The sequence below is a fragment of the Janthinobacterium lyxosi genome (assembly GCF_051380665.1).
Lineage (GTDB): Bacteria > Pseudomonadota > Gammaproteobacteria > Burkholderiales > Burkholderiaceae_D > Janthinobacterium.
The window spans coordinates 1-56,180 of the sequence record NZ_JBNYXM010000009.1 but is presented as its reverse complement, the minus strand read 5'-3'; the positions used below and the strand labels follow the sequence as shown (position 1 = coordinate 56,180).

General features: G+C 62.2%; 51 protein-coding genes and 1 pseudogene (1 of these 52 running past the window's edge). 32 read left to right on the top strand and 20 right to left on the bottom strand.

The window, feature by feature from the left end:
- From recN to ACQ4WP_RS11350, 10 genes and pseudogenes are all read left to right on the top strand, one after another.
- A protein-coding gene (gene recN / locus ACQ4WP_RS11395) for a DNA repair protein RecN (RefSeq protein ID WP_436520620.1) crosses the window boundary here: on the top strand, positions 1-622 show its 3' end. 1,046 nt of this gene lie to the left of the window's left edge; the window shows 622 of its 1,668 coding nt (coding positions 1,047-1,668); the start codon falls outside the window, past its left edge; it ends in the stop codon at positions 620-622.
- A gap of 195 nt (positions 623-817) precedes the next feature.
- The gene (hemH, locus tag ACQ4WP_RS11390; RefSeq protein WP_436520618.1) at positions 818-1,927 is read left to right on the top strand and encodes a ferrochelatase; all 1,110 of its coding nucleotides are present in this window, start codon (positions 818-820) and stop codon (positions 1,925-1,927) included.
- 344 nt (positions 1,928-2,271) lie between these two features.
- Positions 2,272-2,808 carry a nucleotide exchange factor GrpE gene (gene grpE, locus ACQ4WP_RS11385; RefSeq protein WP_034788734.1) on the top strand — a complete coding sequence of 179 codons (537 nt, stop codon included), beginning with the start codon at positions 2,272-2,274 and terminating at the stop codon, positions 2,806-2,808.
- Between the two features lie 91 nt (positions 2,809-2,899).
- The gene (dnaK, locus tag ACQ4WP_RS11380; RefSeq protein ID WP_436520616.1) at positions 2,900-4,843 is read left to right on the top strand and encodes a molecular chaperone DnaK; all 1,944 of its coding nucleotides are present in this window, start codon (positions 2,900-2,902) and stop codon (positions 4,841-4,843) included.
- A 160-nt stretch (positions 4,844-5,003) separates the two neighbouring features.
- A complete protein-coding gene (gene dnaJ, locus ACQ4WP_RS11375) occupies positions 5,004-6,137 on the top strand; it encodes a molecular chaperone DnaJ (protein ID WP_010401694.1) in 1,134 nt (377 codons plus the stop codon).
- Between the two features lie 134 nt (positions 6,138-6,271).
- Positions 6,272-6,943, top strand: a complete 672-nt coding sequence (gene can / locus ACQ4WP_RS11370) for a carbonate dehydratase (protein ID WP_077408716.1) — start codon at positions 6,272-6,274, stop codon at positions 6,941-6,943.
- A gap of 151 nt (positions 6,944-7,094) precedes the next feature.
- Positions 7,095-7,979, top strand: a complete 885-nt coding sequence (locus ACQ4WP_RS11365) for a TauD/TfdA dioxygenase family protein (RefSeq protein ID WP_436520613.1) — start codon at positions 7,095-7,097, stop codon at positions 7,977-7,979.
- Positions 7,980-8,061: 82 nt separating this feature from the next.
- Positions 8,062-9,037: pseudogene (locus ACQ4WP_RS11360) on the top strand (ABC transporter substrate-binding protein).
- Position 9,038: 1 nt separating this feature from the next.
- Entirely contained in the window at positions 9,039-9,884 is an 846-nt protein-coding gene (locus ACQ4WP_RS11355) for an ABC transporter ATP-binding protein (RefSeq protein ID WP_436520611.1), read from the top strand.
- Positions 9,881-10,753 (top strand): ABC transporter permease, encoded by an 873-nt coding sequence (locus ACQ4WP_RS11350; protein ID WP_436520609.1) that lies wholly within the window; start codon positions 9,881-9,883, stop codon positions 10,751-10,753. The genes ACQ4WP_RS11355 and ACQ4WP_RS11350 overlap by 4 nt, the downstream gene beginning before the upstream one ends.
- On the opposite strand, the gene ACQ4WP_RS11345 is transcribed toward ACQ4WP_RS11350, so the two are convergent.
- A complete protein-coding gene (locus tag ACQ4WP_RS11345; protein WP_436520607.1) occupies positions 10,754-11,641 on the bottom strand; it encodes an HTH-type transcriptional regulator ArgP in 888 nt (295 codons plus the stop codon).
- Between the two features lie 144 nt (positions 11,642-11,785).
- Here ACQ4WP_RS11345 and ACQ4WP_RS11340 point away from each other — a divergent pair, with 144 nt between their 5' ends.
- The 5 genes from ACQ4WP_RS11340 (at position 11,786) to ACQ4WP_RS11320 (ending at position 18,089) form a co-directional block, all read left to right on the top strand.
- A complete protein-coding gene (locus tag ACQ4WP_RS11340; RefSeq protein WP_436520605.1) occupies positions 11,786-14,224 on the top strand; it encodes a penicillin-binding protein 1A in 2,439 nt (812 codons plus the stop codon).
- Positions 14,225-14,228: 4 nt separating this feature from the next.
- Positions 14,229-14,852 carry a trimeric intracellular cation channel family protein gene (locus ACQ4WP_RS11335; protein ID WP_070254674.1) on the top strand — a complete coding sequence of 208 codons (624 nt, stop codon included), beginning with the start codon at positions 14,229-14,231 and terminating at the stop codon, positions 14,850-14,852.
- 96 nt (positions 14,853-14,948) lie between these two features.
- Complete coding sequence (locus ACQ4WP_RS11330) at positions 14,949-16,835, top strand: beta-propeller domain-containing protein (RefSeq protein ID WP_436520603.1); 1,887 nt, start codon at positions 14,949-14,951, stop codon at positions 16,833-16,835.
- A gap of 49 nt (positions 16,836-16,884) precedes the next feature.
- Positions 16,885-17,442 (top strand): sigma-70 family RNA polymerase sigma factor, encoded by a 558-nt coding sequence (locus ACQ4WP_RS11325; RefSeq protein ID WP_436520601.1) that lies wholly within the window; start codon positions 16,885-16,887, stop codon positions 17,440-17,442.
- Positions 17,439-18,089, top strand: coding sequence for a hypothetical protein (locus ACQ4WP_RS11320; RefSeq protein WP_436520599.1), 651 nt, complete (start codon positions 17,439-17,441; stop codon positions 18,087-18,089). Before ACQ4WP_RS11325 ends, ACQ4WP_RS11320 begins: the two co-directional genes overlap by 4 nt.
- 18 nt (positions 18,090-18,107) lie before the next feature.
- On the opposite strand, the gene ACQ4WP_RS11315 is transcribed toward ACQ4WP_RS11320, so the two are convergent.
- Entirely contained in the window at positions 18,108-19,253 is a 1,146-nt protein-coding gene (locus tag ACQ4WP_RS11315; RefSeq protein WP_436520597.1) for an MFS transporter, read from the bottom strand.
- Positions 19,254-19,507: 254 nt separating this feature from the next.
- On the opposite strand from ACQ4WP_RS11315, the gene ACQ4WP_RS11310 reads away from it, so the two are divergent.
- The 7 genes from ACQ4WP_RS11310 to ACQ4WP_RS11280 all read left to right on the top strand — a co-directional run bounded on the left by ACQ4WP_RS11310 (position 19,508) and on the right by ACQ4WP_RS11280 (position 27,778).
- Positions 19,508-20,275 carry a gamma-glutamyl-gamma-aminobutyrate hydrolase family protein gene (locus ACQ4WP_RS11310; RefSeq protein ID WP_436520595.1) on the top strand — a complete coding sequence of 256 codons (768 nt, stop codon included), beginning with the start codon at positions 19,508-19,510 and terminating at the stop codon, positions 20,273-20,275.
- A gap of 74 nt (positions 20,276-20,349) precedes the next feature.
- A complete protein-coding gene (locus tag ACQ4WP_RS11305) occupies positions 20,350-21,720 on the top strand; it encodes a glutamine synthetase family protein (RefSeq protein WP_289946398.1) in 1,371 nt (456 codons plus the stop codon).
- 12 nt (positions 21,721-21,732) lie between these two features.
- Positions 21,733-23,193, top strand: a complete 1,461-nt coding sequence (locus ACQ4WP_RS11300) for an aspartate aminotransferase family protein (RefSeq protein ID WP_436520593.1) — start codon at positions 21,733-21,735, stop codon at positions 23,191-23,193.
- Between the two features lie 133 nt (positions 23,194-23,326).
- Positions 23,327-24,475, top strand: a complete 1,149-nt coding sequence (locus tag ACQ4WP_RS11295) for an ABC transporter ATP-binding protein (protein WP_436520591.1) — start codon at positions 23,327-23,329, stop codon at positions 24,473-24,475.
- Between the two features lie 7 nt (positions 24,476-24,482).
- Positions 24,483-25,412: an ABC transporter permease subunit gene (locus ACQ4WP_RS11290; RefSeq protein WP_436520589.1), complete on the top strand. Its 930-nt coding sequence runs from the start codon at positions 24,483-24,485 to the stop codon at positions 25,410-25,412.
- A complete protein-coding gene (locus ACQ4WP_RS11285) occupies positions 25,409-26,254 on the top strand; it encodes an ABC transporter permease (RefSeq protein ID WP_436520587.1) in 846 nt (281 codons plus the stop codon). Before ACQ4WP_RS11290 ends, ACQ4WP_RS11285 begins: the two co-directional genes overlap by 4 nt.
- Positions 26,255-26,290: 36 nt before the next feature.
- Positions 26,291-27,778 carry an aldehyde dehydrogenase gene (locus ACQ4WP_RS11280; RefSeq protein ID WP_436520585.1) on the top strand — a complete coding sequence of 496 codons (1,488 nt, stop codon included), beginning with the start codon at positions 26,291-26,293 and terminating at the stop codon, positions 27,776-27,778.
- A gap of 96 nt (positions 27,779-27,874) precedes the next feature.
- On the opposite strand, the gene panB is transcribed toward ACQ4WP_RS11280, so the two are convergent.
- The 6 genes from panB to ACQ4WP_RS11250 all read right to left on the bottom strand — a co-directional run bounded on the left by panB (position 27,875) and on the right by ACQ4WP_RS11250 (position 33,200).
- The gene (panB, locus tag ACQ4WP_RS11275; protein WP_436520583.1) at positions 27,875-28,750 is read right to left on the bottom strand and encodes a 3-methyl-2-oxobutanoate hydroxymethyltransferase; all 876 of its coding nucleotides are present in this window, start codon (positions 28,748-28,750) and stop codon (positions 27,875-27,877) included.
- A 109-nt stretch (positions 28,751-28,859) separates the two neighbouring features.
- Positions 28,860-29,336, bottom strand: coding sequence for a 2-amino-4-hydroxy-6-hydroxymethyldihydropteridine diphosphokinase (folK, locus tag ACQ4WP_RS11270; RefSeq protein WP_436520581.1), 477 nt, complete (start codon positions 29,334-29,336; stop codon positions 28,860-28,862).
- Positions 29,336-30,709 (bottom strand): polynucleotide adenylyltransferase PcnB, encoded by a 1,374-nt coding sequence (gene pcnB / locus ACQ4WP_RS11265; RefSeq protein ID WP_436520579.1) that lies wholly within the window; start codon positions 30,707-30,709, stop codon positions 29,336-29,338. Before pcnB ends, folK begins: the two co-directional genes overlap by 1 nt.
- The gene (locus ACQ4WP_RS11260; RefSeq protein WP_436520948.1) at positions 30,702-31,373 is read right to left on the bottom strand and encodes a histidinol-phosphatase; all 672 of its coding nucleotides are present in this window, start codon (positions 31,371-31,373) and stop codon (positions 30,702-30,704) included. Before ACQ4WP_RS11260 ends, pcnB begins: the two co-directional genes overlap by 8 nt.
- Complete coding sequence (hda, locus tag ACQ4WP_RS11255; RefSeq protein ID WP_034788687.1) at positions 31,373-32,041, bottom strand: DnaA regulatory inactivator Hda; 669 nt, start codon at positions 32,039-32,041, stop codon at positions 31,373-31,375. Before hda ends, ACQ4WP_RS11260 begins: the two co-directional genes overlap by 1 nt.
- Before the next feature lie 76 nt (positions 32,042-32,117).
- The gene (locus tag ACQ4WP_RS11250) at positions 32,118-33,200 is read right to left on the bottom strand and encodes an AI-2E family transporter (RefSeq protein ID WP_436520577.1); all 1,083 of its coding nucleotides are present in this window, start codon (positions 33,198-33,200) and stop codon (positions 32,118-32,120) included.
- A gap of 188 nt (positions 33,201-33,388) precedes the next feature.
- Here ACQ4WP_RS11250 and purM point away from each other — a divergent pair, with 188 nt between their 5' ends.
- Complete coding sequence (gene purM / locus ACQ4WP_RS11245) at positions 33,389-34,432, top strand: phosphoribosylformylglycinamidine cyclo-ligase (protein ID WP_034788683.1); 1,044 nt, start codon at positions 33,389-33,391, stop codon at positions 34,430-34,432.
- Positions 34,433-34,497: 65 nt separating this feature from the next.
- Here purM and ACQ4WP_RS11240 read toward each other — a convergent pair whose 3' ends face one another.
- Both ACQ4WP_RS11240 and ACQ4WP_RS11235 read right to left on the bottom strand, forming a co-directional pair.
- Positions 34,498-35,829, bottom strand: a complete 1,332-nt coding sequence (locus ACQ4WP_RS11240) for an MFS transporter (protein ID WP_436520575.1) — start codon at positions 35,827-35,829, stop codon at positions 34,498-34,500.
- Between the two features lie 130 nt (positions 35,830-35,959).
- Positions 35,960-37,576, bottom strand: a complete 1,617-nt coding sequence (locus ACQ4WP_RS11235; RefSeq protein ID WP_436520573.1) for a GMC family oxidoreductase — start codon at positions 37,574-37,576, stop codon at positions 35,960-35,962.
- Between the two features lie 163 nt (positions 37,577-37,739).
- Between ACQ4WP_RS11235 and ACQ4WP_RS11230 the strand changes: the two genes are divergently transcribed.
- Complete coding sequence (locus ACQ4WP_RS11230) at positions 37,740-38,588, top strand: IclR family transcriptional regulator (RefSeq protein WP_436520571.1); 849 nt, start codon at positions 37,740-37,742, stop codon at positions 38,586-38,588.
- Here ACQ4WP_RS11230 and ACQ4WP_RS11225 read toward each other — a convergent pair.
- The 5 genes from ACQ4WP_RS11225 to ACQ4WP_RS11205 all read right to left on the bottom strand — a co-directional run bounded on the left by ACQ4WP_RS11225 (position 38,585) and on the right by ACQ4WP_RS11205 (position 44,550).
- On the bottom strand, positions 38,585-39,811 hold the full coding sequence (locus ACQ4WP_RS11225; RefSeq protein ID WP_436520569.1) for a 6-phosphofructokinase: 1,227 nt from the start codon (positions 39,809-39,811) through the stop codon (positions 38,585-38,587). The genes ACQ4WP_RS11230 and ACQ4WP_RS11225 overlap by 4 nt on opposite strands.
- Positions 39,812-39,928: 117 nt before the next feature.
- Entirely contained in the window at positions 39,929-41,977 is a 2,049-nt protein-coding gene (locus ACQ4WP_RS11220; protein ID WP_436520567.1) for a sodium:solute symporter family protein, read from the bottom strand.
- Complete coding sequence (locus ACQ4WP_RS11215) at positions 41,974-42,288, bottom strand: DUF4212 domain-containing protein (protein ID WP_436520565.1); 315 nt, start codon at positions 42,286-42,288, stop codon at positions 41,974-41,976. Before ACQ4WP_RS11215 ends, ACQ4WP_RS11220 begins: the two co-directional genes overlap by 4 nt.
- On the bottom strand, positions 42,281-43,819 hold the full coding sequence (locus ACQ4WP_RS11210) for a sensor histidine kinase (RefSeq protein WP_436520563.1): 1,539 nt from the start codon (positions 43,817-43,819) through the stop codon (positions 42,281-42,283). Before ACQ4WP_RS11210 ends, ACQ4WP_RS11215 begins: the two co-directional genes overlap by 8 nt.
- On the bottom strand, positions 43,816-44,550 hold the full coding sequence (locus tag ACQ4WP_RS11205; protein ID WP_436520561.1) for a response regulator: 735 nt from the start codon (positions 44,548-44,550) through the stop codon (positions 43,816-43,818). Before ACQ4WP_RS11205 ends, ACQ4WP_RS11210 begins: the two co-directional genes overlap by 4 nt.
- A gap of 249 nt (positions 44,551-44,799) precedes the next feature.
- On the opposite strand from ACQ4WP_RS11205, the gene recA reads away from it, so the two are divergent.
- The 6 genes from recA to ACQ4WP_RS11175 all read left to right on the top strand — a co-directional run bounded on the left by recA (position 44,800) and on the right by ACQ4WP_RS11175 (position 50,492).
- Positions 44,800-45,906 carry a recombinase RecA gene (gene recA / locus ACQ4WP_RS11200; RefSeq protein WP_436520559.1) on the top strand — a complete coding sequence of 369 codons (1,107 nt, stop codon included), beginning with the start codon at positions 44,800-44,802 and terminating at the stop codon, positions 45,904-45,906.
- Between the two features lie 227 nt (positions 45,907-46,133).
- Positions 46,134-46,589, top strand: a complete 456-nt coding sequence (recX, locus tag ACQ4WP_RS11195) for a recombination regulator RecX (RefSeq protein WP_436520946.1) — start codon at positions 46,134-46,136, stop codon at positions 46,587-46,589.
- A 522-nt stretch (positions 46,590-47,111) separates the two neighbouring features.
- Positions 47,112-47,672, top strand: a complete 561-nt coding sequence (locus ACQ4WP_RS11190; RefSeq protein ID WP_436520557.1) for a DUF2889 domain-containing protein — start codon at positions 47,112-47,114, stop codon at positions 47,670-47,672.
- A gap of 78 nt (positions 47,673-47,750) precedes the next feature.
- A complete protein-coding gene (gene sucC, locus ACQ4WP_RS11185) occupies positions 47,751-48,920 on the top strand; it encodes an ADP-forming succinate--CoA ligase subunit beta (RefSeq protein WP_436520555.1) in 1,170 nt (389 codons plus the stop codon).
- 13 nt (positions 48,921-48,933) lie between these two features.
- On the top strand, positions 48,934-49,815 hold the full coding sequence (gene sucD, locus ACQ4WP_RS11180) for a succinate--CoA ligase subunit alpha (RefSeq protein ID WP_436520553.1): 882 nt from the start codon (positions 48,934-48,936) through the stop codon (positions 49,813-49,815).
- 212 nt (positions 49,816-50,027) lie between these two features.
- Entirely contained in the window at positions 50,028-50,492 is a 465-nt protein-coding gene (locus ACQ4WP_RS11175) for a pilin (RefSeq protein ID WP_436520551.1), read from the top strand.
- Positions 50,493-50,513: 21 nt separating this feature from the next.
- Here the strand turns inward: ACQ4WP_RS11175 and ACQ4WP_RS11170 are convergent, their stop codons facing one another.
- Complete coding sequence (locus ACQ4WP_RS11170) at positions 50,514-51,236, bottom strand: flagellar brake protein (RefSeq protein ID WP_436520549.1); 723 nt, start codon at positions 51,234-51,236, stop codon at positions 50,514-50,516.
- 163 nt (positions 51,237-51,399) lie between these two features.
- Between ACQ4WP_RS11170 and ACQ4WP_RS11165 the strand changes: the two genes are divergently transcribed.
- Complete coding sequence (locus ACQ4WP_RS11165) at positions 51,400-51,780, top strand: DUF6713 family protein (protein ID WP_436520547.1); 381 nt, start codon at positions 51,400-51,402, stop codon at positions 51,778-51,780.
- Here the strand turns inward: ACQ4WP_RS11165 and moaC are convergent, their stop codons facing one another.
- Positions 51,781-52,287, bottom strand: coding sequence for a cyclic pyranopterin monophosphate synthase MoaC (gene moaC, locus ACQ4WP_RS11160; protein WP_436520944.1), 507 nt, complete (start codon positions 52,285-52,287; stop codon positions 51,781-51,783).
- A 196-nt stretch (positions 52,288-52,483) separates the two neighbouring features.
- On the opposite strand from moaC, the gene ACQ4WP_RS11155 reads away from it, so the two are divergent.
- Positions 52,484-54,010, top strand: a complete 1,527-nt coding sequence (locus tag ACQ4WP_RS11155; protein ID WP_436520545.1) for a beta-barrel assembly-enhancing protease — start codon at positions 52,484-52,486, stop codon at positions 54,008-54,010.
- A 3-nt stretch (positions 54,011-54,013) separates the two neighbouring features.
- Here the strand turns inward: ACQ4WP_RS11155 and ACQ4WP_RS11150 are convergent, their stop codons facing one another.
- The 3 genes from ACQ4WP_RS11150 to ACQ4WP_RS11140 are packed head-to-tail and all read right to left on the bottom strand — an operon-like array spanning position 54,014 to position 56,059.
- Entirely contained in the window at positions 54,014-54,604 is a 591-nt protein-coding gene (locus ACQ4WP_RS11150) for a DUF2946 family protein (protein ID WP_436520543.1), read from the bottom strand.
- Positions 54,597-55,634 (bottom strand): YheT family hydrolase, encoded by a 1,038-nt coding sequence (locus tag ACQ4WP_RS11145; RefSeq protein WP_436520541.1) that lies wholly within the window; start codon positions 55,632-55,634, stop codon positions 54,597-54,599. Before ACQ4WP_RS11145 ends, ACQ4WP_RS11150 begins: the two co-directional genes overlap by 8 nt.
- Entirely contained in the window at positions 55,634-56,059 is a 426-nt protein-coding gene (locus ACQ4WP_RS11140) for a YybH family protein (protein ID WP_436520539.1), read from the bottom strand. The genes ACQ4WP_RS11145 and ACQ4WP_RS11140 overlap by 1 nt, the downstream gene beginning before the upstream one ends.
- Between the last annotated feature and the right edge of the window lie 121 nt (positions 56,060-56,180).

Sequence of the window (56,180 nt, the reverse complement as noted above, 5' to 3'; positions counted from 1 at the left end):
GCTGCGCCAGGAAGCGAAGATCGAAGCGGAATACCGCGTCGTGGCGGGCCGCCTGTCGGCCACGCGCCAGGCGGCGGCAGTGGAGCTGGGGCACGCCGTCACGCGCGCCATGCAGGAACTGAGCATGACGGGCGGCAGTTTTGAAATCGCCCTGCATCCGTGCGTACCGTCTGCCCATGGTCTGGAGCAAGTGGAATTCCTCGTTGCCGGCCATGCGGGCACGGCGCCCCGCTCGCTGGCCAAAGTGGCGTCCGGCGGCGAACTGGCGCGCATTGCGCTGGCCATCTCCGTCATCACCTCGCACGCTACCACCACGCCGACCCTGATCTTCGATGAGGTCGACAGCGGCATCGGCGGCGCCGTGGCCGAAGTGGTGGGGCGCCTGCTGAAACGCCTGGGGCAAGGACGGCAAGTACTGTGCGTGACCCATTTGCCGCAAGTGGCCAGCCAGGCGAACCAGCATTTTCAGGTGGCAAAAAGCACCCTGGAGAATGGCAAGACGGCATCGCGCATCGACATGCTCGATGCCAAGGCCCGCGTGGAAGAAGTGGCGCGCATGCTGGGCGGCCTGGAAATCACGGCCACCACGCGCAAGCACGCGCGCGAGTTGCTGGCGATTTGATTCGTGGCTGGGGGTAGACCGGGGTCAGACCCGCCGGGTCTGACCCCAGCCTTTGCTTGTGGGCTAATTGTCGAGAGCCATCATTCCCCCCAGCCTTTGCTGTGGGTGAATTGCATCAACATCCATCTTTCCCGATGTTGACGCAATGTAACTATAATAGTTGGGCTATCCATCCAACGCCTTCGAAGAGCCTTCATGTCATTTCAAACAGAACCGCCGTACACGCATGGCAGCATCGACCGCAGCGCCGTGGTGCTGGTCAACCTGGGCACGCCCGACGCGCCGACCTCGTCGGCCGTGCGGCGTTACCTGAAGCAATTTTTGTCCGATCCCCGCGTGGTGGAGATTCCCCGCGTCGTCTGGTGGTTCATCCTGAACCTGATTATTTTGCCATTTCGCTCTGGCCAGTCGGCCAAGAAATATGCGTCGATCTGGACGCGCGAGGGTTCGCCCCTGAAAGTGCATACGCAGAAACAGGCGAAATTGCTGGCCGGCGCGCTGGCCGAGCGGGGCCACGACGGCGTCACGGTGGCCATGGCCATGCGCTACGGTTCGCCTTCCCTGCCCGAAGTGCTGGCCAGGCTGAAAAGCGAAGGCTGCGAGCGCATCGCCATCCTGCCAGCCTATCCGCAATATTCGGGCACGACGACGGGCTCCATCTACGACGCCGTGTTCGCCCATTGCGCCACCGTGCGCAATGTGCCGGAATTGCGTTTTATTAAGCAGTATCACGAGCACGACACGTATATCGACGCCTTGCGCGATTCCGTGTTGAATCACTGGGAAGCGCATGGCCGTCCGGAAAAACTGGTGATGAGTTTTCATGGCGTACCCAAGCGTACCTTGCTGCTGGGCGATCCCTACCACTGCCAATGCCTGAAAACGGCGCGATTGCTGGCGGAAAAGTTAAAGTTGAGTAAAGAGCAATATATGGTGACCTTCCAGTCGCGCTTTGGCAAGGCCGAATGGCTGCAGCCGTACACGGCACCCACCCTGGTGGCGCTGGCGCAACAGGGCGTCAAGCGCGTTGACCTGCTGTGTCCGGGCTTTACCAGCGATTGCCTGGAAACGCTGGAAGAGATCGCCATGGAAGCCAAGCATGATTTCGAAACGGCCGGCGGCCAGCACTTTCATTACATTGCTTGCCTGAACGAAACGCCAGCCTGGATCGCCGGCATGGCGGAAATTGCCGAACAGCACATGATTGGCTGGCCGACGATGAAGACGGCGCCGCAGCGCGAGGCGGACAAGAAAGCGGGCGAGCAGGCGCGCGCGACGGCCCTGGCGCTGGGCGCGGCGAATTAAGGGGTATTGATTTTTACGCAATAAAAAGCCGCGCTTGCGCGGCTTTGTCATGTCTGGCGTGGCCAAAGCAATCTCCAGATAGTAGCGCTGCCAGTGGCGATGGCTGTAGCGGGGCTGGTAGAATGCCCGCTTTGCCGTGGGAAGCCTGCAAAATCAAGGGAGCGCGCACGCCTCGCTGCCCGAAATGGGAAGTGCTTTGTAATAAGCTGTAACATGGAACGATGTAATCCCTGGTTTTGCCACGCATACCCCTTGAAACAATAGGATATAGCCCCATCTGCCCGTTAGTGTTGTAAAGATTTTAGACTAACTCATTTAAGTCATTGATTGTAGGAGCTTTTCAGATGCAAGATCAGGAAAATCAAGCTGTACCTAATCCGCAAGCGGACGCCGCGGCGACTGCCCCATCGACTCCCGCAGAGCCTACTTTGGAAGAGCAGCTGGCGAGTACCGAAGCGCGTCTTGCAGAGATGCACGATGCCTTCATGCGCGCCAAGGCCGATGGCGAAAATATTCGTCGCCGTGCGCAGGAAGATGTTGCTAAAGCGCATAAATTCGCAGTGGAAAGCTTTGCCGAAGCCATGGTGCCGGTGAAAGACAGCCTGGAAACGGCGCTGACGGTGGAAGCACCGACCATCGAATCGCTGAAAGAAGGCGTCGAGATGACCCTGAAGCAACTGAACGCTGCGTTCGAGCGCAACCGCCTGGTGGAAGTGTTGCCAGTGCAGGGTGAAAAGCTCGATCCGATGAAACACCAGGCCGTTGCCGTGGTGCCAGCGGAGCAGGAAGCCAATACCATCGTGTCTGTCCTGCAAAAGGGCTATATGATTGCGGACCGCCTGCTGCGTCCAGCCATTGTAACGACCGCGCAAGCAAAATAATCAGAGGGCGGCATCAAGCAAGCCTTGAAACCATGCCGCTTTGCCACATATAAGAACCATCTGAAATCTAGCAAATAAAAGGAAATAAATCATGGGTAGAATTATCGGTATCGATCTGGGAACCACGAATTCCTGCGTTTCCATCATGGAAAACGGTCAACCAAAGGTAATCGAAAACGCTGAAGGCGCACGCACGACGCCGTCGATTATTGCTTATCAAGAAGATGGCGAAATTCTCGTCGGCGCGCCAGCGAAACGCCAGGCCGTGACCAATCCGAAAAACACGCTGTACGCAGTCAAGCGTTTGATCGGTCGCAAGTTCGACGAAAAAGAAGTACAAAAAGACATCGCGCTGATGCCGTACCAAATCATGAAAGCCGACAACGGCGATGCATGGATCGGCGTACGCGACAAAAAACTGGCGCCGCCACAAATTTCCGCTGAAGTGCTGCGCAAGATGAAAAAAACGGCAGAAGACTACCTCGGTGAAGAAGTCACCGAAGCCGTCATTACCGTGCCAGCGTACTTCAACGACTCGCAGCGTCAAGCCACCAAGGATGCCGGCCGTATCGCTGGCCTGGACGTCAAGCGCATCATCAACGAGCCAACGGCGGCAGCGCTGGCGTTCGGCCTGGACAAGACCGAAAAAGGCGACCGTAAAATCGCCGTGTATGACTTGGGTGGCGGTACGTTCGACGTGTCGATCATCGAAATCGCAGATGTTGATGGCGAGAAACAATTTGAAGTGCTGTCCACCAACGGCGACACCTTCCTGGGCGGCGAAGACTTCGACCAGCGCATCATCGATTACATCATCGACGAGTTCAAGAAGATCAACGGCATCGATCTGAAAAAAGATCCGATCGCTCTGCAGCGCATCAAGGCTTCGGCCGAGCGCGCGAAGATCGAACTGTCGTCGTCGCAACAAACCGAGATCAACGAGCCGTACATCGCCATGGCCAATGGCGCGCCGGTCCACCTGAACCTGAAGATGACCCGCGCCAAGCTGGAGTCCCTGGTGGAAGAACTGATCATCGCGACGATGGAACCTTGCCGCATCGCCATCAAGGATGCTGGTGTAAAAGTGTCCGACATCGACGACATCATCCTGGTCGGCGGCATGACCCGCATGCCGAAGGTACAGGAAAAAGTGAAGGAATTCTTCGGCAAAGATCCACGCAAAGACGTGAATCCGGACGAAGCCGTGGCAGTGGGCGCAGCGATTCAAGGTTCGGTCCTGTCGGGCGAACGTAAAGACTTGCTGTTGCTGGACGTAACGCCTTTGTCCCTGGGTATCGAAACCCTGGGCGGCGTGATGACCAAGATGATCCACAAAAACACGACGATTCCGACCAAGTTCAGCCAGGTGTTCTCGACGGCCGACGACAATCAGCCTGCGGTGACCATCAAGGTCTTCCAGGGTGAGCGCGAAATCGCCGCCGGTAACAAAGGCTTGGGTGAATTCAATCTGGAAGGCATTCCACCATCGTCGCGCGGCACGCCGCAGATCGAAGTGACCTTCGACATCGACGCCAACGGCATCTTGCATGTCGGCGCGAAAGACAAGGCCACCGGCAAGGAAAACAAGATCACGATCAAGGCCAATTCCGGCTTGACCGAGGCTGAAATCCAGAAGATGGTAAAAGACGCCGAGTTGAACGCGGAAGAAGACAAGAAGGTTAAAGAATTGGCCGAGTCGCGCAATCAGGCCGATGCTCTGGTACACTCGACCCGGAAATCCTTGACCGAATACGGCGACAAGCTCGATGCGGGCGAGAAAGAGAAGATCGAAGCGGCGATCACCGACCTGGAAGCAAGCATCAAGGCGGGCGACAAGGCTGAGATCGACACCAAGGTGGAAGCACTGTCGAGCGCATCGCAGAAACTGGGCGAAAAAATGTATGCCGACATGCAAGCGCAGCAAGCTGCCGGCGGCGCGGAAGGTGCACAGCAAGCTGCTGGCGCATCGGATGCAGGCGCCAAGCAAGACGACGTTGTTGACGCTGACTTCAAAGAAGTCAAAGACAGCAAGTAATGTCTCGCGCTCCCATGAACTGGGGGCAGCCGGGCTGAACGCTACATCGCGGGATTAGCCGCGAAGACCGGCCGAGCCGAGTCGTTGCCCAGTGCAGCACTCGACTCGGCTTTTTCGTGTAATTTTTACATCAGTAGATAGACTGCAAGGTGCCGACAACATGGCAAAGCGTGATTTTTACGAGACACTCGGTGTCGCAAAAAATGCTTCGGAAGAAGAGATCAAAAAGTCTTACCGTAAACTGGCGATGAAATACCATCCGGACCGCAATCCGGATAGCAAGGAATCGGAAGAAAAGTTTAAGGAAGTCAAAGAAGCCTACGAAATGCTGACCAATCCGGAAAAGCGCGAAGCGTATGACCGCTATGGTCACGCCGGCGTGGACCCGAACATGGGCGGCGGTGGCGGCTTCGGCGGCGGTGCCGGCGGCTTTGCCGACAGCTTCGGCGATATCTTCGGCGACATCTTTGGCGGTGGCGGTGGACGCAGCCGCAATGCGGGGCCACAGGTGTACCGTGGCGCCGACTTGCGCTACAACCTGGAAATTACACTGGAGCAAGCTGCGCACGGCTTCGACACGACCATCCGCGTGCCGAGCTGGGACAAGTGCGACACCTGCCACGGCAGCGGCGCCAAGCCGGGCACGTCGCCAACCACCTGCGGTACTTGCGGTGGCCACGGCCAGGTGCGCATGCAGCAAGGTTTCTTCAGCATCCAGCAAACCTGCCCGAAATGCCATGGCAGCGGCAAGGTCATCACCGACCCCTGCACGCCATGCGGCGGCGCCGGTCGCATCAAGCGCAACAAGACCCTGGAAGTCAAGATACCAGTCGGTATCGACAACGGCATGCGTATCCGTTCGTCCGGCAACGGCGAACCGGGCACGAATGGCGGCCCAGCGGGCGACCTGTACGTGGAAATCCACATCAAGCCGCACGCCGTGTTCCAGCGCGAAGGCGACGACCTGCATTGCGAAATGCCGATCTCGTTCACCAAGGCGGCCCTGGGCGGCGAAATCGAAGTGCCGACCCTGAACGGCAAAGTGTCGTTCACGATCCCGGAAGGCACCCAGTCGGGCAAGACCTTCCGCCTGAAAGGCAAGGGCATCAAGGGCGTGCGCTCCGGTTACGCGGGCGACCTGTTCTGCCACGTGGCGATCGAAACACCGGTGAAGCTGACGGAAAAACAGAAAGACCTGCTGCGCGACTTTGAAAAGTCGACCACTGAGGGTGGTGCCAAGCACAGTCCGCAAAGCAAGACCTGGAAAGACAAGGTCAAGGATTTTTTTGAGTAAGCACACGTAATACCAGGCGCCGGGATGCTTAAACATCCCGGCGTTTTTTTCACTACGACTGAGAAATGTGCGTACATCGCCGGCCTATGGGCGCGATCTGCCGCCCTCAGTCGTACTCACACAATGGGAGCGATATGACCGAACCGAAAAATGGCCTGGCCCTGGCGGAACTGCTGCAGCGAAACCGCCGCTGGGCCGACTCGATGGTGGCGAAAGACCCGAACTTCTTCAAGAACCTGGAAGCGCAAACGTCGCCCGAATACCTGTGGATCGGCTGTTCCGACAGCCGCGTGCCCGCCAACGAATTGCTGGGCATGGCGCCTGGTGACGTGTTTGTCCACCGTAACATTGCCAATGTGGTCGTGCACTCCGACCTCAATTGCCTGTCCGTCCTGCAATTTGCCGTGGACGTGCTGAAAGTCAAACATGTCATCATCGTCGGCCATTACGGCTGCAAGGGCGTACATGCGGCCATGACGGGCACGCGCATCGGCCTGGTCGACAACTGGCTGCGCCACGTGCAGGACGTGGGCCAGAAGCACGAACGCTACCTGGGCGACGTGCTGACCAGCCGCCAGCGCGGCGACCGCCTGTGCGAACTGAACGTGGTCGAGCAGGTCTTGAACGTGTGCCAGACCACCATCGTGCAAGATGCGTGGGAACGGGGCCAGGAACTCAGCGTCCATGGTTGGGTCTATGGCTTGAAAGATGGCTTGCTGAACGACCTGGAAGTGACCGTCACGGCCGGCCACGAGCTGGCGCCGCGCATGGCGACCCGCCTGGCTCGCTACGAAGCAACGGCGTAAGCAGCGCCGGCGCCGCGCCAGATCCCTGGCCACGCCGATGCCTGTCGCAGCGTGGCGCAACGCGCCGCGCATATCCATATGGTAAATGCTTCGTTTGCAAGCAAGGCCGGCCGGCATACAGTGGACTTCCCCAGACTCTTGGCGAATTCCCATGTCGGCCGTCCTGAAACCCGTGCTTTCCACCAGCCATTTCCGTATCGAGACTTTCGATGCGCCGCTCGGCGCGCAAGTGCTGGGGCTGGACCTGGCGCAGCCGCTGTCGCTGGGCGACTTCCAGCGCCTGCACCACGCCCACCTCGACCATCACGTGCTGGTGTTTCGCGAACAGCACATCACGCCGCAGCAGCAAGTCGATTTCAGCCGCCGTTACGGTCCCCTGCAAATCCACGTGCTGCGCCAGTTCCAGTTGCCGACGCAGCCGGAAGTGCTGATCATCTCGAACATCGTCGAGGATGGCCAGCCCATCGGCCTGGGCGATGCGGGCCATTTCTGGCACTCGGACCTCTCGTACAAGGAAGTGCCCAGCCTCGGCTCCATGCTGTACGCGCAAGAGTTGCCGGACGAGGGCGGCGATACCGTGTTTGCGAATATGCACCTGGCCTGGGAAAGCTTGCCGGCCGCGCTGCGCCACGCCGTGCGCGGCGCCCGTGCCGAGCACAGCTACCTGAGCCAGTATGAGGAATTGCGCCGCCGCAATCCCTGGCGGCCCGCCTTGACGCAGGCGCAGATCGATGAAGTCAAACCTGTCACCCATCCCGTCGTGCGCGTGCATCCGGAAACGGGACGCCGTGCCCTGTTTGTCAGCGAACATTTCACCACGCGCATCATCGGCTTGCCCGCCGATGAAAGCCGCACCCTGCTCGACGAACTGTTTGCCCACAGCGTGCGCCCCGAGCACTTGTATGTGCACCGCTGGCAGCCGCACGACCTGGTGTTCTGGGATAACCGCTCCTTGATGCACCTGGCGACGGGGTGCCCGCCCGAGCAGCGCCGCAAGCTGTATCGCACCACCATCGAAGGCGATGCGCCGTACTGATTTTTTGACCGTAGTTGACCAAGGAGTGTCCATGTTGCCGATCTTTAGCTTTGTCCGCCGCCGCCTTTTCGCCACCATCGCCATGCTGTGTTTGACATGCATGGCGGCAAGCATGGCCCGGGCCGAAGGCCAGATCCGCATCGCCGGCCAGCATGGCATCACCTTCTTGCTGCTCAATATTGCGCAGGAACAAAAGCTGATCGAAAAGCATGGCAAGCAGCAGGGCGTCGACGTGAAGGTCGCGTGGATCACCTTGTCCGGCGGACCCGCCATCAATGACGCTTTGTTGTCGGGCAATATCGATATCGCGGGGGGCCGGCCTGGGGCCGCTGTTGACCATATGGGACCGCACGAAAGGCCGGCAGAATGTGCGCGGCGTGGCCTCGCTCGGCAATTTCCCTTACTACTTGGTCAGCAACAATCCCAAGGTGAAAACTCTGGCGGACTTGACGGACAAGGACCGCATCGCCTTGCCGGCCGTGTCCGTCTCCGTGCAGGCGCGCATCTTGCAGATGGCGGTGGCGAAACAGTGGGGCGACAAGGAATTTGCGCGGCTCGATAAAATCACGCAAACCCTGCCGCACCCGGACGCGGCCGCCGCCATTATCGCCGGCGGCACGGAGCTCAGTGGACACTTTGGCAACTCGCCGTTCCAGGAGCAGGAACTGGCGCAGAACCCGAACGCCCACATCATCCTGAACTCGTATGACGTGCAGGGCGGACCCAGCTCATCGACCCTGCTGTATGCGACAGAAAAGTACCGCAAGGACAATCCCAAGACTTACCGCGCCTTCATCGCCGCGCTGGCGGAAGCGGCGCAGTATGCGAGCAGCAATCCGCATGGCGCGGCCGACATCTATATCAAGGTGAATAAAAGCAAGGTGGACCGCAATCTGCTGCTGAAAATCTTTGCCAACCCGCAAGTGCAGTTCAAGATCGCGCCGCAAAACACTTATGGCCTGGCGCAATTCCTGCACCGCGTGAATGCCATCCGCAACCTGCCCGACAGCTGGCGCGATTATTTTTTTGACGACCCTGCCATCACGCAAGGAGGCTGACATGAACGCACCCGCTTTTCACCTGGTACGTCCTCAGGTCACGCTACAGCCATTGCTCAGCGTGAAACATGTCAGCCTGGAATACCGGACGGAACAGCGCACCGTGCGCGCCACGCATGATGTCAGTTTCGACGTGTTTCGGGGCGACCGTTTCGTCTTGCTGGGACCATCCGGTTGCGGCAAGTCGTCATTGCTGAAAGCCGTGGCCGGTTTCATCGCGCCGCGTGCGGGCAGCATCGCCATGCAGGATAAAATCATCACGAAGCCGGGGCCGGATCGTGTCGTCGTGTTCCAGGAATTCGATCAATTGCCACCATGGAAGACGGTGTTGGAAAACGTCATGTTCCCTTTGTTGGCCAGCAAGCGGCTCGACAAGGTGGCGGCCCGCGAGCGCGCCCATCACTGGATTGCCAAGGTGGGCCTGGCCGGCTTTGAAGATGCCCATCCGCACACCTTGTCGGGTGGCATGAAGCAACGGGTAGCCATCGCGCGCGCCCTGGCCATGCAGCCGGAAGTGCTGCTGATGGACGAGCCGTTTGCCGCGCTCGATGCATTGACGCGGCGCAAGATGCAGGAAGAGCTGAGCCGCCTGTGGGAAGAGCTGCGCTTTACCCTCGTCTTCGTCACGCATTCGATCGAGGAAGCGCTGGTGGTGGGCAACCGCATCCTGCTGCTGTCGCCCCATCCGGGCCGCGTGCGTGCCGAGCTCAACAGCCATCAATTCGGCTTGCACAGCGCGGGCAGTGCGGAATTCCAGGCCGCCAGCAGCCGCATCCACGGCCTGCTGTTTGATGAGGAAGTTACTCCATTCCCGCAAGCAGCCAGCGCGCAGCGGGAGGCCGTATGAACGTGCTGCTGGAGCCGCCCATCCGCCAGGAGTTCGTATATGCGGCGCCACCGCTGGCCGGCGTCACCGTCGAGCAGCCGCTGTCGCACTGGCAGCGCATGAGCCAGCACGCGCTGTGGCGCAAGGCATTCATTCTGCTCAGCCTGGCCCTGTTGTGGGAAGGCGCGGCGCGCTGGACGCAGAACGATTTGCTACTGCCCAGTTTTCTCCAGACGGCGCAGGCGTTTATCGGCGGCGTCGCCAGCGGTGAATTGCTCACGCGTACGGCTGCGTCCCTGGTCGTCTTGCTGCAGGGCTATGCGGTGGGCGTGCTGGCCGCCTTCGTGCTGACCTTGCTGGCCGTGTCCAGCCGCATTGGCCGCGACGTGCTGGAAACCCTGACAGCCATGCTCAATCCCTTGCCGGCGATTGCCCTGCTGCCGCTGGCCCTGCTGTGGTTCGGCCTGGGGCGCGCCAGTTTGATCTTTGTCATCATCCATTCCGTGATGTGGCCGCTGGCCCTGAATACCTATGCGGGCTTCCAGGGCGTGCCGGAAACCCTGCGCATGGCGGGCCGCAACTACGGGCTGAGTGGATTGCAGCTGGTGCTGCACATCCTCGTGCCGGGCGCCTTGCCATCGATCGTTTCGGGCTTGAAAATAGGCTGGGCGTTTGCCTGGCGCACCCTGATCGCGGCCGAACTGGTATTCGGCACCACCTCGGGGCAGGGCGGCCTGGGCTGGTACATCTTCCAGAACCGCAACGAGCTGTACACGGACAAAGTGTTCGCGGGCCTGGCGGCCGTCATCGTCATCGGCTTGCTGGTGGAAAACATCGGCTTTCGCAGCCTGGAGCGCGTCACCTTGAAGCGCTGGGGCATGCAGAGATAACTATTTCAACATGGTGCGCGCCGCCGCGATGATGTGCCGCGACAGCTGCTCCATGCGCGGCGACTGCACTTTCCACGTGTGCCAGTACAGGGCCACGTCGGCCGGGGTCTTGGGCGTGAGCATTTCCACCAGCTCGCCATCCGTGTTCGTCTTCAGCAGCAATTCCGGCACCATGCCGTAGCCGAGGCCGTAGCGGATGGCGTTGAAGTGCGAGGTGGCGCCCGGCACGTAATGGCAGGGGTAGGCCCCTTCGGGCAGCCCCAGCGCCTCTTGCAGGAAAGACGACTGCAAGGTGTCCTTGCGCGTGTAGGCGACGACGGGCGCTGTGCGCGCCGCCTTGCGCGTCAGGCCGTGCGCGAACCACTGCTGGCGGAACGCGGGCGTGGCTACCAGCCAGTAGCGCATCACGCCCAGCGGCTCGGCCGTGCAGCCGCGCATGGGTTTCGCCTCCGTGCTGATGCAGCCGATGGCCATGCCCGTTTCCAGCAAGGTATACGTGTGGTCCTGGTCTTCCACGGTCAGGTCCAGCAGCACCCTTTCGCGTATCAGCACCTCCGACAGGGCCGGGAAGAACCAGGTACCCATCGAATCCGCGTTCAGCGCCAGCACCAGGGTCAGCGGGGCATCCTGCTGCACCGCCAGCTCCGCCTGCAAGTCCGCTTCCAGCAGCTTGGCCCGTTTCAAATACTGCATCAGGCGCTGGCCCATGCGCGTGGCGCGCGCGGGACGGCTGCGCACGATCAGCGCATTGCCCAGCTGACTTTCCAGCGCCCGCACGCGCTGCGAAATGGCGGGCGAGGTCAGGTGCAGCTGCAGCGCCGCCTGCTCGAAGCTGCCCGTTTCGACGACGGCGCGGAACGCTTCCGTGTGCTTGGGATTCAGGTTCATGGTGCGTGCCTAACATAAGAAAAATTTATCAATACTAAATAATACTTACTTTTGATAAGGATAGGTGTGTTGCAGTGCACAATGCCTCTTTGATGGAGTACCGCGTACCCGTATGCGGCCTCCTGGCAGCAAGGGAATACCACCATGGAAGCACAAGCGAACGACAGCACCACCCGCAAGCCCCAGTCGAAGCTGGCGCGCAACCTGAAATTTGGCCTGGGATTGACTCTGGGTCTGGGCATGGCCGCCGCGCTGGCGGGTGGCTGGTGGCTGCGCCAGGCATGGCAGGATTTGCCTGCCGTCGAGCACCTGGCGCAGTACAAGCCCGCGCTGCCGCTGCGCATTTTCTCCAGCGAAGGCGAGCTGCTGGCTGAATATGGCGAAGAACGCCGCGAATTTCTGCCCCTGAAAGATATCCCGCTGCGCATGCGCCAAGCCTTGCTGGCCATCGAGGATGCGCGTTTCTACGAACACGGCGCCGTCGATTTCTATGGCTTGACGCGCGCCACCCTGGCCAACATCGTCACGGGCCACCATGCGCAGGGCGCCAGCACCATCACCATGCAGGTGGCGCGCGATTTCTTCCTGTCGCGCGAAAAGACCGTGCAGCGCAAGCTGACGGAGATGCTGCTCGCCTACAAGCTGGAACAGCACTATGGCAAGGACAAACTGCTGGAACTGTATATGAACCAGATTTACCTGGGCGAGCGTTCCTACGGCTTTTCCGCCGCTTCAAACATCTATTTCGACAAGCCGCTGGCCGACGTCAGCATCGCTGAAGCGGCCATGCTGGCCGGCTTGCCCAAGGCGCCATCTGCCTACAACCCTGTCGCCAATCCGCAGCGCGCCACCGTGCGCCAGCACTACATCCTGCAGCGCATGCGTGAACTCGGCTACATCACGCCGGCCGAATACAACGCCGCCGTGGCGGAAAAACTGGCGCTGAACAAGGACCGCAACAGTTCCGTGCACGCGGCCGCGTATGCAGTCGAGGAAGCGCGTCAATTGATCTTGCAAAGCTATCCCGAAGGCGCCTACAGCATGGGCCTGGACGTGACGACCACCATCCGCATGGCGCCGCAAATTGCGGCCGACAAGTCGCTGCGCGATGGGCTATTGAATGCACAGGCGCGGCGTGGCTATCGTGGCCCGGAAGCGCGCCTGGCCCCCTCCGCAGACAGCGTGGCGCACCAGTTGGCCCCCTATCCGGATAGCGGAGAAGTGCGCGCCGCCCTGGTGCGCAAGGTGGAGACCGCCGGCAAGCGCCAGCTGACGGCGCAGTTGCGCAATGGCGACGAGATCGTACTGACGGCATCGGACGCACGCCTGGGCGGCAAGCTGCAATGGGATGGCAAGCGCGCCATCATCGAGGGCAGCGTCATCCGCGTGGTGCACGACGCGGCAAAGAAGCGCTGGCTGGTGAGCCAGTTGCCCGAGATGGAAGGCGCGCTCATTTCCGTCGAGGCGCACAGTGGCGAAATCGTCGCCATGGCGGGCGGCTTCGATTTCTACCGCAACCACTACAACCACGCCACGCAGGCCTACCGCCAGCCCGGTTCCAGCTTCAAGCCCTTCGTGTATTCGGCGGCGCTGGAAAAGGGATATTTTCCCGGCACGGCAGTGGACGATACGCAGCGCTTGCTGCTGCCGCAGGAAACGGGCGCGCAACCGTGGCGCCCGCGCAATTACGGCAACAATTATGAAGGCTTCATCAGCGTGCGGCGTGGTCTCGTACGCTCGAAAAACCTCGTGGCCGTCAGCTTGATGCAGGCGGCCGGTCCCGGCTACGTGCAGCACTACGCAACGCGTTTCGGCTTCGAAGGCGCGCGCAACCCCGTCTCCCTGCCGCTGGCGCTGGGCGCGGGCGCCGTCACGCCGCTGCAACTGGCGCAGTCGTATGCGGTGTTCGCCAACGGCGGCATGCAGATGCCGCCGAAATTGATCAAGGAAGTGCGCAGCCGCAGCGGCGAGGTGCTGTTCAGCGATGCGGCGCCACGCGCCAAAGGCGAGCCGGCACGGGGCACGCAAGTCATCTCCACGCGCAATGCCTACGTCATGGACAGCATGCTGCGCGACGTCGTCAAGAGCGGCACGGGACGCGGCGCGCTGGCGCTGGGAAGGGGGGACGCGGCCGGCAAGACGGGCACCTCGAATAACGCGTATGACGCCTGGTTCGCCGGCTATTCCTCGGGCCTGGTCTCGGTCGTCTGGCTTGGCTACGACCAGCCGAAAAGCCTGGGCAACGCCACGGGCGGCACCTTGGCGCTGCCCGTCTGGCGCGACTACATGCAAGTGGCCGTGCAGGGCCGCCGCGAGCGGGTATTGGCGGAACCGCCAGGCCTGGCCCTGCTCGATGGCGACTATGTGTATGTCGAATACCTGGCCGGCGACTGCCTGAAGGATAACTTTGCCTTTATCCACAGCAGCGTCAGTTGCGGCAGTGGCGGTGCGGATACGCGCATGGCGCACGGTGACGCTGGCAATGGCGGCAATGGCGGTTCCAGCACGGGCACGAGCGAGGCGCGTACCCTGAGCGAAGCGCGCGAACGCGAACAAATTCTCAAATCATTTTCGGAAGAGTAAGAGCATGCTGTTATATACGATTTACCTGGTGGCGATTGTCGCCGAAGCGATGTCCGGCGCCATCATGGGCATGCGGCGCGGCATGGATTTGTTCGGCATCTGCATGATCGGCACCGTCACGGCGCTCGGTGGCGGCACCGTGCGTGACGTGCTGCTGGGACACTATCCGCTGGGCTGGATCGCGCATCCCGAATACCTGCTGTTTACCATCGGCGCGGCTGTCGTCACGGCCTTTGTCGCGCGCTACCTGCATCATTTGCGCGCCATCTTCTTGCTGGTCGACGGACTGGGCCTGGTGGCGTTTTGCGTGATCGGCTGCGACATCGCCATGTCGGCCAAGATGCATCCGGCCATCGTCGTGCTGGCGGGGATGATCACGGGCGTCTTTGGCGGCTTGCTGCGCGATATCCTGTGCAATCAGATTCCCCTCGTGCTGCAGCGCGAAGTGTATGCCACCGTGGCCCTGTTTACTGGCAGCCTGTATGTGGGCTTGCTGTATTTCAAGGTCGACAGCTCCGTGGCACAGCTGGCGTCCATCGGCGCCGGTTTCTTGTTCCGTTTCCTGGCCCTGCACTTCGAGTGGCGCCTGCCGAATTTCAATGGCGACCGCATACGGGGATTTGAGTAAGGCAGTAGCCGCGTGAATATTTTCACGCGCCTTTAACCCCTTTTTCTGCGCCGCTGCGTTTCATGCTTGACACCCCAGCCAACCGGAGAAGAAGCGATGTCCAGCGCCCTCAAGATCATCCTGATACTGTCCCTGCTGCTGTCGGCAGGCAGCCACGCCGCCGGCACGGCGCCGCGCAAGACCCTGACGCCGTTCGCCAGCGAGCAGGCATTGAGCAGCTATCTGCAGCAGTTGCAGGCGCGCCAGGCGACGCTGCAAAGGGAGCAGCAGAAACTGCAGCGCGCCACGGCGCAATCCTTGGCGGTGCCAGCGCCGGCCCCTGTCGCGCCGATGGTGGCGAAAGCTGCGCCGGCAACTTCGGCAGAAGCGGCGGAATCCGTGACCAATGTGCAGACGGCGGGCGTGGACGAAGGCGGCATCGTCAAGCTGCATGGCAAGCACCTGGTGATGCTCAGGCGCGGCAAGCTGTTTACCGTGCAGGTGGATGGCAAGGCCCTGCAACCCGTCGCGGCGCTTGACGCGTTCGCGCCGGGCAGCGATCCGTCGGGCAGCTGGTATGACGAGATGCTGATCGACGGCGACACGGTGGTGGTCATCGGCTACAGCTACAGCCGTGGCGGCACGGAAATCGGCCTGTTCGACATCGCGGCCGACGGCAAGCTGGCCTACCGCGCCACGTATCACTTGCGCTCCAACGATTATTATTCGTCGCGCAATTACGCCAGCCGGCTGATAGGCAGCAAACTGGTGTTCTATTCGCCCCTGTCGCTGAACTTGCACCGGAGTGACCCCTTTGGCGGCTTCCCGGCGCTGCGCCGCTGGCGTCACGATACGGTGCCGTCCGACTTCAGGCGCATCGCCCCTGCCACGCGCATTTACCGCACCGATGAAGAGCCCGAACCGGGCGCCGGCCTGACCCTGCATACGGTCACCGTGTGCGACCTGGCGCAGCGCGACATGCGCTGCGAAGCGACCGCCGTGATGGGGCCGCAGGGCCGCGTATTTTATGTGTCGGGCGAATCCGTTTTCGTGTGGACCACGCGCCGGGGCCGTGACTCGGGCGTGTTCCGCATTCCCCTCGATGGTTCGGCGCCCAGCGCCCTGAAGGTGGCGGGCGCGCCCGTCGACCAGTTCTCGTTCCTGGAAAGCGTGGATGGTCACCTGAACGTCTTGCTGCGCGCAGAAGGCCAGGGCGACGCCATGTGGGATGGCGCGCGGGGCCGCGGCGACATGGCCTTGTTGCGCGTGCCATTGACGTCGTTTTCCGATGGCCGCGACAGTGCGCCCGCCAGCAGCTACAAGCCGCTGCCCGGTGGCGGCGGCTACGGTCTGCAGAACCGCTATGTAGGGTCCTATCTGTTGTACGGCAATCCGGGCAATGGCGGCCGGCGGCAGGCGGACCAGGCCTGGCCGCGCCAGCCCCTGTATGCCGTGCGCTGGGCCGATGCGGGCAGCGTGCAAGCCTTGTCCCTGCCGCACGGCGTGGAGCGCATCGAGGCGCTGGGCAATGATGCCGTGGTGATCGGCGCGCAGGGCAAGGATCTGCACTTCAGCAGCATCCGCCTGGGGGCGCAGGCGGCGATTGCCACTCGCTACATCTGCGCCGATGCGGCGCAGGGCGAGTCGCGCAGCCACGGCTTTTTCTACAAGCCACAAACGGCCAGCGAGGGCATGATCGGCCTGCCCATCCTGGGCGCGGACGAGCGGCCTGGCTTCAACAAGTCAGCCGCATCCGTGCTCTATCTGCGTAACAGCGGCTTGCAGTTGACGGAGTTGGGCGCGCTGGCGGCGCGGCCGGGTCAATTATCAGTGGCGGACGACGGCTGCCGCGCTTCCTGCGTGGATTGGTATGGCAATGCGCGGCCCCTGTTCCTGCAGGGCCGGGTCTTCGCCCTGCTCGGCTATGAAGTGGTGGAAGGGGCGCTCAAGGAGGGGCAGATCCGCGAAGTGCGCCGCGTCAGTTATGCGCCTGCCGCACGCTGAAGGAGCAGGGAAATTGTCGCTGCCGCGTAGTTCGGCTACACTGGTTCGCATGCCCGACACTTTACTGACCGCGACGGATGAAGACCTGATGCTGCGCTACAGCGCCGGCGACCTGCCGTCGTTTCGCGAATTGTACCGGCGCCATAGCCAGGGCCTGTACCGCTTCGTGGCCTGGCGTGCGCCGCGCCACGCGTGGGTCGACGAGATCGTGCAGGATGCGTGGGCCAGCCTGCATGCGGCGCGCACGGGCTACCAGCCGCAGGCGGCGTTCCGCACCTATCTGTACCAGATCGCGCGCAACCGCCTGATCGACCTCCTGCGCCAGCGGGAAGGACAGGAACAAGGGGAGGCAGGCGAGCTGGCCGATGAGGGCGCATCGCCGCCGCAATCGCTGGAGCAGAAACAGCAGCACGCGCTGCTGCATGCGGCCATCGCCGCGCTGCCGATGGAACAAAAGGAAGCGCTGGTGCTGCAGCAGTTCAGCGGCATGAGCATCCTCGAGATCGCCGTGGTGACGGGGGCGCAAGCGGAAACCGTCAAGAGCCGGCTGCGCTACGCCATGCAGAAATTGCGCGCGGGCTTGGACAGCGCGGGAGGACAGGCATGAATACGCACGATACAGATCATCAAGATGATCACGACGAAGAATTGAACGCGCTGCTGGCCAGTCTGCCGCAGCCCGCGCCTTCCAGCGCGCTCGATGCGGCCATTTTGGCGGACGCGGACAAGGCCCTGCACAAGCCGGCGGCCGCGAACGACGGCGCCGATGGCGTGCCGCGCACCTTGCCCGTCAAGAAGGCGCCCGACTACCTGCAGCGCTGGCGCATTCCGCTGGGACTGGCCGCCGCCGTGCTGCTGACGGTAAACCTGATCGGCGTGGACTGGTTCGGCTCGAAGCCGGCACAATTTCCCGTGGTCGGGGAACCGGTCACGCAGGACGTGATGCCTGCGCCGCCGCCAGCCACGGACATGCAGCGGGCAATGGAGCAGCAAGCCGCCGTGCAAGCCGAATCCAGCCTGCAGCGCCAGACGCCCGTGCAGCGCGTGCTGGCCATGCCCGCTCCCGTCGCAGCAAAGTCGGCGCCGCTACCGCCGCCGGCCCGGCTCGACGCTTCCGTATGGCTGGTGAAGATCGACGCCTTGTTAAAGGCGGGCGAAGCGGCGCTGGCGCAGGAGGAATGGGCCGCGTTCCGGCAGGCGTATCCCGACTATCCGGTGGCCGACGAGCTGCGGCAGCGGCTGGAAAAGAAGTAAGAAACGAAGTAATAAGCGCTACACGATCCCCTTCCGGCGCTCCCACACGGCGCTGCCCACGAAAATGGCGCAGCACACCCACATCACGGCCGGCAGGGCGTTGACGCCTACCGATTGCATCAGCACGCCCGTCAGCAGGGGACCGCCACCGCTGGTCACGCCCCAGGTGGCGTTGACGATGGCGCTGGCGCTGGTCAGCGACAGTCCTGTAAAACGCTCGCCGCAGGCCACCAGCGCCAGCATGTAGATGCCGCCTGCCGCCGCGCCCAGCAACAGCAGCAAGGTCCACCACAGCCACGGCGTGCCGACGGCAAACGGCAGCAGCGGCAGTAGCAGGCAGACAGCCACGCCGCAGGCCGCGTGCACTTTGGCGCGGCCGAAGCGGTCTGCCATCCATCCCAGCGCGAATTGCAGGCCCGTGTCGCCCACCAGCACCACGGTGGCCGACAGCAGGGCCAGGTCCGTGCTGATGCCGTGCTCCATCGCATACAGCGGCAGGAGGCTCAATGCCAGCGTATCGAACAGGGCAAAGAAGGCGGCGCCCAGCACGATCATCGGCATGCGCGGCAGGATCAAGGTCCATTTCACGCCATGTTCTTCCGGCTCCCTTTCCGGGCCGCTGTTCGAGATCAGCATCAATCCCGGCACGGCCAGCAGGAACAGCAGGCCGCAGGCGGCAAAGCTCCAGCTGATCTTGTCGTTGAAGAGGGCGACGAGGGCGGGGCCGATCAGCTGGAAAAACGTAAAACTGGTGGTGTACATGGCCACGACGCGTCCCCGCGAATTGTCGGGCGCCAGGCGATTGACCCATGCTTCGCCGATGGTAAACAGCACGCCCATGGCGCCGCCGAACAGGAAACGCAGCACGCTCCACGCCAGCAGGTGGTCGGTGAACTGCATGGCGATCGTCGCCAGCGACGCTACCCACACGGCGCCCAGCATGGTGGCGCGCGCGCCAAACCGCCTCACCCAGCGCGAGACGAACGGCGAGGCGGCCAGGATGCCGAGCGCGCTGACGGCCGTGATCATGCCGATGATGTCCGTGCCCACGCCGCGCTGGTGCAGGGTCAACGCGGTGAGCGGCATGGTGGCGCCCAGGCCCAGGCCGACTACGCCGATGCTGACCACGAGGGCGAAGAAGTCACGCCATGGCATATGCTTCATGGCTGCCCCCGCAGGGTGAAAAAGGAGTTTTGGAAGACTTGAAAACGGTGTGGATGCATGTGAAAGTAGGGGACTTTGCCGGTGGCGCTGGTGTTTGGCGCCGGACGGGCATATGATGATTTTAATAAAGACAAGATTGCAAAGCCGTAGTGTAGGCGATGTGTGCCGTTTCTACTGGCTCTGCTGTACAGTGAAGCGAGCGGCAGCGCTGTCATGGCGCTGTCATTGGATCGTCACGCCAGCGAGGTAGCTCCATGCGCCGTCCCATCGTTCTCGTCCCCGCCTGCCAGCGCCAGCTGGGAAACCATGCCTGGCACATGGCGCAGGACAAGTACCTGCACGCCGTGCTGCACGGCGCCGGCTGCCTGCCGCTGCTGCTGCCTGCCCTGGGAGCTGACGCGGACCTGGACGCGGCGCTGCAGATCGCCGATGGCATCATGCTGACCGGTTCCGCCTCGAACGTCGACGCGCGCCTGTATGGCGAAGACATCCTGCATCCCGACCTGCCGCAAGACCCCGCGCGCGACGCCACCACCTTGCCCATGATCCGCGCCGCGCTGGCGCGCCAGCTGCCCTTGCTGGCCATCTGCCGCGGCTTCCAGGAGGTCAATGTGGCCCTGGGCGGCAGCCTGCACCAGGCCGTGCATGCGGTGCCGAACATGCAGGATCACCGCGAAAATGTGCTCGATCCGCTGGAGCGCCAGTACGCGCCCGCGCACCGCATTCGCCTGATACCCGACGGCCTTTTGTCGCGCCTGCTGGGCGGCGAGAGCGAGATGATGGTCAATTCCCTGCATGGCCAGGGCCTGGCCCGGCTGGCCGACGGCTTGCTGGTCGAGGCGCTGGCCGACGATGGCCTGGTCGAGGCCTATACGGTGGCCAGCGCCCCCGGTTTTACCCTGGCCGTGCAATGGCATCCTGAATGGCAGGTCGAGGACCATCCCCAATCCCTGCGCCTGTTTGGCGCCTTTGGACAGGCGTGCCGCGATTACCAGGAACAGCAACACCGAAAGAAAGAATGACAGGACAGGACAGGATGACAGGCGCGCCGCACCAGCACCGCGCGGCGCTTGATTAATACCAGCGAGAGGGAAACATGGCAATACGCGAAAATTTCACTTATACGGATATGGATTTGTGGCTCAATGAAAAGCGCGTCACGGAAATCGAATGCCTGGTACCCGACTTGACGGGTGTGGCGCGCGGGAAGATCCTGCCGCGCGGTAAGTTCACCCAGGAGCGCGGCATGCGCATCCCGGAAGCGGTGCTGGGCATGACCGTGACGGGCAATTACCCGGTCGACGACGGCGGCTACGACCGCGCCATTTCCAGCACCGACCGCGACATGATTTTAAAGGCCGATCCCACCACCATCACCATGGTGCCGTGGGCTACCGATCCCACCGCGCAAGTCATCCACGACTGTTATTTTTCCGATGGCATGCTGGTCGATTTTGCTCCAAGATCTGTGCTGCGGCGCGTCTTGAAACTGTATGCGGACAAGGGCTGGAAACCCGTGGTGGCGCCGGAGCTGGAGTTCTACCTGACGGCGAAAAACACGGACCCGGACTTGCCCTTGAAGCCGCCCATCGGCCGCAGCGGCCGGGCCGAGACCAGCCGCCAGGTGTACAGCATCGACGCCGTCAACGAGTTCGACCCCCTGTTCGAGGATATCTACGATTACTGCGAACTGATGAACCTGGACGTCGATACCTTGATCCATGAGATCGGTGCGGGACAGATGGAAATCAACTTCCTGCACGGTGATCCGCTGGGCCTGGCCGACAAAGTCTTCTTCTTCAAGCGCACCTTGCGTGAAGCGGCCTTGAAACACGATATGTACGCCACCTTCATGGCCAAGCCGATGGCCGGCGAGCCGGGGTCCGCCATGCATGTGCACCAGAGTGTCGTCGATGCGAAGACGGGGCTGAACATCTTCAGCAACGACGACGGTTCGGCCGCGCCCATCTTCAAGCATTACATTGCGGGATTGCAGCGCTACATGCCGTCGGCCATGGCCATCGTCGCGCCCTACGTGAACTCTTACCGCCGCATCGTGCGCCACACGGCCGCACCGATCAACATCCAGTGGGGCCTGGACAACCGCACCGTGGGTTTTCGCGTGCCCGAGTCGGGCGTGCAGGACCGCCGCGTGGAAAACCGCATCATCGGCGCCGACGCGAATCCCTACCTGGCGCTGGCCGTGACGCTGGCCTGTGGATATCTGGGCATGACGGAGCAGCTGGAAGCGACGCCGATGATGGTAGGCAGCGCCTACGACATGAAATTCGAGCTGCCGCAAGGCTTGCCCGAAGCCCTGCAGCTGCTGCGCGCGGAAGACAAGCTGCGCACGGTGCTGGGCGAGCGCTTCATCGACGTGTATGCGGCCATCAAGGACCTGGAACACCAGGAATTCATGACCGTCATCAGCCCCTGGGAGCGCGAACATTTACTGTTGCATGTCTAAGAAAGGAACAGCATGAGTACAACAAACAATCCGCTGGCGCCAAGCGCCGCCCTGGTCGCCTCCGTGGCGCAGAGAAACGCAGCGCCGCAGGTGTACGACACGGCCGCCATCCAGAAAATGGACTCGGCCCACTACCTGCATCCATTCACCGATTTCCAGGACCTGGCATCGAAAGGCGCCAGGGTGATGGTGCGCGGCGACGGCGTCTACCTGTGGGATAGCCAGGGCAAGAAAATCGTCGACGGCATGTCGGGCCTGTGGTGCGTGAACGTGGGTTATGGCCGCACGTCGATCTCGCAAGCCGTGTACCGGCAAATGGAGACGCTGCCCTTCTATAACAGCTTCTTTGGCACGACCAACGTGCCGGCCGCGCAGTTGGCCGCCAAGCTGGCGCAAATCTCGCCGCCGCAGTTCCAGCACGTGTTCTTCACCAGTTCCGGTTCGGAAGGCAACGACACGAACCTGCGCATGGTGCGTCGCTACTGGGACATCCTTGGCTACCAGGGGCGCCACACCATCATCAGCCGCCACAATGCGTATCACGGCAGCACGGTGGCGGGGGCGTCGCTGGGGGGCATGGATGGCATGCATGCGCAGGGCGGTTTGCCGATACCGGGCATCGTGCATATCGGCCAGCCGAATTACCTGGAAGCGGGCCACGGCATGACGCCCGAGGAATTCGGCGTGAAGGCGGCCGGCTGGCTGGAAGAGAAAATCCTGGAAATCGGTGCCGACAAGGTGGCCGCCTTCATCGGCGAGCCGGTGCAGGGCGCGGGCGGCGTGATCATCCCGCCATCGACCTACTGGCCCGAGATTCAGCGCATCTGCGACAAGTACGGCATCTTGCTCATCGCCGATGAAGTCATCTGCGGCTTTGGCCGGCTGGGCCGCTGGTTCGGCTCCGAACTGTTCGGCATCAAGCCCGACCTGATCACCTTTGCCAAGGGCGTCACCTCGGGCTATGTGCCCCTGGGCGGCGTGCTGGTGGGCGACAGGGTGGCCAAGGTGCTGATCGAGCAGGGCGGCGAATTCACGCACGGTTTCACGTATTCCGGCCATCCCGTGGCCTGCGCGGCGGCGCTGGAAAATATCCGCATCATCGAGGAAGAGCAGCTGGTGGCGAAGGTGGCCGAGGATACGGGACCGTACCTGAAACAGTGCTTCGCCAGCCTGGGCCAGCATCCGCTGGTCGGCTACGCGGACAGCTGCGGCCTGGTCGCGGGCCTGAACCTGGTGCGCAAGAAGGGCGCCACCGTGCATGAGAACGAGCTATTCGACGAGGGCCAGGGCGTAGGCATGATCTGCCGCGGCCACATGTTCGACAATGGCGTCATCATGCGCGCCGTGGGCGAGCGCATGATCGTCGCCCCGCCCCTGGTCATGACGCGCGCGCAGATCGATGAAATGGTGGCGTTGATACGGCTGTGTTTGGACAAGACGCATGCGGATGTGAAGGCGAAGGGCTGGGTGTAGGTTTTTGCCCCATTTTGCCGCCATCTGCGCGATTTTTGGACCGCAATGGCGGCAGTTCCGCTAAACTTCCATCTTGGCCGCTCCTGTAGCGGCCAGTTTTTCATTTTGACACCCTCTACCAAAGCATCCACACATGACGATAGCAACACCCGCCGCGTCGGCCAGCGACGCCCCAGCGCCTTTCTTGCTGATTGATCAGCTGGTCAAGGAATTCGATGGCGTGCGCGCCGTCGATGCGATTTCCGTGACGATCAACCAGGGCGAGATTTTCGCCCTGCTCGGTAGTTCAGGTTGCGGCAAGTCGACCCTGCTGCGCATGCTGGCCGGTTTCGAGACGCCGACGTCGGGGCGCATCGCCCTGGCGGGCAACAGCATCGTCGATGTGCCGCCGCACCAGCGGCCCATCAACATGATGTTCCAGTCGTACGCGCTGTTCCCGCACCTGTCCGTGTGGGACAACATCGCCTTCGGCCTGCGCCGCGACGGCTTGCCGAAAGCGGAAGTGGCGGCCCGGGTCGAGCAGATGCTGGCGCTGGTGCAGCTGGGCCAATACGCGAAGCGCAAGCCGCACCAGCTGTCGGGCGGCCAGCAGCAGCGCGTGGCGCTGGCGCGTAGCCTGGCCAAGCGGCCGCAATTGCTGCTGCTCGACGAACCGCTGGGCGCGCTCGACAAGAAACTGCGCGAACGCACGCAGATGGAACTGGTCAACATCATCGAGCAGGTGGGCGTGACCTGCGTGATGGTCACGCACGACCAGGATGAAGCCATGAGCATGGCCACGCGCATCGCCGTCATGAGCGAAGGGCGTATCCTGCAGGTGGGCGCGCCCGGCGAAATCTACGAAACGCCGAATTGCCGTTTTGTGGCCGACTTCATCGGCAGCGTCAACCTGTTCGACGGGCACATCACGCAGGACGAATCCGATCACGTGGTGATCGCCACCGCCGATGGCGAGCACTATGTCTCGCACGGCATCACGGGCAACCTGGGCATGGATGTTTCGGTGGCCGTGCGCCCCGAAAAAATCGGCATCCAGATCGAGCCACCCGCTTTGGAAGAGCGCGCGTCGCCGGCGGAACATGGCTACAACTGCGCCCAGGGCGTGATCGTCGCCATGGCGTATTTTGGCAATGAAACCAGCTACCATGTGCGCCTCGACAGCGGCACGGTGGTGAAAGTGTCGCGCACCAACGCGGCCCGCCACGACGCCGCGCGCCTCGAGCGCGAGCAGCGCGTGTGGGTCTGGTGGGATGGCGCCGACATCGTCGTGCTGACCAGCTGAGGCCATCATGACGTCCATTTTGCAATCGCTGCGTAACCTTGTCACCCTGCGCTGGGTCACTGGGCGCAACGCCGTCATCGCCGTGCCTTCGCTGTTCCTCGCAGCTGCTTTTCTAGTTCCCTTCCTGATCGTGCTGCGCATCAGCCTGTCCGACATGGACACGGCGGGCAGTCCGTTCGGCGGCTTGCTGTCCTACGTCGACGGCATCGTCGTGCTGAAGGTAAAAATTGCCAACTACCTGTTCATCGCCGCCGACGAACTGTATCTGCTCACCTACCTCAGTTCCATCAAGTACGCGGCCATCACCACCGCCATCTGTCTGTTCATCGGCTACCCATTCGCCTACTTCATGGCGCGCGCCAAACCGTCCATTCGTCCCGTGTTGATGATGCTGGTGATGCTGCCATTCTGGACCTCGTTCCTGCTGCGCGTGTATGCGTGGAAGGGCATCCTGGCCAACCACGGCCTGCTCAACGATTTGCTGATCGCGCTGGGCATCGTTCAGGAACCGCTGCACATGATGAATACCTCATTCTCGCTGGTGGTCGGCATGGTGTACGCCTATCTGCCCTTCATGATTTTGCCCCTGTATGCGAACCTGGTGAAAATGGATATGCGTTTCCTGGAAGCGGCGGCCGACCTGGGCGCCACGCCCCTGCAGGCGTTCTGGCGCATCACGGTGCCGCTGTCGAAATCGGGCATCATCGCCGGCGCCATGCTGGTGTTCATCCCGTCCGTGGGCGAATACGTGATTCCCGAGCTGCTGGGTGGCCCGGAAACCCTGATGATCGGTCGCGTGCTGTGGGATGAATACTTCACCAATAACGACTGGGCCATGGCTTCGTCGGTGACGGTACTGGTGGTCTTGCTGATCCTCGTGCCGATGGCCATTTTTAACAAATACAAGACCGACCAGGACGCGGAGGAGCGCACATGAACGGACCTACCTTCCTACAGCGCTGGTTCGGGTGCGGCTGGCTCTCGCTGGGCTATCTGTTCCTCTACCTGCCCATCATCGTGCTGATCGTCTTCTCGTTCAACAGCTCGCGCCAGGACATGGTGTGGAGCGGCTTTTCGCTGCGCTGGTATAGCGAGTTGATGAGCGATACAGAAATCATTTCCGGCTTCGGTCTGTCCCTGAAGATCGCCTTCATGTCGGCCACCTCGTCCGTCATCCTCGGCACCTTCGCCGCCTTCGCGCTGACCAATTACCAGCGCTTCCGCGGCCGCACCCTATTTTCATCCATGGTCAGCGCGCCTTTGGTGATGCCGGAAGTGATCATCGGCCTGTCGCTGCTGCTGATGCTGGTGTCCATGCAAAAAGTCTTTGGCTTTCCCGAGCGGGGCGTGCTGACCATCTGGCTGGGGCATACCCTGCTGGGCATGGCGTATGCGGCCGTGGTGGTGCAGTCGCGCCTGCAGGAAATGAGCAAATCCTTGGCCGAAGCGGCGATGGACCTGGGCTGCCGCGCGCACCAGGTCTTCTTCCTCGTGACGCTACCCAACATCACGCAAGCCCTGGCCTCGGCCTGGCTGCTGACATTCACCCTGTCGCTGGACGACGTGGTGCTGTCGGCCTTTTTGTCCGGCCCCGGTTCGACGACCATGCCGCTGGTGATCTTCTCGCGCGCGCGCCTGGGGCTCGATCCGCGCGTGAATGCGATTGCGGCGTTGACGATCCTCGTCGTGACGCTCGCCGTGATCGCGTATGCCGTGATGCTGGCGCGTGCCGACCGGAAACGCCGCAAGCAGATGTCTGCGGCCTATTCGCCAGACTAGGAGTAAGCTGGCGTTTTCACCTTGCAGGAGACGACCATGACGGAAAACACCAGCTGGCATGCGCGGGCCGCAGCGCTCACGATTGATGGACGCGCCTTCATCAACGGCGAGCGTGCCTGGGCCAGGTCCGGCCAGACTTTCGATAATCTGTCGCCCATCGATGGGCGCCTGCTGGGGCAAGTGGCCCGCTGCGACAACGCCGACGTGGATTCGGCCGTGCTGGCCGCGCGCGCCGCCTTCGAGGACCGCCGCTGGGCCGGTAAATCGCCCGCGCAGCGCAAGCGGATATTGATCAAGTTCGCCGACCTGGTGCAGCAATACGGTCCCGAGCTGGCCTTGCTGGAAACCCTGGACATGGGCAAACCAATCAAGTACAGCCAGAGCGTGGACGTGGGCGCCACGGCCAACTGCCTGCGCTGGTATGGCGAGGCGATCGACAAGGTTTACGATGAAATCGCCCCCACTCCCGCTAACAGCCTGGCCCTGATCACGCGCGAACCGGTCGGCGTCGTCGCCGCCATCGTGCCGTGGAATTACCCGATGATCATGGCCGCCTGGAAGATCGCGCCGGCCCTCGCGGCCGGCAATAGCGTGATATTGAAACCCTCCGAGAAATCGCCGTTGACGGCGCTGCGCCTGGCCGACATCGCGCTGGAAGCGGGCGTGCCGGCGGGTGTGTTCAACGTGTTGCCAGGTTACGGCAACGAGGCTGGCGCCGCGCTGGCGCTGCACATGGATGTCGATTGCATCGGCTTTACGGGTTCCACGCGCACAGGGAAATTGATCGTGCAGATGGCGGGCCAGTCGAATTTGAAACGGGCGTGGACGGAATTGGGCGGCAAGTCCGCCAACATCGTCTGCGCCGATTGCCCGGACCTGGACAAGGCCGTGGCGGCCGCCGTCGGTTCCATCTTCTTCAACCAGGGCGAAAGCTGCAATGCACCGTCGCGGCTGTTCGTGGAGGAGTCGATCAAGCAGGAATTCCTGGCCAAGGCGCTGGCCATGCTGCCCCGTTTCCAGCCCGGCGATCCGCTCGACGAAGCCACCGTCATGGGCGCCATCGTCGATGCAACGCAGATGAACACGGTGATGGCTTATATCGCGGCGGGCAAGAACGAAGGCGCACAGCTGCTCGGCGGTGGCGAAGCCGTGCGCGCGGAGACGGGCGGATATTACGTGCAGCCAACCATCTTTGGCGTGGACGCCGGCATGACGATAGCGCGCGAAGAGATTTTCGGGCCCGTCCTGTCCGTGCTGGGCTTCACGGACCTTGCCGAGGCCGTGAAACAGGCCAATGCCACGCCATACGGCTTGCAGGCGGCCGTGTGGACGTCGGACATTAGCAAGGCGATCCAGACGGCGCGCGCCCTGCGCGCGGGCACCGTGCACGTCAACCAGTACGACGGCGATGACATCACCGTGCCGTTCGGCGGTTATAAACAGTCGGGCAACGGGCGCGACAAGTCCTTGCACGCGCTGGACAAGTACACGGAGTTGAAGACGACGTGGATACAGGTGGGGTAGATAACCCAAAGCGGAGGGCCGGGGTCGGACCCTGAGGGTCCGACCCCGGTAGCTGCAGTGGGGTTCCGCGAACAAACGCGAACTCCAATCAAACCATCAGAAGCAGTGTTCCAGCGCCGGGAAGCTGCCATCCTTGACGGCTTTTACATAGCCGGTGACGGCGTCGTCGATGCTGGCCGCACCTTCCATGAAGTTGTGCACGAAGCGCGCCTTGCGGCCTGGGAACACGCCCAGCATGTCGTGCATGACGAGTACCTGGCCCGAGCAGTCGGGACCGGCGCCGATGCCGATGGTGGGGATCGTCAGCATGTCGGTCACTTCCTTGCCCAGCTGCGACGGCATGGCTTCCATCAGCACGATGGCGGCGCCCGCGTTTTGCAGCACCAGCGCGTCGTTTTTCAATTCGGCAGCGCTTTCCGTGCTCTTGCCTTGCACCTTATAGCCGCCCAGCTGGTGCACCGATTGCGGCGTCAGGCCGATGTGGGCGCAGATGGGGATGCCGCGCTCCGTGAGGACACGGACGGTCTCGGCCAGCCAGGCGCCGCCTTCGATCTTGATCATGTGCGCGCCAGCCTGCATCAGGATGACGGCATTCGCGTACGCTGTTTCAGGCGTGCCGTACGCGCCAAACGGCAGGTCGGACATGATCATGGCCGATTTGGCGCCGCGCGCCACGGAAGCCGTGTGATAGGCCAGTTCGGCCACGGTGACGGGCAGGGTGGAGTTGTGGCCGTTGCAGACCATGCCGAGCGAATCGCCGATCAGCAGGATCTCCACGCCGCAGCGGTCCATCAGGGACGCGAAGCTGGCGTCGTAGCAGGTCAGCATGGTGATCTTTTCGCGGGCGGCGCGCAGCGTGGCCAGCGTGTGGATGGTCACGGCCTTGTTGGCGACAGGCTTGGATGGCGCCGGCGCCGGCGTGGCGGCCTTGTCTTTTGCGGCCAGATCTGTTCCTTGCAAATAAGCGGACATAGGTATTCTCTAGAGTGAAAGGGGGGTGATGCGATTGCGACGCCGCTAGTGTAGTACTTTATGCGGCGTGCTGCAGGAGCGGCATTGTAGAAGATGGCAGCGAAACGGGTCAGAGCTGGCTGATGGCCTGGTCAGCGACGCTTGCCAGGTAGTCTTGCGCCGGCCCGCGTCCGGGCACGACGATGGCGGGCGCCAGGGCCAGCAGCGGTACCAGCACGAAGGCGCGTTCGGTCAGGCGCGGATGGGGTACCGTCAGGCTGGCGCTGGCGATCTGTTCATCGCCGTACAGCAGCAGGTCCAGGTCCAGGGTGCGCGGGGCGTTGCGGTAGGGTCGTTCGCGCCCGTGCGCCGCCTCGATGGCGTGCAGGGCCTGCAGCAGCTTTTCGGCCGGCAGGGTGGTGCTGATGCGCGCCACCGCGTTGATGTAGTCGTCACCGCTGGAATCGATGGGCGCCGTGCGGTAGCTGGCCGAGGCCTCGATCAGCGTGGCGCCGGCCAGGCGCGCCAGGCGCGCAAGTGCATCCTGCACATTCGCGCGCGCGTCACCCAGGTTGGCGCCGATGCCGATGTAGGCAATTACTACCATTATTCGTCGCTGCTGCTGCCGGTGGTCGAGCCGCCTGTACCCGTCTTGCTACGCGTGCTGCGGCGTGGCGGGCGCTTCTTCTTGATGGCGCCCGGCGCGGCATTGGCGCTGACGAGCAGCGCTTCGCGCGTTTCTTCGTCGCCCTCGTAGAAGGCTGTCCACCACTCGCCGATCTCGGTATCGATCTCGCCCGAGGCGCAGCGCAGCAGCAGGAAGTCGTAGCCGGCGCGGAAGCGCAGGTGTTCCAGCAGTTTATGCGGCGCCTTGCCGACTCGGCGCTCGAAGCGCGGCTGCATCGACCAGATGTCGCGCATGTCGGAACCGATCTTGCGCTGCAGGGCCAGCTTTTCCGTTTGCGAATCGAGCACGTCATCGGCCGCCAAGTGCAGCGCGGGAATGGTCGACTCGCCGGCGGCGCGGTAGGCCGTCCATTTTTCCAGTACCTGGTGCCACAGCAGCGAGGCAAACAGAAAGCCCGGCGAGACGGTCTTGCCAGCGGCGATGCGTTGATCCGTGGCGTCCAGCGCCAGGGTGACGAATTTCGCACCCAACGGCTGTTCCAGCACCACGTCGAGCAGCGGCAGCAAGCCGTGATGCAAGCCTTCCTTGCGCAGCTGCTGCAGGCAAGCCAGCGCGTGGCCGCTCATCAGCAGCTTCAGCATCTCGTCGAACACGCGCGGCGCGGGCACATTGTTGATCAGCGGCGCCATGATGGGAATCGGCGCGGCCGTGTGCGGCTCGATGGTGAATTTCAGCTTGGCGGCAAAGCGCACCACGCGCAGCATGCGCACGGGGTCTTCGCGGTAGCGCTCTTCAGGCTTGCCGATCATGCGCAGGGTCTTGGCGCGGATGTCTTCCACGCCGCCATGGTAGTCCAGCACTTCCTGCGTGGCCGGGTTGTAGTACATGGCGTTGATGGTGAAGTCACGGCGCAGCGCATCTTCGTGCTGCAAGCCAAAGGTATTGTCGCGCAGGACGCGGCCATGTTCATCCTTGGGCGCGGAGTCGGCGCCGGCGCCGCGGAAGGTCGTCACTTCCAGCAAATCCTGGCCGAACATCACGTGCACGATCTGGAAGCGCTTGCCGATGATGAAGGCGCGGCGGAACAATCGCTTGACCTGTTCCGGCGTGGCGTTGGTGGCGATATCGAAGTCTTTGGGTTTGACGCCCAGCAGCAGGTCGCGCACGGCGCCGCCGACGACAAAGGCTTCGAAACCCGCTTCCTGCAGGCTGCTGGTGACGCGGATGGCATTCGACGACACCAGTTTCGGGTCGATTCCGTGTTGCGCAGGACCGAGCACGATGGCTGCCGTGGTGTCGCGCGCTGCCTCTTTTTTAACGCCGAGGATCTTGCGGATGAATTTTTTAATCATTGAATAAGTGGAGTGATGGCCAGCCGTGGAGGGATGCGTGTGCGCTCAAAGCGGTGTTGGGATTGGTTGCGACAGGGTGGGTAACGACCGACAGCAAGGGAATGTCGTTGTGCGAATCGCTGTAAAAATAGCTGCGCTCGAACTGCCCCAGTTCCTTGCCCATCTTTTCCAGCCAGGCGTGGGTGTGGGTCAGCTTGCCCGCGCCCAGGGTCGGCGTGCCCAGCAGCTTGCCCGTGACATTGCCTTCGGCGTCGTATTCGGGCATGGCGGCCAGCAGGTGCTCGACACCCAGCGCATCGGCGATGGGCTTGGTGATGAAATGGTTTGTGGCCGTGACGATGGCCAGCAGGTCGCCCGCGTCCTGGTGCTGCTTCAGCAAGGCTACGACTTCCGGGCGGATCGCCGGCATGACCACTTCGGCCATGAATTGCCGGTGCAGCGCTTCCAGGCGTTCGCGCGGGAATTGCGCCAGGGTGCCGAGGGAAAATTCCAGGTATTCCACCGGGTCGAGCGTGCCGGCCTGGTATTGCGCGAAAAATTCGTCGTTGCGGCGGGTGAATTCGGCGGCGTCCACGGCACCGATGCGTACCAGGAATTCGCCCCACTCGTGATCCGAGTCGATGGGCAGCAGGGTGTGGTCGAGGTCAAACAGGGCCAGATTCATCATTCTTTCGCTTCCGCCTGCAGCAACTCGCGCAACAATGGCAAGGTGATCGGGCGTTGGGTTTCAAGGGAGTAGAGATCGAGAGAGTCCAGCATCGTCGACAGCGAACGCATGTCGCGCCGGAAATGGGACAGCAGATAGGGTAACACGCCCGGCGACAAGGTCAAGCCGCGGGTGGTGGCCGCCTGGGTCAGGGCGGCGATTTTTTCATCGTCGGTCAAGCCGTGGATCTGGTAGATCAGGCCCCAGCCCATGCGCGTGCGCAAGTCTTCGCGCACGGGCAGCACGGCCGGCGGCACGGCGCCGCTGCACACCATATAGGCTTTGTTGGCGCGGATTTCATTGAACAGGGCAAAGGCATCGATCTGCGCCAGCGGCGAGAGTTTTTCGCAATCGTCGAGCAGGTACAAATCCACGTCAGGCGAATACACGAATTCGGACTCGATCGAGAATGGCGAAATGTAGCGCGCGCGCTCGGTGCTGGCCAGGGCCTTGAGCAGATGGCTCTTGCCGGCGGCCAGTTCGCCCCACAGGTAGGCAAAATGTTCGCGCGAGGTGCGCGCGGCGAACTGGCGCATCAGCTGCGCCACTTCGGCATTCTGTCCCACCTCGAAGGTATCGAGGCTGTGCGCCTGGTCTGTGCCTAAATCGAGCACCAGTTGTTTCATGGCGTACGCCTTGTCCTGTTTTTCATTACTGCATGTGCATCGTGGTATTGCTAGGTTGATATGATATCCGCTTTTACTAGGTATTATAGAAGCTGCTGGAGAGGTAGTGGCGTCTTAGATGCTTAAAAGCGACCATCAGGACGGCAGAAGCGGGTAAAGCGAGCAAAACGCCGACGAAACCAAACAATTGTCCGAATGCTAATAAGGCGAAGATCACGGCCAGCGGGTTCAGGCCGATGCGCTCGCCCACCAGGCGCGGCGTGAGGAAAAAGCCCTCGATGACCTGGCCGCAGCCGTAAATGACGGCCACGGCGATGACGCCGCTCCAGTCGGCAAACTGCAGCAGGGCGGCGATCAGCGCCAGCATCAGCCCCAGGCCGAAGCCCAGGTAGGGGATAAACACCAGCAAGCCCGTGATGATGCCCACAGGCAATGCGACCTCGAAACCGGCGATGGCCAGCGCCACCGAGTAGTACGTGGCCAGCACCAGCATCACCAGCAACTGGCCACGCAGGTATTGCGCCAGCAGGGTATCGACTTCCTGCGCCATGCCCACCGTGCGACCGACCCAGCGGCGCGGCACGGCGCCGGCGATGCGCGCCAGCATCGGATGCCAGTCCAGCAACAGGTAGAACAGCACCACGGGAATCAGTACGACGGTGGCCAGCCAGCCCAGCACGGCCGTGCCGCCGATGCGCGCCGAGGCCAGCACGGTGCTCCAGATTTCATCGCCGCTGGTGGCCATCTGCTGGCTCAGCATGCGTTTGATGCCCGTGCCGTCCAGGCGCACGCGGATGCCCAGGTCGCGCAGTTTCGGCGCCAGCAGCTCGTTGGCCTTGCTGAGAAACTGCGGGATCTGCGCCTGCAGCAGGGGAATTTCCTTTTGCAGCACGGGCACGACGATCAGCACCAGCGCTGTAATGGCGAGGAAAAACAACACCACGACGACCAGCACGGCCAGCGGCCGAGGAAAATAAAAGCGTTTGTAGTGCAGGCGTTGCAATCGGTCCACGCCGGGATTGAGCACGTAGGCGAGGATGGCGGCCGCCAGGAAGGGCGTCAGGATGGGGCCCAGGCTGACGAGCAGCAGCAAGAATGCCAGCCAGACCGCGATCCAAAATGCGGTTTGCTTCTGTTCTGCGGTGATGGCGAATGGCATGTGGTTTGTGCTGTTGCGTTAAAAAAAGGCAGTTAATTACGAAATTGCGGGGCAGTTTGATAAAATAGCGACTTGATCGACCGAATTCACCCGCTGGCGCCCTGCCGCACGATGTTGAAAAACATGCTTGCGCGCGTATGCCGGCGGGTATCCGCCTTCTATTTTACCGCCTCCGCTGCCACCACACCATGAACCAGACTTCTAATGTTTCCCTTTCCTACCGTGACGCTGGCGTCGATATCGACGCAGGTGACGCTTTAGTCGAAGCAATCAAGCCGTTTGCCAAGCGCACCCTGCGCGAAGGCGTGATGGGCGGCCTGGGCGGTTTTGGCGCCATGTTTGAAATCAGCAAGAAGTACAAGGAACCTGTGCTCGTCTCGGGTACCGACGGCGTCGGCACCAAATTGCGCCTGGCGTTTGAACTGAACCGCCACGACACGGTCGGCATCGACCTGGTCGCCATGAGCGTCAACGATATCCTGGTGCAAGGCGCCGAACCGCTGTTCTTCCTCGACTACTTCGCTTGCGGCAAGCTGGACGTGGCCATCGCCACCGACGTCATCAAGGGCATCGCCCAGGGTTGCGAACAGGCTGGCTGCGCGCTGATCGGCGGCGAAACGGCGGAAATGCCGAGCATGTACCCGGCTGGCGAATACGACCTGGCAGGTTTTGCCGTCGGCGCCGTGGAAAAATCGAAAATCATCGACGGCACCAAGATCGCCCCGGGCGACGTGGTGCTGGGCCTGGCCTCGTCGGGCGTGCACTCGAACGGTTACTCGCTGGTGCGCAAGATCATCGAAGTGGCGAAACCTGACCTGGAAGGCGACTTCCACGGCCGCAAGCTGGCTGACGTGCTGATGCAGCCGACGCGCATCTACGTCAAGCCGCTGCTGGCGCTGATGGATGCCATGGAAGTCAAAGGCATGGTGCACATCACCGGTGGCGGCCTGGTGGAAAACATTCCGCGCGTGCTGCAGCCTGGCCTGGTGGCCGAACTGGATTCGAAGGCATGGACCATGCCGCCGCTGTTCACGTGGCTGCAACAGCACGGCGGCGTGGCTGACGCCGAGATGCACCGCGTCTTCAACTGCGGCATCGGCATGACCGTCATCGTCTCGCAGGAAAACGCGGACGCCGCCATCGCGCAATTGCAAGCGGCCGGCGAAACCGTCTCGCGCATCGGTACCATCCGCGCCCGCGTAGGCGACGAGCATCAAACAATTGTTATCTAAGCTGTAGCTTGAACAAACAAGGCAGGCGCTCGCGAGAGGCTTGCCTTTTTTTACGTCCAGATGTCTTACCGCGCGTGCGCCGTCTTCATGCGCCCTTCCGATTGCGAGCCGCCCTTGCCGATCATGGCCACGCTGACGGCCGAGACGAGGGAGGCGAACAGGATGTAGCCGACGATGTGCCATGGTTCGCCATTGCCCGTTTTGAGCAGGTAGGTGGCGATGATGGGCGTCAGGCCGCTGGCGAAGATGCCGGAGAACTGGTACACGAAGGAGATGCCCGTGTAGCGCACCTTGGCGTCGAACAGGTCGCAGAACAGGGCTGCTTCCGGGCCATACACGGCCGAATACAGCACGCCCAGCGGGATGATCACGGAACACCACAGCAGCAGCGGATTGTCGGCGTGGTGGAGCATGACCCAGAAGGCGGGAATGGACGACACGCCCGTGATCAATGCGCCCCAGAAAAACACCTTGCTGCGGCCGATGCGGTCTGACAGGCGGCCAAAGAACGGGATGCAAAAGCACATGACGACAGCCGACGCCATTACGCCCATCAGCGCTTCCGTGCGGGCGATCTTGATGGTGTTGGTCAGATAGGTGATGGAAAACACGCCGAAGATATTGAAGAACACGCCGTCGATATAGCGCGCACCCATGCCCTTCAATACATTGCCCGGATAGCGTTTCAAGAGGTCGAAGAACGGAATCTGCGTTTCCGCATTCTTCTCTTTCACAGCTTGGAATTCCGGCGTCTCCATGACGTTCAGGCGTATCCACATGCCGATGAAGACGAGGGCGGCCGACAGGATGAACGCCACGCGCCAGCCCCAGGACAGGAATTGCGCATCCGTCAGGGTGTACGACAGGATCGCCACCACGCCGGAGGCGAGGCACAGGCCGATGGCCAGGCCGATCTGCGGCAGGCTGGCATAGAAGCCGCGCTCTTTGGGCGGCGCATATTCATACGCCATCAGCACGGCGCCGCCCCATTCGCCACCGAGGCCGATACCTTGCAGCACGCGCAGGAACAGCAGCAGGCCGGGCGCCCAGTAGCCGATGTGGTCGTAGGTGGGCAGCACGCCGATCAGGAAGGTGGAGATACCCATGATCATCAGGGTCATCACCAGCATGCTCTTGCGGCCGATCTTGTCGCCGAAGTGGCCGAAGATCACGCCGCCGATGGGGCGCGACAGAAAGCCCACGGCGAAGGTGCCGTAGGCCAGCATGGTCGAGACGAGCGGATCGCCGCCCGGGAAATACAGCTTGCTGAACACGATGCCGGCCACCACGCCGTACAGGAAGAAGTCATACCATTCGATGGTGGCGCCGATCACGCTGGCCATCACGACTTTCCGTAGCTCTTTGGCTTTTTTCGGATTGCTCGGATTGTTATCCATAATATCTAGTCTCCAATCGATATTGATTATGTGTTTTTTTTGATGCTAGGCTTGTCGCCCAGTCATTGGGAGCGGGGCCGTCTGCCCGCCGCTGGCATCCTCCTTGCAGGGATTAGAGTGAAAAGTCGTGTCAGGCGGCTTGCGGCAGGCGCACGGCATCCGCCAGAATCATGTCGGCCGCTTTTTCGGCGATCATGATGGTGGGTGCGTTGGTATTGCCCGAGACGATTTCCGGCATGATCGACGCGTCGACCACGCGCAGGTTCTGCAAGCCGTGCACGCGCAGCCGGTCATCGACGACGGCCATGGCGTCATGCCCCATCTTGCAGGTGCCGCTGGGGTGGTAGATGGACTGGCTGAAGCGGCGCGCCGCGTCCAGCAGTTCCGCATCCGTCTGGAACTGGGGGCCGGGCACGAACTCGGAAATGATGTGCGGCGCCAGCGACGGGGCGGCGGCGATCCGGCGCGCCACGCGCAGGGCTGCAATCGCCGTCTGCTGGTCGCGCGGGTCGGACAGGTAGTTCGGGTAGATGCCCGGGTAGACAAGGGGATCGGCGGATTTGATCGACACGTGGCCGCGGCTGTGCGGGCGCAGCTGGCACACGGACGAGGTAAAGGCGGAAAACGGATGCGCGCCTTCGCCCGGTTTGTCGGCGCTCAGTGGCTGCATGTGGAACTGGATGTCGGGCCGCGCCACCTCGGGCGAGGATTTGGTAAACACCGTCACCTGGCTGGCCGCCAACGTCAAAGGCCCCGAGCGGGAAAACACATATTGCATGCCCACCCACAGTTTGCCCCACAGGCTGTTGACTTCATCGTTCAGGGTTTTCAGGCGCGTCTTGAAGACCAGGCGGATTTGCAAATGGTCTTGCAGGTTCTGCCCCACGCCGGGCAAGTCGTGCACGAGAGGCACGCCGACTTCCCCGAGCAGCGCGCGCGGACCTACGCCCGAGCATTGCAGGATGTGCGGCGAGCCGATGGCGCCCGCGCATAAAATTACTTCGCCGCTGGCGCGCGCCTGGCGCAGCTGGCCATCCTGCCGGTACTCGATGCCGACGGCGCGCTTGCCCTCGAACAGTACGCGCGTGATTTGCGCGCGCACTTCCACGCGCAGGTTGGCGCGCTTGCGGGCCGGCCGCAAAAAGGCTTTCGCCGTGCTCCAGCGCAAGCCTTTGCTGGCCGTCTGCTGGAAGTAGCCGACGCCCTCCTGCGTGGCGCCGTTGTAGTCTGCATTGAAAGGGATGCCGCTTTCCGTGGCGCCGGCAATAAAATGTTCGGCGATGGGACGGCGCAGGCGCAGGTCCGACACCTTTAATGGTCCGCCCACGCCGTGGTAGTCGCTGGCACCGCGTTCCTGGTCTTCCGATTTCTTGAAATAGGGCAGCACCTCGGCATAGCTCCAGCCTGCGTTGCCCAGTTCGGCCCAGCGGTCGTAGTCCTCTTTCTGGCCGCGCACATACAGCAAGCCGTTGAGCGAGCTGGAGCCGCCCAGCACCTTGCCGCGCGGCCATTGCAGCTGGCGCCCGGCAATGCCGGCGTCCGCTTCCGTGCGGTAGCACCAGTCCAGCTTGGGATCGTGCATGGTCTTGAAATAGCCGACCGGCACATGTATCCATGGATTGTTGTCCTTGCCGCCCGCTTCCAGCAACAATACTTGTTTGTTGCTGTCGTGCGACAGGCGGTTGGCCAGCACGCAGCCGGCCGAACCGGCGCCGACGACGATGTAATCGTAGTGTGTTTGCAACATTGCCCTTGTCTCCTGCGTTGCGGTATCGAGCCGCCTCGGCGGGCGTTTTTTGCGATACACTGGTCTTTATTGATTATTTGTGGAACGTCTTGTTCCATTTATAAAAGACGTGCAGCCCCGGGACAAGCGGAAACATCCGCATACGCGAGAGGTGAAACAGAACATGCATGATGCGTTTCAAAAACGGCAGGCCGGGGCCGAAGAAGACAGCTCGGCGGGTAGCGCGGTGGCTGTCAATGCGGCGGCCAGCCATGGCGACGAGGCGCGGGGCTTGCGCGTGCTGCGCCTGATCGAGCACCTGGCCAGCGCCAGCCAGCCATTGACCTTGTCGCAGCTGGCTGCGCGCATGCAGGTGCCCAAGGCCAGCATGATGCGCTTGCTCGATACGCTGGAGCAACATGGTTACGTGCTGCGCACGCCCGTTGGACGCGGCTACGTGCCCGGTGCGGCATCCACCAACCTGGCCTTGGCCACCTTGCGCAACAATGCCCTGATCCGCGTGAGCCGCAGCATCCTGGGCAGCCTGGTGGCGGTCACGGGCGAGACCTGCAATCTGGCCATTCCCGAAGGCAATGCCATCGTGTACGTGGACCGGGTGGAAACGCAGGAACCGCTGCGCCTGCACCTGGTGCTGGGTACGCGCGCGCCCATGCATTGCACGGCCAGCGGCAAGCTGTTTTTGGCGCACATGAATTTGCTGGAGCGGCGCGCATTGCTGGCCATGCTGAGCCTGGAGGCGCGCACGCCGAAAAGCATCACCGATCCCGTGATGCTCGAGCGCGAGATCGTGCGCATCGCCCGCCTGGGCATTGGTATCGATGACGAGGAATTCGTGCACGGCATGGTGGCCGTGGCCGTGCCCATCTGCGCGGCCGACGGACGGATCGTGGCGGCCGTCGCCTGCCACGCGCCCGTGGCGCGCAAATCCGTGGAGCAGCTGATGGAGCACGTGCCGCAGTTGAAAGAAGCGGCCGTCAAATTGCGGCCGCTGTTGCTGGCGGAGTCCAGCTAGGGTTTCAGCACCTTCGCCACTTTGGCGGCCCGCAGGCGGAAGGCGTCCGGCATGCCTGAACCCAGCAGCGGGCGCAGATACAGCCGGAAGGCGTCCGTCACGTCCGTGCCGCTGGCGCTGATGAATTCGTCTTCCATGGTGCGCGTCTTGCCCGCCACGTCCGTCAAGGGCAGCAGCTCGTAGTCGACGGAATAAAAGCCCGTGCGCTTGATGGCGACAGAGCCATCGCGGTCGCCCCACATGGCGAACTGCACCGCCTTCTCACCCACTTCTCGGGCTTCTCGTTGATCGACATCAGAGACGCAGCCGATGAAGGAGCGCTGCAAATAGCCGAAGGTATCGCCGCGCACGCGCTTGATGCCGAGTTTTTCCTTGATTTCGTCGCACAGCAGGTCGGCCAGCGCGCCCGTGCCCGACAATTGCACATTGCCATGTGCATCGCGTTCCACCTCATCGCCCACCTGTTTGGCCAGCAGGCTGGCAATCGGTTCGCCCGAGGCATCGTGGATGCCTTCCGAGACGGCGATCACGCAGCGGCCGTATTTTTCATACGTGGCCTTCACGTCAGCGAGGAATTTTTCCAGCACGAAGACGCGTTCGGGCAGGTAGATCAGGTGCGGGCCATCGTCGGGGAACTTCTTGCCCAGCGCCGAGGCAGCCGTCAAGAAGCCCGCATGGCGGCCCATCACCACGCCCACGTAGACGCCGGGCAAGGCCGCGTTGTCAAGGTTGGCGCCGGCGAACGCCTGCGCGACGAAACGCGCGGCCGAGGGAAAGCCCGGTGTGTGGTCGCTGCCGACCAGGTCGTTGTCGATGGTTTTCGGGATGTGGATGCAGCGCAGCGGATAGCCGGCCTTGTGCGCTTCTTCGCTGACGATGCGCACGGTGTCGGACGAGTCATTGCCGCCGATGTAAAAGAAATGTTCGATCTCGTGCGCGCGCAGCACTTCGAAGATTTGCTGGCAGTAGGCAATATCGGGCTTGTCGCGCGTGGAGCCGAGGGCCGACGAGGGCGTGGCGGCCACCAGTTCCAGGTTGTGGCTGGTTTCCTGCGTCAGATCGACGAATTCTTCATTGATAATGCCGCGCACGCCGTGCAGCGCGCCATACACGCGCGTGACATGTTGAAAACGCCGCGATTCGAGCACCACGCCCACCAGCGACTGGTTGATGACGGCGGTGGGGCCGCCTCCCTGGGCAACAAGAATTTTTCCAGACGGCATGGGATTTCCTCGTAAATGGAGCGGCCCTCCAGCCTACTCCTTTTTTGCCGGGGCGCTGTCTTTTCCGATATGCCTGTCGAGGAATTTTTCCACGTTATCCCAGGCCTGGATGCGCGCTTATTCCGGCGCCCGGATATGCTCCACCAGCCCCGTGCTGCGCCGTCCCGGCGCCGGCGTCAGCCAGCTGACCAGGATGGCGGCGGCCAGGCCGGCCGGCACGCCGAAGATGCCGGCGGAGATGGGCGCGATATGCAACCATTGACCGCTGGCGTTGCCGCCCAGCATGGTGCTGGTGTGCAACATGTAATACAGACACACGCCAAAGCCGGCCAGCATGCCGGCCAGCGCGCCCTGGTAGTTGGCGCGTTTCCAGAACACGCCCAGCACCAGCGGCGGGAACAGGGTCGAGGCAGCCAGGGAAAAAGCCACGCCCACCAGCGACAGGATATCGGCCGGCTTTTGCGAGGCCGCATAGGCGGCGATGAAGGCCACGGCCAGCAGCAGCAATTTTGAAATCGTCACGCGCTTTTGCGTCGAGGCGTTGGGATCGACCACCTTATAATAGATGTCGTGTGACAGGGCGTTGGAAATGGCCAGCAGCAAGCCGTCCGCCGTCGACAGCGCGGCAGCCAGGCCGCCGGCCGCCACCAGTCCGGAAATCACATAAGGCAGGCCGGCGATCTCGGGCGTGGCGAGCACCAGCACGTCGGCGTCGATGGAAATTTCCGCCAGTTGCACGATGCCGTCGCGGTTGACGTCGACGATGCTGATCAGGGGGCTGAGCTTGTCCACATTCGCCCAGTACGACACCCAGGTGGGCAGGTTCGTGTATTGCGTGCCTACCAGTGCCGAGTAAATATCGTACTTGACCAGCACGGCCAGCGCGGGAATCGTGAGGTAGATCAACAAGATGAAAAACAGGGTCCAGAAGACGGACACGCGCGTTTCGTGCACGGAGGGCGTGGTGTAGGAGCGCATCAGGATATGCGGCAGGGCGGCCGTGCCCAGCATCATGCAAAATACGAGGGCCAGGAAATTGTTGCGCTTGATGTCGGACTGCTCGCGGTCCGCGGCGGGAAACGGCTGCGCGTGCGGAATGATCGGTTCGGCGCGTTTCTGATTCTGCACCTGCGCCGCCTGCCACAGCACGCGTGCCTCGTCCGGGCTTTTCGGATAGGCAATCAGGTAGCGCTCCGCGTTACGGATATCGAATAGCGAAGTATTGCGCTGGCGCAAACTATCGAGCTGGCGCTGGGCCGCCAGGCGGCCTTGCTCCCAGGAACCGGGCAAGCCGGCGATGCGCGCCTGGTAGCTGTGCGCGCGCTGGCGGAAGATGGCGCGCACTTCGTTTTCTTTCGGGTCCGTTTCCAGCACGTGTTCGCGCGCGCTCAGTTGCGGCAACACCTTGCCGTAGGCGATCTGCGGCACGGGATTGTCCGCATGCTTGACTGACAGCCACATGGCGGGAATCAGAAAGGCGACCAGGATGATGATGTACTGCGCCACCTGCGTCCAGGTGATGGCGCGCATGCCGCCCAAGAAGGAGCAGACCAGGATGCTGGCCAGGCCCAGGAAGATGCCGACGGAAAAATCCACGCCCGTGAAGCGCGAGGCGATCAGGCCGACGGCGTAGATCTGCGCCACCACATACGTAAACGACACGATGATGGTGGCGGCCACGGCCACCACGCGCACGCTGGCGCCGCGCTTGTCGGTGCCGCTGCCGTAGCGGGCGGCGAGGAAATCGGGAATCGTGTACTGGCTGAACTTGCGCAGGTAGGGGGCGATCAATAGCGCCACCAGGCAATAGCCGCCCGTCCAGCCCATGATGAAGGCCAGGCCGTCAAAACCGTTCAGGTACAGGCCCCCGGCCAGGCTGATGAAGCTGGCGGCCGAAATCCAGTCGGCGGCCGTGGCCATGCCGTTGAACATGGCCGGCACCCGGCGCCCTGCCACATAGTATTCGGTGACATTCGAGGTGCGGCTGATGACGCCGATGGTGGCGTACAGGGTGATGGTGACCAGCATGAACAGGTAGCCGATCCACGCGCGCGGCATGCCTTCCTGTTCCAGCACCGCCAGCGCCAGCAGGAAGGCGGCAAAGCCGGCGGTAAACAGCAGGTAGTAGCTGCACAGGCGCGCAAAGAAGCTGCGCTGGCCGCTCATGCCTGCTCCCCGGCATGAAAAGCCCGGTCCAGGCGCCGCATGCGCCAGGCATAGAAGGCAATGATGGCCAGGTACACCAGCGAGGCGCCCTGGGCCGCCATATAAAAGGGTAGCGGCCAGCCGAACAGATTCAGATGCAACAGTTCGCGCGCATAAAACACGGTCAGAAAGCCCGTCAGCAGCCAGACCAGCAGCAGGATGGCCGTCAGGCGCCGCGTCTTGTGCCAGTGGACATCGAGGCGCGCCTGCAGCTCGGGGCTGGGCGTACGCGCCGGCCGTGCCGGGGGAACGGTTGGGCTCGGCTTATCCATACGTGATGTGATCCTCTTCTGGCGCGTCCGGCAACAGCAGGGCGATGCTGAGGCGCAGCAGGGTGCCCGGCAGCTTCGGCGAGTGCGCGCGCGGATTGTTAACAATATCGACTTCGGCACCATGCTGCTGGGCAATCTCGCGCACGATGGCCAGGCCCAGTCCGCTGCCATCGACATTGCTGCCGAGAATGCGGTAAAAGCGTTCGAACACGTGCGCCCGCTCGGCCGGCGGTATGCCGGGGCCCGTATCTTCCACTTCCAGGATGGCCAGCTCCAGGGTGCTGCGCACGCGCACCGTGACGCTGCCGCCAGCCGGCGTGTAGCGCAGGGCATTGTCGATCAGATTACTCAGCAGTTCACGCAGCATCATGGCATTGCCGGAAATCATGATCGAATACGCTGGCTGTTCGAAGCCCAGGTCGATATGCTGGGCAAACGAGGCTTGCACCCAGTCCTGCACCACGCCGCGCGCCAGTTCGCTCAGCTCGATCGGTTCGAACGCCGTGCCCGCCTGCGGCTGGTTTTCCGCGCGCGCCAGGGCCAGCAGCTGGTTCACCAGGCGCGTGGCCGCCTCCGAACTTTTCGCCAGTTGCAGCAGCGAGCGGTGAATCTCGTCGTGGTCGGTCTGGCGCAGGGCCAGCTCGGATTGCATGCGCATGCCGGCCAGCGGCGTTTTCATCTGGTGCGCGGCATCGGCGATGAAGCGTTTCTGCATGTCGATCGACAGAGATAGCCGCGCGAGCATCTCGTTGAGCGAACCGACCAGTGGCGTGATTTCCTCGGGCACCTGGCCCGATTCGATGGGGGAGAGGTCGTCGGGCGGCCGCGCGCGTATGCGCTCCTGCAATTGCGCCAGCGGCGACAGGCCGCGCGCCAGGGCAAACCAGACCAGGGCCAGGATCACGGGCAGGATGATGAACTGCGGCAAGATCACGCCCTTGATGATTTCATTGGCCAGCTGGGCGCGCTTTTCCAGCGTCTCGGCCACTTGCACCAGCGTGCGGCGCGGTTCGTCGTCGGTGCTGGACGGCATGTCGAGATAGCTGAACGCGACGCGCACGGGCGTGCCGTGGATGGTGTCGTTGCGAAACAGCACCATGCCGCTGCGGTATTTGTCGGGGTCTTGCGGCGGTGGCAAGTCGCGGTCGCCGTCGAGGTATTCGCCGTGCCCGCCCACCACCAGGTAATACAGGGTGTCGACATCGTCGCCGCGCAGGAAGTCGCGGCCCTTGTTACTGCTGTTCTTGTCCTGCACGCGGCGCAGCATCGCGCCGTCGGCTTGCTTGACCTGTTGCGTCAGCACCGTTACGCTGTCTTCCAGCGCATGGTCGAACGGCTGATTGGCGATGCCCTTGGCCACCAGATAGGTGATGGCGATGCTCATCGGCCACAGCAGCAGCAAGGGCGCCAGCATCCAGTCGAGGATTTCGCCAAACAGCGAATGCTCGATGGTGTCATCCTGCTCCGTGGTGGGCGGCTCGAACCAGTCGTCGTCGTCCGCCTCGTCCGCTGGCGCCTCGCGCGCCTTCACTTGCTGGTGGGTCCGCTGGCCGGGCTCGCCGACTCGCCCGCTTCGGCGTTCAGGCGCGCCGCTTCCGAGTATTTTTCCAGGCAATAGCCGAGGCCGCGCACGGTGGCGATGCGCACGCCGCCCACCTCGATCTTCTTGCGCAAACGGTGCACATACACTTCGATGGCGTTGTTCGACACTTCTTCGCCCCATTCGCACAGGTGGTCGACCAACTGTTCTTTCGAGACGAGACGGCCGGTGCGGCCCAGCAAGATTTCCAGCAAGCCCAGTTCGCGTGCCGACAGGTCGAGCATCTGATCGTTGATGTAGGCGCTGCGCCCCACCTGGTCGTAGCTGAGGGGGCCGTGCTTGATGACGGTGGCGCCGCCGCCGGCGCCGCGGCGCGTCAGGGCGCGCACTCTTGCCTCCAGTTCCGACAGGGCGAACGGCTTGGCCATATAATCATCGGCACCCAGGTCGAGGCCATTCACGCGTTGTTCGATGGAATCGGCGGCCGTCAGGATCAGCACCGGCAGCAGCGAGGCGCGCGCGCGCAGGCGGCGCAGCACCTCCAGGCCGGACATCTTCGGCAGGCCCAGGTCGAGGATCAGCAGGTCGAATTCCTGGGTGGACAGGGCCGTGTCGGCCTCCTGGCCGGTCTGGACGTAGTCGATCGCATAACCGGACTGGCGCAGCGAGCGGGTCAGGCCATCGGCCAGCACGCTGTCATCTTCGGCAAGTAAAATACGCATGGTGCACTTCCTATGCTTGCAACATCAGGACATCTGAAGTCTGTATTGTGTTTCATTTTCCGCAAGGTGGATAGTTTTTGTGAAAAACCAGGGTTGTATTGATCTGTTTCAAAACAAATCCACGTTCCGCTTGCATTGATCACTGTTTTTTTATACAGTACTGTCTGTGTAAAGAATTTAACCCACTGGCGCTATCGCAGGCTGCAGGATTCAAATGGATCTGCAACTGTAGAACGGCTGAAAGAACATATGGACGATAAAAAAGCTGTAGTACCCGCATCGGAAAAAGCCAAGGCGCTCGCCGCCGCACTGGCGCAGATCGAGAAGCAGTTTGGCAAAGGTTCGGTCATGCGCATGGATGCCAGCGCGGTGATCGAAGAAGTGCAAGTCGTGTCGACCGGTTCGCTCGGCCTCGATATCGCGCTGGGCGTGGGCGGCTTGCCACGCGGCCGCGTGGTGGAAATCTACGGTCCGGAATCGTCGGGTAAAACCACCCTGACCCTGCAAACCATTGCTGAAATGCAAAAGCTGGGCGGTACTTGCGCCTTTATCGATGCCGAGCACGCGCTGGACGTCGGTTACGCGCAAAAGCTGGGCGTGAACCTGCACGAATTGCTGATCTCGCAACCGGATACGGGTGAGCAGGCGCTGGAAATCTGCGACGCCCTCGTGCGTTCGGGCAGCGTCGACCTGGTCGTCATCGACTCCGTGGCGGCACTGACGCCACGCGCCGAGATCGAAGGCGACATGGGCGATTCCCTGCCAGGCTTGCAAGCGCGCCTGATGTCGCAAGCCCTGCGCAAGCTGACCGGTTCCATCAACCGCACGAATACCTTGGTCATCTTCATCAACCAGATCCGCATGAAGATCGGCGTGATGTTCGGCAGCCCGGAAACCACCACGGGCGGCAATGCGCTGAAATTCTACGCTTCCGTGCGCCTGGATATCCGCCGCACCGGCTCGATCAAGTCCGGCGATGAAGTGATCGGCAACGAAACCAAAGTCAAGGTCGTCAAGAACAAGATCGCGCCACCATTCAAGGAAGCGCACTTCGACATCCTGTACGGCGCCGGCACCTCGCGCGAAGGCGAAATCCTGGATCTGGGCTCGGATGCCAAGATCGTGGAAAAATCCGGTTCGTGGTACAGCTACAACGGCGAACGCATCGGCCAGGGCAAGGACAACGCCCGCGCCTTCCTGCAAGAGCGTCCGGCGCTGGCCCGCGAAATCGAAAACAAGGTCCGCGCTTCGCTGGGCGTGCGCGAACTGCCGCCGCTGGCTGCTGAAAAGCCGGAAAAAGCGGATAAAGCCGCCGACAAGGCTGCCAAGGCTGTGGAAGCCAAGCTCGCCGAGTAAGCAGGCTAGTCAGCTGTTGCGGCACGGCCAGTTTCGGCTGGCCTTGCCTGTGGCGGGTTGCGGGGCGCTTGCTCCGTGGCTTGCCGCGCAAAAGATCTACAATGAATGCCGCCTCGCGCCCGTGCGCCAGGCGGCATTTGTGCTTTTGACGGTGTTTTTGAGCGGTGTCTGGCCGGCGTTTGACGGTATATCGCTTGTGTTGATGTGATGGACGATAGGGTGGAATGATGGCAGCGGTACAACTAAGCCTGAAGGGCAGGGCGCTACGCTTTCTGTCGATGCGCGAACACAGCCGCATGGAATTGCGGCGCAAGCTGCAGCGGCATGCGCAGGAGGACGATGATGTGGAAGCCTTGCTTGACAGCCTGGAGCAGGCCAACTGGCTGTCGCAGGAGCGTTTTTCCGAATCGCTGATCCATCGCCGCTCGGCCCGTTTCGGCAATAGCCGCATCATGGCGGAATTGCAAAGCCATGGCATCGCCGGCGAGGCGTTGCAGGAAATCAAGGCGGGCCTGGCCGAAGGCGAGACCGCGCGCGCCTGCGAAGTGTGGCGTCGCAAGTTCGGCCAGGTGGCGCAGGATGCCGAACAGCGCAACAAGCAGGTGCGCTTCCTGATGCAGCGCGGCTTTTCGCAGCGCGCTGTGCAGGTGGCCTTGAAAGGCCTGGAGCCCGAGGACGACTAGGCACGCGCCACGCGGCGTCCCGCTGGCCAAAGGTCAGGTCTGCGCGCGGGCCTGCCCGCCGTGGCCCCGCTGTGTTCCTTCTGCAACAGTTGATGGCTGCCCTGTGCCTTGCCGGCAAGCCAGCCTCGCTGCAGATCATTGTTTTACTGGTAAGTTCACTTTCCTTGTCATCCGGCTGTCACTGGATGGCATATTGTTGCACTGCGTGGAGCCGGGCCTGCCCGTGCTGCCGTCTGCCGGGCAGGCGCGGCAAGTTGCGGTATTTCGCGGCGCGCGTCGGCCATATCTATCATCACCATGCGTGATAACAGCATCAATTTCCATGTGTATTCTTTATACTTTGAAATGTTTTTATCAAAGCAATGAAAAATTATGTTGCGGCGCAACCAGCGCCCAATGTGCTACACTTTTAGGGTTTTTGCGGCGCCGCAGGTGCGGTTGCTGTTCGTAGAAGCTGCGAACAGCGTGCTTTAGGCACATGGCTGCTTACTAAATTATGGCCGCGCAAGCGGCATCGGTCTTATGCCCCTGCCAACTCCCGTATCCCGGCGCGCCCTACGGCACTCCCGCGTTATCGACGTCCAAGCGTATATGCGCGACGACGGCCTGTGGGATATTGACGCCCGTATCACCGATATCAAAAGCTATGACGCGATGCTGGCCTCCGGCCCCCGTCCCGCCGGCACTCCCCTGCATGACCTCCACTTACGCATTACCGTCGATCACGAACTGACCATTGTCGAGGCCGAAGCTGCCTCCGATTCCGTACCCTATCCCGGTTTTTGCGATACCATCGGCCCCGCTTACAGGGCGCTGATCGGTCTGAATTTATTGAAGAATTTCCGCCGCGACTTGAAACAGCGCCTGGCGGGAATCGCCGGCTGTACCCATTTGACCGAATTGGCGCAAGTCTTGCCGACTGCGACGGTTCAGGCATTTGCCGGCGATGTCTGGTCGACCCGCGACGGTGAGAATGCTGATTTGTCGCATGAAAAGCCGTTTCAACTCGACAAGTGTCACGCCCTGCGCACCGATGGCGGGGCGGTTGCACAGTATTACCCGCGCTGGGTAGCCAAAGCGTAACCCCGGCGCTCTGTTTTTCCTGTTTTTTTTGCACCACTAACCGTATTTTTACACATCAGTATCAGAAGGGAAGCCAGCATGAAAATCCATGAGTATCAAGCCAAAGAAATCCTCCGGCAGTATGGAGTGACGGTACCACGCGGTATTCCGTGCATGTCCGTCGACGAAGCCGTCAAGGCTGCGGAAACCCTGGGCGGTCCGGTATGGGTCGTCAAGGCGCAGATCCACGCAGGTGGCCGCGGCAAGGGCGGCGGCGTGAAAGTGGCAAAATCGATCGAACAGGTCAAGGAATACGCCGACCAGATCATGGGCATGCAGCTGATCACGCACCAGACCAGCGCCGAAGGCCAAAAAGTCAACCGCCTGCTGGTGGAAGAAGGCGCCGACATCAAACAAGAACTGTACGTTTCGCTGGTCACCGACCGCGTCACCCAGAAAATCGTCCTGATGGCTTCGTCCGAAGGCGGCATGGACATCGAAGAAGTGGCCGAGAGCCACCCAGAGAAGATCCACCACGTCACCATCGATCCAAGCGTTGGCCTGACCGATGCCCAGGCAGACGACATCGCGACCAAAATCGGCGTGCCTGCCGGTTCCATCGCCGACGCCCGCGTCAACCTGCAAGGCCTGTACAAAGCGTACTGGGAAACCGACTGCTCGCTGGCCGAAATCAATCCGCTGATCGTCACCGGCAGCGGCAAAGTCATCGCCCTGGACGCCAAGTTCAACTTCGACCCGAACGCCCTGTTCCGCCATCCGGAAATCGTCGCCCTGCGCGATCTGGACGAAGAAGATCCAGCTGAAATCGAAGCGTCGAAATTCGACCTGGCTTACATTTCGCTCGACGGCAACATCGGTTGCCTGGTGAACGGCGCCGGCCTGGCCATGGCCACCATGGACACCATCAAGCTGTTTGGCGGCGAGCCAGCCAACTTCCTGGACGTTGGCGGCGGCGCTACGGCAGAAAAAGTGACCGAAGCGTTCAAGATCATGCTGAAAAACCCAGGCCTGAAAGCCATCCTGGTGAACATTTTCGGCGGCATCATGCGTTGCGACGTGATCGCCGAAGGCGTCATCGCCGCGGTGAAAGCTGTCTCGCTGAACGTACCGCTGGTCGTGCGCATGAAGGGCACCAACGAAGACCTGGGCAAAAAGATGCTGGCCGATTCCGGTCTGCCTATCATCGCAGCCGACACCATGGAAGATGCAGCCAAGAGCGTCGTTGCCGCCGCTGCCGGTCAAGCTTAATTAAGGAATCAACATGTCCATTCTGATCAATAAAGATACCAAAGTCATAACCCAAGGGATCACCGGCAAGACCGGCCAGTTCCACACCCGCGGTTGCCGCGACTACGCGAACGGCAAAGCTGCCTTCGTGGCAGGCGTGAACCCGAAGAAAGCCGGCGAAGACTTCGAAGGCATTCCCATTTTCGCTAGCGTGACCGAAGCGAAAAAAGAAACCGGCGCCAACGTGTCCGTGATCTACGTGCCGCCAGCAGGCGCGGCAGCGGCGATCTGGGAAGCTGTCGAAGCTGAAATGGATCTGGCCATTTGCATCACCGAAGGCATTCCTGTGCGTGACATGATGGCCTTGAAAGACCGTATGGCCAAGTCGGGCAGCAAAACCTTGCTGCTGGGCCCTAACTGCCCAGGCTTGATCACGCCAGACGAAATCAAGATCGGCATCATGCCAGGTCACATCCATAAAAAAGGCCGTATCGGCGTGGTTTCGCGTTCGGGTACCCTGACCTATGAAGCAGTGGGTCAGCTGACGGCATTGGGCCTGGGCCAATCGTCGGCAGTCGGCATCGGCGGCGACCCGATCAACGGTCTGAAGCACATCGACATCATGAAGATGTTCAATGATGATCCAGATACCGACGCGGTCATCATGATCGGCGAAATCGGCGGTCCGGACGAAGCCAACGCGGCTTATTGGATCAAAGACAACATGAAAAAACCGGTCGTTGGCTTCATCGCTGGCGTCACCGCTCCTCCAGGCAAGCGCATGGGCCACGCCGGCGCGTTGATCTCGGGCGGTGCCGATACGGCACAAGCCAAGCTGGAAATCATGGAAGCTTGCGGCATCACCGTGACCAAAAACCCGTCGGAAATGGCGCGTCTGCTGAAAGCCATGCTGTAATTCCAGCCAGGTTCACGCAGTACCAAAAGGAGCTTCGGCTCCTTTTTGTCGTCCGCAAGACAGGCCGCTTTCCGACCTGGACCGACGGCGCTGGTCCGAACCTGCCCAAATGTGTCATTTTTCTTTCCACGTGTACCGCCGCTGCCCGGGCGCGCCGCTGGCATGGCGCTTGCACCGTGCACGGCACGAGCAATGCACAATGGGAGAATACGATGCGCGCGCAGAGCGGATTTACCCTGATAGAACTGATGATCGTGGTGGCCATCGCCGGCATCCTGGCGGCCGTGGCCATTCCCCAGTATGGCGACTATACGATGCGTGCCAAGGTCAGCAACATGCTGGCGGCGGCCGCACCGCTGAAGACAGCCGTGGCCCTGTGCGTGCAGGAAAACGGGGGCCTGGCGACCGCTTGCAGCACTCCCACCCCGGCCGTGCCCAGCGCCATCCCCATCTTTAGCCCGACGCGCGAAGTGGCCGGCGCCAAGGTCGACAAGGGCAATATCGAGCTGACCCTGGCGGGCGACATGGGCAGCGGCATGGGTGGCCAGACAGTGAGCATGGAGCTGCAGGTCGGCTCCAGCAGCCTGAGCTGGTTTAACAGCACCAGCGTGACGAATGCGGCGGTCAAGGAAGCTATTACCAGGAACAATATTCCCAAGGTGGTGGCGACGCAGTAAGCGGCGCCTGCCGCGTCCGTGTCAGACGATTTTTTGCCGGTCTGCGATCAGCGCTTCATAGGTGAGGTTTTGCAGCAGGGTGTAGTGGGTCGGTTCCAGGTCGATGAATTGCACGCCATACGTATAGATTTCAGCCACCTCGGCGGTATTGCCATTCGACGGCTTGCCCACGCTGACGTTCTGGATGCGCGCGCGCGTATTGACGCGCATCTGATGCTTGTTCGGCTGCACCAGCAGGGTAAAGCTGAGCGCGACGCCCTCGTCGTCCGGCGTGAGCATGCTGGGCGCCTCGATCAGCGCCCCCGAGACGCTGAGGTTGACGATAAACACGGGCACGGCCGCCACGTCGCGGTAGCTCAGCTGCGCCGGAATGTCCACTTTCACGCGCATGGCCGTGCGCAGGCTGGTGCCCTGGATGGCGTCGGGAAAGCTCAGGTGCACATAATTGAGCGGGCGGCCAAAGATGCGCAGCACGCTGCACGCAAACGAACACACGGTGACGCCGGAAAACACGCGGATGGTCAGCTTGTCGCCCTCGTTGAGCACGATGGACGCGCCGTTTTCCATGGGAATCTTGACGATCAGGTACTCGTCTTTTACATAGCCGATCAGGGTCGAGAAATGCTGGATGGGTTTGATGGTGCGGTGCGTGATGAACTGGATGCGTCCGCCCACCTGCAGATTCATCGCCTCGAATTCGAAGTCCTGGAGCTTGCTTTCCGCCGCGGGCTTGTTGCTTGTCATGCGATGCTCATCTTGATATTGTCGATTCGCAGTATGCATGATTTCTTGATGAAAAAGCACTTATATCAATGAAATTCATATTGGTATCGAAAAATACCATGTGCGCGTCCTGGCAGGCGGTTCAGGCTTTACAATTGCGTCAATATTGACGAATGTAAATCTTATGCCGCGCAGCTATTTCTGGACGATGTTGTTGTTGATCCTGCATCAGGTCGATGCGGCGTACTGGCGCGAATGGGAAATGTTCCATGTGCCGGGCGGCATACAGGGTTTCCTGGTATTTAACCTGGCAGCCATTGCCGTGGTACTGGTGGGCTACCGGCACGTGCTGTTGGCCACCCCGCGGGCGGCCCTGTATGCGGGCGTGTGCGCCGCGCTGGGCGTGGGAACGTGTTTGATCCATGCCGGCTTTGCGCTGGCCGGGCTGGAGCAGTTTCACTTGCCCCTGTCGATGGCCATCATCGTGCTGTGCCTGGCCAGTGCCGTCTGGCTGCTGTGCGACTTGCGCCGCGTCCAGGGCCAGTTGGCGCGCCAGGCAGCATAGTTAAACCTGTGCGTGCCAATCGCCCGACTTGCCGCCATGCTTTTCCAGCACGCGCACATTCGTCATGACCATGCCGCGGTCGACGGCCTTGCACATGTCATAAATCGTCAATAAGCCAATCTGCACGGAAGTGAGCGCTTCCATTTCCACGCCCGTCTTGCCGGTGGTGTCGACCTGGGCGCGGCAGTGCACGCTGTTGGCCGCTTCATCCACTTCGAAGTCGACGGTGACGCGGGTGAGGGCCAGCGGGTGGCACAGGGGAATCAGGTCGCTGGTGCGCTTGGCGCCCATGATGGCGGCGATGCGGGCGATGCCCAGCACGTCGCCTTTCTTGGCGTTGCCGGAAATAATCAAGGCCAGGGTGGCGCGCTGCATGCGGATGGTGCCGGCGGCCACGGCGCTGCGGCGCGTGTCTTCCTTGGCACCTACGTCGACCATATGGGCCTGGCCCGTGGCATCAAAATGGGTCAGTTCCCCGGCGAGGGCTTGCTTGTCTGCTGTTGTCATGGCGTCAAAATAGGTGAGGAGTGGGGGCACGGTACGCCAGGCCACGACGCCATGCCACTGGCATGGCGCATGCTTGTTGCGTGGAAATGGGCGCCGCTAACAAGGTATGATAGCACCCGTGAATTCAAAAACTACCCTTCCGATCGTACTTGAAAACGCCGGTGCGGCATGGCTGCGCCGCTCCTGGCGCACATCCATGCTGGCTGCATTGTGGCTGGCGGCGCCGTTTGCGCTGGCGCAAACCTATACGTCCGCGCCGGCGGCGCCGAACCTGCCGAACCTGGGCGATACCTCGCGCGAAGACCTGTCGCCGGCGATGGAGCGCAAGATCGGCGAGGAAATCATGCGCGGCATCCGCGGCGACCGCGATTACCTCGACGACGCGCCCTTGCTGGAATACCTGAATACCTTCGGCAACGCCCTCGTGGCGGCGCGCCCCAGCGTGCGCGGCGAAACGAATTACGACTATTTCTTCTTTGCCGTGCGCGATCCCCAACTGAACGCGTTTGCCTTGCCCGGCGGTTTCATCGGCGTCCACTCGGCCCTGGTGCTGGCGGCGCAAACGGAGGCGGAACTGGCTTCCGTGCTGTCGCACGAGATCGGCCACGTGGCGCAGCGCCATATCGCGCGCATGCTGGGCCAGCAGCGCCAGGATGCCCTGATGCCGCTGGCCGCCATGCTGCTGGCGGCGCTCGCTTCGCGCGCGGGCGGCGACGTGGCCATGGGCGTGTTTGCCGCCGGCCAGGGCCTGGCCATCCAGCGCCAGCTCAATTTCGGCCGCGACGCCGAACGCGAGGCGGACCGCATCGGTTTCCAGATCATGGGCGAGGCCGGTTTCGATACCACCGGCATGGTGGCCTTCTTCGGCCGCATGCAGGCGGCCAGCCGCTCGTACAGCGACCTGATGCCCGCCTATCTGCAGACCCACCCGCTGACGACGGAACGTATCGCCGACATCCAGGCGCGCATCCGCGAGCAGCCCTACAAGCAGCGTCCGGACAGCCTGAGTTTCCACCTGGCCCGGGCCCGCGCCCGCGTGCTGCAGGATGAAAGCGTGCAAGGCCTGTTGAATGCCAAGGCGGTCTTCAAGACGCAGCTGGAACAGCAAAGCCGTTTCCAGGTGGTGGCCGCCCATTACGGCTTGTCCTTTGTCGCCGTCAAGCAGGGCAAGCCAGCGGAAGCGCAGAAGGAACTCGACGCTGCCACTGCCGCCCTGCACCAGCCGGCCGGGCCGAATGTGTTTACCTCGGGTGGCACGCAGGGCCCCAATTCGCTGCTGGCGGCGATGGGGCTGGAAGTGCTGTTGATGCCGGCGCAGAAGAAGGAGGTGGCGCAGCAAGCCCTCAAGGCGGCGGACGCGGCGCGCCAGCAGTTTCCCCTCTCGCGCGGCATTGCCCACCAATATGCGGAAGCGCTGATGGCTGCTGGCAAGCTGGAGCAATCGACCTTGTACTTGCGCGACCAGGTGCAGCTCTACAAGGAAGAGCCGGAACTGTACGATTTATTGGCGAAAGCCTATGCGGACCAGGGCAAGATGACCTTGCAACACATGGCGCTGGCCGAATCCTACGTGCTGCAGGGCGCCACCATGGCCGCACTGGACCAGCTGACGATCGCCCGCAAGTCGACGGACGCGACTTTTTACGACCAGGCCGTGATCGATGCGCGTGAGCGCGAGCTGCAGGAAAAGCGCCGCGAACAGATCAAGGACCAGAAGGGCTAGCGGCTACTCCGCTTGCGGCGCGCGCTGAAAGCCGAAGGTTTGCGGCACGCTGGCATAGGCTAGCGGCTGCACGGCAATTTCCTTGCCGTCATGCAATAACACCAAGTTTCCCTGACTATTTTCCAGCCAGGCCAGCAGGGCCTCGTCGCTGGCCACCATGCCATCAATGCGCAGCGATGGCAGCACGTGCGCCATGTCGCGGTCATCGATCTGCGCCACGATGTCGCCCTGGCGCAGGATCAGCGCACCGTTGTCGCACAGGTAAGCCTGCTCGATTTGCGCCAGCGGCGTACCCGTCTGCAAGACAAAAACGTGCTGCGGATCGTTGCGGGCGATATACGGCGTCGCTTCCAGATTCACATACACGCGCTGCGGGCCATTCTGGAAAAACCAGCAACCGCGTTCGTCCTGACCGTAATTGCGGTTGATAAAGTTCAACAGGGCCACGTGGGCGATCTTGTCGCCGGGCAGTTGTTGCTGTTGCGCATGCTGGTCGCGCATGCGCCAGTGGCCGCGTGCATCGAGGCCCAGCCAGCCGTAGCAGTGGGGCACGTTCGGCCATTTGGCCAGGGCCTGTTTGACGAGTTCATCCATGTGTAGCGTTTTCCGTGTGCGTTTGCGAGCTACCAGCGTGACAGCTTTGCGGGGAAGAGGGCGCCGTGTTGCCGCCTTCAAAAAAGTGGATCAGGCGCTGCGGCAGCCAGCGTGTGCTTCCCGGCAACTTGCCTGCGGCAAAGCCGACGTGGCCGCCGTGGCGCGGATACTCGAGCATGACCTTGGGCGCGGCGCTGCGCGGCAAGAAGCGCCCGGGCAGGAAGGGATCATTTTGCGCATTCAATACCAGGGTCGGAACTGTGATGTCCGAGATGACGTGCTTGGCGCTGGCGCGGTGCCAATAATCGTCGGCGTCGCGGTAGCCGTGCAGGGGTGCCGTGACGACATTGTCGAAGGCGTGCAAGTCGCGCGCGGCCAGCATGGCCTCGCGCGCAAACAGGCCGGGAAACTGTTCCAGCTTGGCCAGGCATTTCGGTTTGAGCGTGTTCAGGAACATGCGCGTGTAGAGCCGGTTGGCGCCGGATGACAGAGCCTTGCCCCCTTGCGCCAGGTCCAGCGGGGCCGATACGGCCGCCGCCGCATCGATGAAATCGGCCTGGTGCTGCGACTGACCCAGCCAGCACAGCAGGGCGTTGCCGCCCAGCGAGACGCCGGCCGCGTAAAATTTACCTGTCGCGCGCGGGCGCAGGCGCTGCACGATCCAGTCCACTTCCTGCGCATCGCCCGAATGGTAAAAACGGGGTGCCAGGTTGGCTTCGCCCGAGCAGCCGCGAAAATGCGGCACGGCGCCCGACCAGCCGCGCGCCGCCACTTCGGCCATCAGGGCGCGCGCGTAGTGGCTGCTGGATGAGCCTTCCAGCCCGTGGAACAGCACCACGAAGGGCTGGCCCGGCTGGCCGTCGACCAGATCGACATCGACGAAGTCGCCATCGGGCGCTTGCCAGCGTTCGCGGCGGAAGGGTACGGCCGGCTTGGCGCGGCACACGGCCGGATAAATCGTCTGCGCGTGGCCGCCAGGCAGCCACAGCGGGGCGGTATAGGGCACGTTGTAAATAAGAGGCAAAGACATCAGTGCAGGATCTGCGTCCCCGTGCTGTCGGCCGGCGCGCCGCCCGGGGCGATGGACGCGTGGTGCAGCACGATGCGCCAGCCGCGCGGCGTTTTCACATACACATTCGTGGCCAGCAGATGTACCGGGCCGCTTTCTTCCTGGGTGACGCCTTCGATCACCGTGTGCACGGAACTCATCAGGTTGTGCGTTTCATGCAGCTGTGCCGGCACGATGTGCAGGCCGCCGCCCGCCAAAATGGCTTCCCACGAGGCGCGGATGGCGGCATGGCCGATCAGGCGTGCGCCGCCCGGGTGGATGCAGACGATCTCTTCATCGTCGGCCCATAGCGCCATCAGCGCTTCAAGGTCGGCGCGGTGCAAGGCATCGTAAAACGCCGCTTCGACTTCGGCGGCGCTGCCATTGAGTTCTTTCAGACGTTTCATGACGACTATATGGACGCCTCCCGTTTGGCAAGGTGATTTTGTGTGTTTCAGACAGGCTAGGCTGCAGTTCTATATCCGGCCTTGTTGCAGTTGTATTGCTCTGCGGGCCCCGATGAAATCG

Excerpts from the sequence above, each read along its gene's own strand:
- ACQ4WP_RS11215 (WP_436520565.1), bottom strand. The coding sequence starts at position 42,288 with ATGGATAAGCCGAGCCCAACCGTTCCCCCGGCACGGCCGGCGCGTACG.
- ACQ4WP_RS11190 (WP_436520557.1), top strand. The coding sequence starts at position 47,112 with ATGCCCCTGCCAACTCCCGTATCCCGGCGCGCCCTACGGCACTCCCGC.
- hda (WP_034788687.1), bottom strand. The coding sequence starts at position 32,041 with ATGAAACAACTGGTGCTCGATTTAGGCACAGACCAGGCGCACAGCCTC.
- ACQ4WP_RS11330 (WP_436520603.1), top strand. The coding sequence starts at position 14,949 with ATGTCCAGCGCCCTCAAGATCATCCTGATACTGTCCCTGCTGCTGTCG.
- ACQ4WP_RS11280 (WP_436520585.1), top strand. The coding sequence starts at position 26,291 with ATGACGGAAAACACCAGCTGGCATGCGCGGGCCGCAGCGCTCACGATT.
- ACQ4WP_RS11290 (WP_436520589.1), top strand. The coding sequence starts at position 24,483 with ATGACGTCCATTTTGCAATCGCTGCGTAACCTTGTCACCCTGCGCTGG.
- pcnB (WP_436520579.1), bottom strand. The coding sequence starts at position 30,709 with ATGATTAAAAAATTCATCCGCAAGATCCTCGGCGTTAAAAAAGAGGCA.
- ACQ4WP_RS11315 (WP_436520597.1), bottom strand. The coding sequence starts at position 19,253 with ATGAAGCATATGCCATGGCGTGACTTCTTCGCCCTCGTGGTCAGCATC.
- ACQ4WP_RS11155 (WP_436520545.1), top strand. The coding sequence starts at position 52,484 with ATGCTGGCTGCATTGTGGCTGGCGGCGCCGTTTGCGCTGGCGCAAACC.
- moaC (WP_436520944.1), bottom strand. The coding sequence starts at position 52,287 with ATGACAACAGCAGACAAGCAAGCCCTCGCCGGGGAACTGACCCATTTT.
- ACQ4WP_RS11355 (WP_436520611.1), top strand. The coding sequence starts at position 9,039 with ATGAACGCACCCGCTTTTCACCTGGTACGTCCTCAGGTCACGCTACAG.
- hemH (WP_436520618.1), top strand. The coding sequence starts at position 818 with ATGTCATTTCAAACAGAACCGCCGTACACGCATGGCAGCATCGACCGC.
- recX (WP_436520946.1), top strand. The coding sequence starts at position 46,134 with ATGGCAGCGGTACAACTAAGCCTGAAGGGCAGGGCGCTACGCTTTCTG.
- ACQ4WP_RS11240 (WP_436520575.1), bottom strand. The coding sequence starts at position 35,829 with ATGGATAACAATCCGAGCAATCCGAAAAAAGCCAAAGAGCTACGGAAA.
- can (WP_077408716.1), top strand. The coding sequence starts at position 6,272 with ATGACCGAACCGAAAAATGGCCTGGCCCTGGCGGAACTGCTGCAGCGA.
- ACQ4WP_RS11260 (WP_436520948.1), bottom strand. The coding sequence starts at position 31,373 with ATGAATCTGGCCCTGTTTGACCTCGACCACACCCTGCTGCCCATCGAC.
- dnaK (WP_436520616.1), top strand. The coding sequence starts at position 2,900 with ATGGGTAGAATTATCGGTATCGATCTGGGAACCACGAATTCCTGCGTT.
- ACQ4WP_RS11305 (WP_289946398.1), top strand. The coding sequence starts at position 20,350 with ATGGCAATACGCGAAAATTTCACTTATACGGATATGGATTTGTGGCTC.
- dnaJ (WP_010401694.1), top strand. The coding sequence starts at position 5,004 with ATGGCAAAGCGTGATTTTTACGAGACACTCGGTGTCGCAAAAAATGCT.
- sucD (WP_436520553.1), top strand. The coding sequence starts at position 48,934 with ATGTCCATTCTGATCAATAAAGATACCAAAGTCATAACCCAAGGGATC.
- panB (WP_436520583.1), bottom strand. The coding sequence starts at position 28,750 with ATGTCCGCTTATTTGCAAGGAACAGATCTGGCCGCAAAAGACAAGGCC.
- ACQ4WP_RS11340 (WP_436520605.1), top strand. The coding sequence starts at position 11,786 with ATGGAAGCACAAGCGAACGACAGCACCACCCGCAAGCCCCAGTCGAAG.
- ACQ4WP_RS11230 (WP_436520571.1), top strand. The coding sequence starts at position 37,740 with ATGCATGATGCGTTTCAAAAACGGCAGGCCGGGGCCGAAGAAGACAGC.
- ACQ4WP_RS11310 (WP_436520595.1), top strand. The coding sequence starts at position 19,508 with ATGCGCCGTCCCATCGTTCTCGTCCCCGCCTGCCAGCGCCAGCTGGGA.
- ACQ4WP_RS11220 (WP_436520567.1), bottom strand. The coding sequence starts at position 41,977 with ATGAGCGGCCAGCGCAGCTTCTTTGCGCGCCTGTGCAGCTACTACCTG.
- ACQ4WP_RS11205 (WP_436520561.1), bottom strand. The coding sequence starts at position 44,550 with ATGCGTATTTTACTTGCCGAAGATGACAGCGTGCTGGCCGATGGCCTG.
- ACQ4WP_RS11295 (WP_436520591.1), top strand. The coding sequence starts at position 23,327 with ATGACGATAGCAACACCCGCCGCGTCGGCCAGCGACGCCCCAGCGCCT.
- purM (WP_034788683.1), top strand. The coding sequence starts at position 33,389 with ATGAACCAGACTTCTAATGTTTCCCTTTCCTACCGTGACGCTGGCGTC.
- grpE (WP_034788734.1), top strand. The coding sequence starts at position 2,272 with ATGCAAGATCAGGAAAATCAAGCTGTACCTAATCCGCAAGCGGACGCC.
- ACQ4WP_RS11320 (WP_436520599.1), top strand. The coding sequence starts at position 17,439 with ATGAATACGCACGATACAGATCATCAAGATGATCACGACGAAGAATTG.
- ACQ4WP_RS11235 (WP_436520573.1), bottom strand. The coding sequence starts at position 37,576 with ATGTTGCAAACACACTACGATTACATCGTCGTCGGCGCCGGTTCGGCC.
- ACQ4WP_RS11250 (WP_436520577.1), bottom strand. The coding sequence starts at position 33,200 with ATGCCATTCGCCATCACCGCAGAACAGAAGCAAACCGCATTTTGGATC.
- ACQ4WP_RS11225 (WP_436520569.1), bottom strand. The coding sequence starts at position 39,811 with ATGCCGTCTGGAAAAATTCTTGTTGCCCAGGGAGGCGGCCCCACCGCC.
- ACQ4WP_RS11175 (WP_436520551.1), top strand. The coding sequence starts at position 50,028 with ATGCGCGCGCAGAGCGGATTTACCCTGATAGAACTGATGATCGTGGTG.
- sucC (WP_436520555.1), top strand. The coding sequence starts at position 47,751 with ATGAAAATCCATGAGTATCAAGCCAAAGAAATCCTCCGGCAGTATGGA.
- folK (WP_436520581.1), bottom strand. The coding sequence starts at position 29,336 with ATGGTAGTAATTGCCTACATCGGCATCGGCGCCAACCTGGGTGACGCG.
- ACQ4WP_RS11345 (WP_436520607.1), bottom strand. The coding sequence starts at position 11,641 with ATGAACCTGAATCCCAAGCACACGGAAGCGTTCCGCGCCGTCGTCGAA.
- ACQ4WP_RS11285 (WP_436520587.1), top strand. The coding sequence starts at position 25,409 with ATGAACGGACCTACCTTCCTACAGCGCTGGTTCGGGTGCGGCTGGCTC.
- ACQ4WP_RS11170 (WP_436520549.1), bottom strand. The coding sequence starts at position 51,236 with ATGACAAGCAACAAGCCCGCGGCGGAAAGCAAGCTCCAGGACTTCGAA.
- recA (WP_436520559.1), top strand. The coding sequence starts at position 44,800 with ATGGACGATAAAAAAGCTGTAGTACCCGCATCGGAAAAAGCCAAGGCG.
- ACQ4WP_RS11300 (WP_436520593.1), top strand. The coding sequence starts at position 21,733 with ATGAGTACAACAAACAATCCGCTGGCGCCAAGCGCCGCCCTGGTCGCC.
- ACQ4WP_RS11325 (WP_436520601.1), top strand. The coding sequence starts at position 16,885 with ATGCCCGACACTTTACTGACCGCGACGGATGAAGACCTGATGCTGCGC.
- ACQ4WP_RS11140 (WP_436520539.1), bottom strand. The coding sequence starts at position 56,059 with ATGAAACGTCTGAAAGAACTCAATGGCAGCGCCGCCGAAGTCGAAGCG.
- ACQ4WP_RS11150 (WP_436520543.1), bottom strand. The coding sequence starts at position 54,604 with ATGGATGAACTCGTCAAACAGGCCCTGGCCAAATGGCCGAACGTGCCC.
- ACQ4WP_RS11335 (WP_070254674.1), top strand. The coding sequence starts at position 14,229 with ATGCTGTTATATACGATTTACCTGGTGGCGATTGTCGCCGAAGCGATG.
- ACQ4WP_RS11365 (WP_436520613.1), top strand. The coding sequence starts at position 7,095 with ATGTCGGCCGTCCTGAAACCCGTGCTTTCCACCAGCCATTTCCGTATC.
- ACQ4WP_RS11350 (WP_436520609.1), top strand. The coding sequence starts at position 9,881 with ATGAACGTGCTGCTGGAGCCGCCCATCCGCCAGGAGTTCGTATATGCG.
- ACQ4WP_RS11165 (WP_436520547.1), top strand. The coding sequence starts at position 51,400 with ATGCCGCGCAGCTATTTCTGGACGATGTTGTTGTTGATCCTGCATCAG.
- ACQ4WP_RS11145 (WP_436520541.1), bottom strand. The coding sequence starts at position 55,634 with ATGTCTTTGCCTCTTATTTACAACGTGCCCTATACCGCCCCGCTGTGG.